General features: G+C 52.0%; 57 protein-coding genes (2 of these 57 cut by a window edge). 32 read left to right on the forward strand and 25 right to left on the reverse strand.

The annotated features are described in order from the left end of the window. The 3 genes in view from IE054_RS00275 to ccmA are tightly spaced (each overlapping or abutting the next) and all read right to left on the reverse strand, a layout consistent with a single transcriptional unit that may run on beyond the window. Window positions 1-261: the 5' portion of a heme ABC transporter permease gene (locus tag IE054_RS00275; RefSeq protein ID WP_189403088.1), read on the reverse strand. It extends 495 nt beyond the left edge of the window; the window shows 261 of its 756 coding nt (coding positions 1-261); the start codon lies at window positions 259-261; the stop codon falls past the left edge of the window. Continuing rightward, window positions 261-929 (reverse strand): heme exporter protein CcmB, encoded by a 669-nt coding sequence (gene ccmB / locus IE054_RS00280; RefSeq protein WP_189403089.1) that lies wholly within the window; start codon window positions 927-929, stop codon window positions 261-263. The genes IE054_RS00275 and ccmB overlap by 1 nt, the downstream gene beginning before the upstream one ends. Continuing rightward, window positions 926-1552 (reverse strand): cytochrome c biogenesis heme-transporting ATPase CcmA, encoded by a 627-nt coding sequence (gene ccmA / locus IE054_RS00285; RefSeq protein WP_189403090.1) that lies wholly within the window; start codon window positions 1550-1552, stop codon window positions 926-928. Before ccmA ends, ccmB begins: the two co-directional genes overlap by 4 nt. Before the next feature lie 230 nt (window positions 1553-1782). On the opposite strand from ccmA, the gene IE054_RS00290 reads away from it, so the two are divergent. Both IE054_RS00290 and IE054_RS00295 read left to right on the forward strand, forming a co-directional pair. Next, window positions 1783-3840: a flagellar hook-length control protein FliK gene (locus tag IE054_RS00290; protein ID WP_189403091.1), complete on the forward strand. Its 2058-nt coding sequence runs from the start codon at window positions 1783-1785 to the stop codon at window positions 3838-3840. Beyond that, on the forward strand, window positions 3837-4148 hold the full coding sequence (locus tag IE054_RS00295) for an EscU/YscU/HrcU family type III secretion system export apparatus switch protein (protein WP_189403092.1): 312 nt from the start codon (window positions 3837-3839) through the stop codon (window positions 4146-4148). The genes IE054_RS00290 and IE054_RS00295 overlap by 4 nt, the downstream gene beginning before the upstream one ends. A gap of 79 nt (window positions 4149-4227) precedes the next feature. On the opposite strand, the gene IE054_RS00300 is transcribed toward IE054_RS00295, so the two are convergent. The 3 genes from IE054_RS00300 to IE054_RS00310 form a co-directional block, all read right to left on the reverse strand. Next, window positions 4228-5424, reverse strand: a complete 1197-nt coding sequence (locus tag IE054_RS00300; RefSeq protein WP_189403093.1) for an ABC transporter permease subunit — start codon at window positions 5422-5424, stop codon at window positions 4228-4230. Then, window positions 5408-6217, reverse strand: a complete 810-nt coding sequence (locus tag IE054_RS00305) for an ABC transporter ATP-binding protein (protein WP_189403094.1) — start codon at window positions 6215-6217, stop codon at window positions 5408-5410. Before IE054_RS00305 ends, IE054_RS00300 begins: the two co-directional genes overlap by 17 nt. A 244-nt stretch (window positions 6218-6461) precedes the next feature. Next, entirely contained in the window at window positions 6462-6776 is a 315-nt protein-coding gene (locus IE054_RS00310; protein ID WP_189403095.1) for a ComEA family DNA-binding protein, read from the reverse strand. A gap of 276 nt (window positions 6777-7052) precedes the next feature. Here IE054_RS00310 and IE054_RS00315 point away from each other — a divergent pair, with 276 nt between their 5' ends. Next, window positions 7053-8360 carry a short-chain fatty acid transporter gene (locus IE054_RS00315; RefSeq protein WP_189403096.1) on the forward strand — a complete coding sequence of 436 codons (1308 nt, stop codon included), beginning with the start codon at window positions 7053-7055 and terminating at the stop codon, window positions 8358-8360. 138 nt (window positions 8361-8498) lie between these two features. Beyond that, window positions 8499-9605 (forward strand): metal-dependent hydrolase, encoded by a 1107-nt coding sequence (locus IE054_RS00320; RefSeq protein ID WP_189403097.1) that lies wholly within the window; start codon window positions 8499-8501, stop codon window positions 9603-9605. 109 nt (window positions 9606-9714) lie between these two features. Here the strand turns inward: IE054_RS00320 and IE054_RS00325 are convergent, their stop codons facing one another. The 6 genes from IE054_RS00325 to queF all read right to left on the reverse strand — a co-directional run bounded on the left by IE054_RS00325 (window position 9715) and on the right by queF (window position 16818). Continuing rightward, a complete protein-coding gene (locus tag IE054_RS00325) occupies window positions 9715-10722 on the reverse strand; it encodes an isocitrate dehydrogenase (RefSeq protein ID WP_189403098.1) in 1008 nt (335 codons plus the stop codon). A gap of 208 nt (window positions 10723-10930) precedes the next feature. Beyond that, window positions 10931-12568 carry an HDOD domain-containing protein gene (locus tag IE054_RS00330; RefSeq protein ID WP_189403099.1) on the reverse strand — a complete coding sequence of 546 codons (1638 nt, stop codon included), beginning with the start codon at window positions 12566-12568 and terminating at the stop codon, window positions 10931-10933. 5 nt (window positions 12569-12573) lie between these two features. After that, window positions 12574-12948 carry a DUF3192 domain-containing protein gene (locus tag IE054_RS00335; RefSeq protein WP_189403100.1) on the reverse strand — a complete coding sequence of 125 codons (375 nt, stop codon included), beginning with the start codon at window positions 12946-12948 and terminating at the stop codon, window positions 12574-12576. An 82-nt stretch (window positions 12949-13030) separates the two neighbouring features. Then, window positions 13031-14392 carry a nucleotide 5'-monophosphate nucleosidase PpnN gene (ppnN, locus tag IE054_RS00340; protein WP_189403101.1) on the reverse strand — a complete coding sequence of 454 codons (1362 nt, stop codon included), beginning with the start codon at window positions 14390-14392 and terminating at the stop codon, window positions 13031-13033. A 39-nt stretch (window positions 14393-14431) separates the two neighbouring features. After that, window positions 14432-15943 carry a GGDEF domain-containing protein gene (locus IE054_RS00345; protein WP_189403102.1) on the reverse strand — a complete coding sequence of 504 codons (1512 nt, stop codon included), beginning with the start codon at window positions 15941-15943 and terminating at the stop codon, window positions 14432-14434. A 26-nt stretch (window positions 15944-15969) separates the two neighbouring features. Continuing rightward, complete coding sequence (gene queF, locus IE054_RS00350; RefSeq protein WP_189403103.1) at window positions 15970-16818, reverse strand: NADPH-dependent 7-cyano-7-deazaguanine reductase QueF; 849 nt, start codon at window positions 16816-16818, stop codon at window positions 15970-15972. A gap of 191 nt (window positions 16819-17009) precedes the next feature. On the opposite strand from queF, the gene syd reads away from it, so the two are divergent. Further along, complete coding sequence (gene syd / locus IE054_RS00355; protein ID WP_189403104.1) at window positions 17010-17561, forward strand: SecY-interacting protein; 552 nt, start codon at window positions 17010-17012, stop codon at window positions 17559-17561. A 4-nt stretch (window positions 17562-17565) separates the two neighbouring features. Here the strand turns inward: syd and IE054_RS00360 are convergent, their stop codons facing one another. Continuing rightward, complete coding sequence (locus IE054_RS00360) at window positions 17566-17835, reverse strand: hypothetical protein (RefSeq protein ID WP_189403105.1); 270 nt, start codon at window positions 17833-17835, stop codon at window positions 17566-17568. A 203-nt stretch (window positions 17836-18038) separates the two neighbouring features. Between IE054_RS00360 and IE054_RS00365 the strand changes: the two genes are divergently transcribed. From IE054_RS00365 to IE054_RS00375, 3 genes are all read left to right on the forward strand, one after another. Further along, window positions 18039-18401, forward strand: a complete 363-nt coding sequence (locus IE054_RS00365; protein ID WP_189403106.1) for a DUF3192 domain-containing protein — start codon at window positions 18039-18041, stop codon at window positions 18399-18401. Window positions 18402-18647: 246 nt separating this feature from the next. Continuing rightward, window positions 18648-19304 (forward strand): GNAT family protein, encoded by a 657-nt coding sequence (locus tag IE054_RS00370; RefSeq protein WP_189403107.1) that lies wholly within the window; start codon window positions 18648-18650, stop codon window positions 19302-19304. 119 nt (window positions 19305-19423) lie between these two features. Next, entirely contained in the window at window positions 19424-19897 is a 474-nt protein-coding gene (locus tag IE054_RS00375; RefSeq protein WP_229804951.1) for a YybH family protein, read from the forward strand. A gap of 109 nt (window positions 19898-20006) precedes the next feature. Here IE054_RS00375 and IE054_RS00380 read toward each other — a convergent pair whose 3' ends face one another. Then, entirely contained in the window at window positions 20007-21323 is a 1317-nt protein-coding gene (locus tag IE054_RS00380) for a glycoside hydrolase family 2 TIM barrel-domain containing protein (protein ID WP_229804952.1), read from the reverse strand. Between the two features lie 230 nt (window positions 21324-21553). Here IE054_RS00380 and IE054_RS00385 point away from each other — a divergent pair, with 230 nt between their 5' ends. Further along, window positions 21554-21820 (forward strand): DksA/TraR family C4-type zinc finger protein, encoded by a 267-nt coding sequence (locus IE054_RS00385; protein WP_189403110.1) that lies wholly within the window; start codon window positions 21554-21556, stop codon window positions 21818-21820. Between the two features lie 159 nt (window positions 21821-21979). Further along, window positions 21980-22858: a hypothetical protein gene (locus IE054_RS00390; RefSeq protein WP_189403111.1), complete on the forward strand. Its 879-nt coding sequence runs from the start codon at window positions 21980-21982 to the stop codon at window positions 22856-22858. A 230-nt stretch (window positions 22859-23088) separates the two neighbouring features. Here IE054_RS00390 and IE054_RS00395 read toward each other — a convergent pair whose 3' ends face one another. From IE054_RS00395 to IE054_RS00410, 4 genes are all read right to left on the reverse strand, one after another. Further along, window positions 23089-23490, reverse strand: a complete 402-nt coding sequence (locus IE054_RS00395) for an energy transducer TonB (protein ID WP_189403112.1) — start codon at window positions 23488-23490, stop codon at window positions 23089-23091. Window positions 23491-24298: 808 nt separating this feature from the next. Next, window positions 24299-24676 (reverse strand): STAS/SEC14 domain-containing protein, encoded by a 378-nt coding sequence (locus tag IE054_RS00400; RefSeq protein ID WP_189403113.1) that lies wholly within the window; start codon window positions 24674-24676, stop codon window positions 24299-24301. A 91-nt stretch (window positions 24677-24767) separates the two neighbouring features. Next, window positions 24768-25088, reverse strand: a complete 321-nt coding sequence (locus tag IE054_RS00405) for a DUF3301 domain-containing protein (protein ID WP_189403114.1) — start codon at window positions 25086-25088, stop codon at window positions 24768-24770. Next, a complete protein-coding gene (locus IE054_RS00410) occupies window positions 25085-26134 on the reverse strand; it encodes a DUF3549 family protein (RefSeq protein WP_189403115.1) in 1050 nt (349 codons plus the stop codon). The genes IE054_RS00405 and IE054_RS00410 overlap by 4 nt, the downstream gene beginning before the upstream one ends. Window positions 26135-26258: 124 nt before the next feature. Here IE054_RS00410 and IE054_RS00415 point away from each other — a divergent pair, with 124 nt between their 5' ends. From IE054_RS00415 to IE054_RS00425, 3 genes are read left to right on the forward strand one after another with little or no spacing between them, the layout of a single operon-like run. Then, window positions 26259-26576: a YqcC family protein gene (locus IE054_RS00415; protein ID WP_229804953.1), complete on the forward strand. Its 318-nt coding sequence runs from the start codon at window positions 26259-26261 to the stop codon at window positions 26574-26576. Further along, window positions 26573-27301, forward strand: a complete 729-nt coding sequence (locus IE054_RS00420) for a pseudouridine synthase (protein ID WP_189403117.1) — start codon at window positions 26573-26575, stop codon at window positions 27299-27301. Before IE054_RS00415 ends, IE054_RS00420 begins: the two co-directional genes overlap by 4 nt. A 22-nt stretch (window positions 27302-27323) precedes the next feature. Beyond that, window positions 27324-27770, forward strand: coding sequence for a flavodoxin (locus IE054_RS00425; protein ID WP_189403118.1), 447 nt, complete (start codon window positions 27324-27326; stop codon window positions 27768-27770). Between the two features lie 104 nt (window positions 27771-27874). Here IE054_RS00425 and dapD read toward each other — a convergent pair whose 3' ends face one another. The 3 genes from dapD to map all read right to left on the reverse strand — a co-directional run bounded on the left by dapD (window position 27875) and on the right by map (window position 32303). Next, window positions 27875-28699, reverse strand: coding sequence for a 2,3,4,5-tetrahydropyridine-2,6-dicarboxylate N-succinyltransferase (gene dapD / locus IE054_RS00430; protein WP_189403119.1), 825 nt, complete (start codon window positions 28697-28699; stop codon window positions 27875-27877). Next, window positions 28696-31344 (reverse strand): [protein-PII] uridylyltransferase, encoded by a 2649-nt coding sequence (glnD, locus tag IE054_RS00435; protein WP_189403120.1) that lies wholly within the window; start codon window positions 31342-31344, stop codon window positions 28696-28698. Before glnD ends, dapD begins: the two co-directional genes overlap by 4 nt. 164 nt (window positions 31345-31508) lie before the next feature. Then, on the reverse strand, window positions 31509-32303 hold the full coding sequence (gene map, locus IE054_RS00440) for a type I methionyl aminopeptidase (RefSeq protein WP_189403121.1): 795 nt from the start codon (window positions 32301-32303) through the stop codon (window positions 31509-31511). Window positions 32304-32787: 484 nt separating this feature from the next. On the opposite strand from map, the gene rpsB reads away from it, so the two are divergent. The 17 genes from rpsB to tilS all read left to right on the forward strand — a co-directional run bounded on the left by rpsB (window position 32788) and on the right by tilS (window position 52312). After that, the gene (rpsB, locus tag IE054_RS00445) at window positions 32788-33519 is read left to right on the forward strand and encodes a 30S ribosomal protein S2 (RefSeq protein ID WP_189403122.1); all 732 of its coding nucleotides are present in this window, start codon (window positions 32788-32790) and stop codon (window positions 33517-33519) included. A 121-nt stretch (window positions 33520-33640) separates the two neighbouring features. Next, complete coding sequence (tsf, locus tag IE054_RS00450) at window positions 33641-34513, forward strand: translation elongation factor Ts (RefSeq protein WP_189403123.1); 873 nt, start codon at window positions 33641-33643, stop codon at window positions 34511-34513. Between the two features lie 209 nt (window positions 34514-34722). After that, entirely contained in the window at window positions 34723-35454 is a 732-nt protein-coding gene (pyrH, locus tag IE054_RS00455) for a UMP kinase (protein WP_189403124.1), read from the forward strand. Window positions 35455-35487: 33 nt separating this feature from the next. Further along, window positions 35488-36045 carry a ribosome recycling factor gene (gene frr / locus IE054_RS00460; protein ID WP_189403125.1) on the forward strand — a complete coding sequence of 186 codons (558 nt, stop codon included), beginning with the start codon at window positions 35488-35490 and terminating at the stop codon, window positions 36043-36045. 8 nt (window positions 36046-36053) lie between these two features. After that, on the forward strand, window positions 36054-36833 hold the full coding sequence (uppS, locus tag IE054_RS00465; protein WP_189403126.1) for a polyprenyl diphosphate synthase: 780 nt from the start codon (window positions 36054-36056) through the stop codon (window positions 36831-36833). 54 nt (window positions 36834-36887) lie between these two features. Continuing rightward, window positions 36888-37751, forward strand: a complete 864-nt coding sequence (locus IE054_RS00470) for a phosphatidate cytidylyltransferase (RefSeq protein WP_189403127.1) — start codon at window positions 36888-36890, stop codon at window positions 37749-37751. Further along, on the forward strand, window positions 37751-38938 hold the full coding sequence (gene ispC, locus IE054_RS00475; RefSeq protein WP_189403128.1) for a 1-deoxy-D-xylulose-5-phosphate reductoisomerase: 1188 nt from the start codon (window positions 37751-37753) through the stop codon (window positions 38936-38938). The genes IE054_RS00470 and ispC overlap by 1 nt, the downstream gene beginning before the upstream one ends. Continuing rightward, on the forward strand, window positions 38932-40284 hold the full coding sequence (gene rseP, locus IE054_RS00480) for a sigma E protease regulator RseP (protein WP_189403129.1): 1353 nt from the start codon (window positions 38932-38934) through the stop codon (window positions 40282-40284). The genes ispC and rseP overlap by 7 nt, the downstream gene beginning before the upstream one ends. 55 nt (window positions 40285-40339) lie before the next feature. Next, entirely contained in the window at window positions 40340-42817 is a 2478-nt protein-coding gene (gene bamA, locus IE054_RS00485; protein ID WP_189403130.1) for an outer membrane protein assembly factor BamA, read from the forward strand. Between the two features lie 50 nt (window positions 42818-42867). Continuing rightward, window positions 42868-43383: an OmpH/Skp family outer membrane protein gene (locus IE054_RS00490; RefSeq protein WP_189403131.1), complete on the forward strand. Its 516-nt coding sequence runs from the start codon at window positions 42868-42870 to the stop codon at window positions 43381-43383. 178 nt (window positions 43384-43561) lie between these two features. Beyond that, a complete protein-coding gene (fabZ, locus tag IE054_RS00495; protein ID WP_189403132.1) occupies window positions 43562-44011 on the forward strand; it encodes a 3-hydroxyacyl-ACP dehydratase FabZ in 450 nt (149 codons plus the stop codon). Window position 44012: 1 nt separating this feature from the next. After that, window positions 44013-44783 carry an acyl-ACP--UDP-N-acetylglucosamine O-acyltransferase gene (lpxA, locus tag IE054_RS00500; RefSeq protein WP_189403133.1) on the forward strand — a complete coding sequence of 257 codons (771 nt, stop codon included), beginning with the start codon at window positions 44013-44015 and terminating at the stop codon, window positions 44781-44783. Window position 44784: 1 nt separating this feature from the next. Beyond that, window positions 44785-45936, forward strand: coding sequence for a lipid-A-disaccharide synthase (gene lpxB / locus IE054_RS00505; protein ID WP_189403134.1), 1152 nt, complete (start codon window positions 44785-44787; stop codon window positions 45934-45936). Beyond that, complete coding sequence (rnhB, locus tag IE054_RS00510) at window positions 45929-46519, forward strand: ribonuclease HII (RefSeq protein WP_189403135.1); 591 nt, start codon at window positions 45929-45931, stop codon at window positions 46517-46519. Before lpxB ends, rnhB begins: the two co-directional genes overlap by 8 nt. Further along, window positions 46519-49983: a DNA polymerase III subunit alpha gene (gene dnaE / locus IE054_RS00515; RefSeq protein ID WP_189403136.1), complete on the forward strand. Its 3465-nt coding sequence runs from the start codon at window positions 46519-46521 to the stop codon at window positions 49981-49983. The genes rnhB and dnaE overlap by 1 nt, the downstream gene beginning before the upstream one ends. A gap of 43 nt (window positions 49984-50026) precedes the next feature. Then, window positions 50027-50983, forward strand: coding sequence for an acetyl-CoA carboxylase carboxyl transferase subunit alpha (gene accA / locus IE054_RS00520; protein WP_189403137.1), 957 nt, complete (start codon window positions 50027-50029; stop codon window positions 50981-50983). Between the two features lie 9 nt (window positions 50984-50992). Continuing rightward, window positions 50993-52312, forward strand: coding sequence for a tRNA lysidine(34) synthetase TilS (tilS, locus tag IE054_RS00525; RefSeq protein ID WP_189403138.1), 1320 nt, complete (start codon window positions 50993-50995; stop codon window positions 52310-52312). 75 nt (window positions 52313-52387) lie between these two features. On the opposite strand, the gene IE054_RS00530 is transcribed toward tilS, so the two are convergent. Further along, on the reverse strand, window positions 52388-53194 hold the full coding sequence (locus IE054_RS00530; RefSeq protein WP_229804954.1) for a GGDEF domain-containing protein: 807 nt from the start codon (window positions 53192-53194) through the stop codon (window positions 52388-52390). A 262-nt stretch (window positions 53195-53456) separates the two neighbouring features. Here IE054_RS00530 and IE054_RS00535 point away from each other — a divergent pair, with 262 nt between their 5' ends. Then, complete coding sequence (locus IE054_RS00535; RefSeq protein ID WP_189403140.1) at window positions 53457-55427, forward strand: monovalent cation:proton antiporter family protein; 1971 nt, start codon at window positions 53457-53459, stop codon at window positions 55425-55427. A 14-nt stretch (window positions 55428-55441) separates the two neighbouring features. Here the strand turns inward: IE054_RS00535 and IE054_RS00540 are convergent, their stop codons facing one another. Further along, on the reverse strand, window positions 55442-55666 hold the full coding sequence (locus IE054_RS00540) for a hypothetical protein (RefSeq protein ID WP_189403141.1): 225 nt from the start codon (window positions 55664-55666) through the stop codon (window positions 55442-55444). A 248-nt stretch (window positions 55667-55914) separates the two neighbouring features. Between IE054_RS00540 and tadA the strand changes: the two genes are divergently transcribed. After that, on the forward strand, window positions 55915-56442 hold the full coding sequence (gene tadA, locus IE054_RS00545; protein ID WP_189403142.1) for a tRNA adenosine(34) deaminase TadA: 528 nt from the start codon (window positions 55915-55917) through the stop codon (window positions 56440-56442). Here the strand turns inward: tadA and IE054_RS00550 are convergent. Together IE054_RS00550 and mltF are read right to left on the reverse strand one after the other, a co-directional pair. Beyond that, a complete protein-coding gene (locus tag IE054_RS00550; RefSeq protein ID WP_189403143.1) occupies window positions 56417-56569 on the reverse strand; it encodes a hypothetical protein in 153 nt (50 codons plus the stop codon). The genes tadA and IE054_RS00550 overlap by 26 nt on opposite strands. A gap of 116 nt (window positions 56570-56685) precedes the next feature. Further along, window positions 56686-57671: the 3' portion of a membrane-bound lytic murein transglycosylase MltF gene (gene mltF / locus IE054_RS00555; protein ID WP_229804955.1), read on the reverse strand. Its footprint extends 412 nt past the window's final position; 986 of the gene's 1398 nt are visible here — the last part of the coding sequence; its start codon lies beyond the right edge, outside the window — the gene reads right to left on this strand; the stop codon is at window positions 56686-56688.

Raw genomic sequence — 57671 nt, forward strand, 5'->3', positions numbered from 1 at the left:
ACGCCATTGCCAGACCAGACCCACAACGGCGGCCACCGCCATCGCAACATAGGTACTCATCGACAATATTGCACTGGGCACGTGAATATAGATAATGCGAAACGAGTCACCCTGCTGGTAATCCTGCGGGGCGAACAGTAAGCCCCAGATGCTGCCCGTCACCAGACAAACGGCTGCCAGGCTCCAGAACCAGGGCTGCAGTGTCTGGCACAACTGATAAGCGCGCTCTGGTTTGGCGTAAGGATGTAAGAACTTCCACATCAGTTTTGACTCACTCTAAGGGCATAGGCAATAGCAAATGGTGACGCTGCCACCGACAGCAATAACATCGCGCCAATAATAGCAATTTGTGGCTGATAAGGTAATTGCAGTGCGGCAGAATCCACGGCAGATGTGGCAAATATCAGTAACGGTATAAATACCGGTATCAGTAACAGCGCCAGTAGCAGGCCACCGCGCTGCAGTCCTACCGTCAGTCCAACGGCAATCGCCCCAACAAAAGACAGTAATGGTGTCCCCAGTATCAGGGTAACGATGAGAGCCTGGTACATGCCGAATGTCAGGTTGAGAAACACCGCCAGCAGTGGCGACAGCAACAGCAGCGGGATAAAGCTGACCAGCCAGTGTCCCAGCACTTTGACCGCCACAACCTGCCACAATGGCACGGGTGAAAGCATGACCTGCTCCAGTGAGCCGTCCTGAAAGTCGTCCCGGAATAACCGCTCCATACCCATCAGCGATGACAGGATTGCGGCTATCCAGATCACCCCAGGCCCAATTCGCTGCAGGGTATCCGGGGAAGGGCCGACACCTAAAGGAAACAGGGTCACCACCATCAGCAAAAACATAATCGGCTGCACCAGTTCCGACTTCTGGCGAAAGGCAATGGCCATATCGCGTTTAAATACGCCGTCAAATAACGGGCTCATAACCGATACTCCAAATCCATGTTCGTCACGGGACCAGCGCGCTTGGACAACGGTTGATGAGACGTTGTCAGCAGCATGCCGCCATCAGCAACATGATGGGCAAACAGGGTCTCCAGCAGCGCAATGCCCTGTGTATCCAGTGCCGTAAAGGGCTCGTCCAGCAGCCACACGCTGGCGGGTTTCAGCCATAGCCTTGCCAGCGCCGCCCGGCGCTGCTGACCGGCTGAGAGCAGGCGCACGGGAATATCTTCCAGTCCCACCAGCCCGAGTTTTTCCAGTGCCTGGTAAGCGGCTTTCGGGTCGAACGTCAGATATTGCTGGGCCAGCCAGAAACGAAGGTTTTCCATTGCACTTAAGGTGCTGTTAAGCGCGGGCTTGTGACCCAGATAGATAAGCGCTTTGTGATAGGCTGCGATATCGTTGCTGACTGGCGCGCCCTGAAAATACACCGTGCCCGCGTCAGGCGCTGCCAGCCCAGTCAGAATTCGCAACAGACTGGTTTTCCCCGCGCCATTGGGCCCCCGAAGGTAGACAAGCTGTCCGGGCTCCAGCGACATAGACAAGCGCTCGAACAGTACGCGGTCGCGTTTAATGCAGGTGAGTTCGCTTGCAACAAGACTCAACGACGATCCCTCTTATACGCACAGAAGTAAAAATTCCCGCGCATTCTAACATAGCCGGCCCGTTTCGCATTGCCGAGGTTCGCGAATTACACAGATTTATGATTTACTTCAAATAACACGCCGGTTTTCGGCAAAGGTAAAGCCTTCCCTATCATGACCGATAACACCTTATGAGCCTTTTCGTTGTCAATTCATCGGTTTCGCCTCCGCCGGGCGGCATGACGTCTGCTGTGGCAGCCTTAACAGAGTCCGTCATCCCCGCCTCACTGGCGCGCGCGTCGGTGTCACAGTCCGCGTCTGGTACTGTAAACCTGCGTCTGAATAGTGGCGGTCAACTGGCCCTTGATCCCGCGCTCAGTGCCAGCCTGACCGGTAAACAGCCAGTCCGTACTGCAGTACTACCGGATAACCCGCATTCCGCTGCGGTATTTTCAGCAAGCCAGCAAAGCCAGTCTGCCACGCTCAGTGACGGACAGTTAACCAGACTGGTTGATCAAATCACCAGGTTGTATACCAGTGCCAGCCATGCACAACTAAATCTCAACGCTCAGATTACGGCGGTGCGACCGGACAATGTCATTGTTCAGCTCGGTAACGGGCAGACACTTAACCTGCCGGTCAGACTGGACGCCAGTCAGGTGGGTAATCAGGTAAGCCTTAATCTGCTGCGTCAGGATGGCAGCACAACACTGGCGTTGCAGGGTACCGGCAGCAATAGCAACGTGGTGGCCACGCTGACCTCGCCGGATGCACAGCAGGTACGGGATGTCGTCGCGGGAGCGCTGCGCAACGCCGGCATTCGTTTCGATGCCGCTGCCATTAAGTCACTGCCGGATGCCATCCGTGCACAGTTGCCTAAATTACCGGCGCAGGGCCAGATGATTCAGCATCAGGTCACGGCATCTGAAAAGCAGGGCAGGCTGACGGTGAACTCCGTCCAGCTGACAGCGGTAGGAAAGGTGTCATTGCCTCCCTCGACGGCGCCAGGATCATTGGGCCGCATCGACAGCGCTCTGCTGGATACGACACGTGCACAGCGCCTGCCAGTGCTGAATGCCGGTGATACGGCGAGCGCCAAAACTACCACGCCCCCTTTGCCCGCGTCGGGGCTGACCGTAACTCAGCAACGAGACGTGCAGCAACAGATTGTGACGCTGTCACGCCAATTATTAAATGAGACAGGCTCAACCCGTACTGCCCTCAATCAGTTACTTCAGGTACTGGATATGCCAGTTAAAAATGCGGCACCGGCCACACAGGCGTTACTGACAGCCTTGCAAACACGGGTGCGGGGGCTGGAGCAGGGAATGACATTTTCTTCCTTTAAACCTGACAATACACGTCTCCCTGAACCTGCCACACAATCATTACTACAGGGCAGCGCAGATGCCAGCCGTCCGGCAACATCGACGGGACTCATGGGAAATATGGCACACCGCATGAAAGAACTGGCAGGGTTACTCATGCAACCCGCCACGCCAGCGCCGGCAGGGGAAGCTGGCGCACAAAAATCGCCGACGGCGCCGCTTACTCCCTTGCCTCAGACAACCGGTGAACAAATTAAAGCCCTGCTGAATGCCACACCGCTGCCGTTGTCATCGCCGGTCCTGTCGCGGCCAGGCAGTGGCAATGACTTTGTCAGTGCGCTGGTTACCATGTTGCAGTTTTCACTGGCCGGGCGCGCAATAAATCGCCAGCCTTCACTGGCCAGGCAGGCCGACCGGGCTGACAGTGTCCTCACCAGGTCAATGACCGGGGCGACAACCAATACCAATGGTACGGCCTCGCGGGTGGCCATGGATATGTCGCAACTGGACAGTCGCGGTATGCTTACCCAGTCTCTCAAAACGTTGCTGTCAGGCCATCAGCAGGCACGGCTTACTAATGCGGACAACCGTTTGCAGGGGCAGGACAGTGTCTATTATATGCTGCCTACCACCGGCACCGAAACGCAGCCTCCCGAAATTCTTATCCGGCGCGATCAACAGGGCCATTCCACAGAGCAACATGCCGGGTCTGCAACGCGAAACTGGCATCTGACCATGAAGCTGGATATTGGAGAGGCAGGCGAATTGCTGGCCAAGTCACGCATAAATGGAGAAACCATCGAGTTGGATTTGTATGCTTCCAGTGAGCAGCTGTTGGCCTTGGTGGCAGATACACTGCCGTTTTTTACCCGGCGTCTTGAGGCCAATGGACTGGACGTCGGACGTACCAGCTTTCAGCTGGGGAAAGTACCGGCTACCCTGAAAGCTCAGCCGCATCATATTTTCGAGACTATGGTATGAGTAACAAAACACGACGCGCTGTCGGGCTGCGTTATGACAAGCAAAGTCAGAAATCTGCGCCGAAGGTGGTGGCCAAGGGCTATGGTGAGCTGGCCGATGCCATCATCGCGGCTGCCGAGGAGGCGGGCATTCTGATCCATGAAGATCCGTACTTAAGCGATATTCTGGCCACGCTGGACATTAACCAGGAGATCCCGGAATCACTGTATTTTGTGATTGCTGAATTAATTGCCTGGTCTTATGTAATGCAGGGCAAGGTTCCCAGTGGCTGGGAAGAGGCCGCCAGGGCCATTAAAACTCAGGTGTAGGGGTAAAAAAGCAAACACCCGGCATTGCCAGGGGAAGACGTAGTTATCTCCCCCTGGCAATACCGGTTTTTGCGCATCATTAACGGAACAAGACTTTTTCTTTGTTAAACCAGTAAACGCAGAAGGTTAGCATGGCAACCGCGATGGCCAGTGTAGAGGCAAAAATGCCAAACAGGGCAAAGTAGTCCATGGTCCCCTTCAGCAGTTCTTTCATGGCCAGCGCCACATTGGTCAGTGGTACCCATATCCAGCCACCTTTCAGCTCGACGCCTGGCATCATGGCGATCAGTACCGGAAAGATAACCACCATCATTAGCGCACCCATGTAGCTTTGCGCTTCCTTAAACGAACGTGCGTAGATAGACAGTGACAGCAGCACCGACGCGAAGATAGCTACGACTGGCACCAGCATCAGGAAGATAAGCACAAAGTCAGCAATGCCCACCATGGCCATGATGTCGGCTACAAACTCAATGGCCATGCCCTGCGATATAAGCAGCCCCCATACCGCCATACTGGTGACTGTGATCAGGGCACAGATAACACCAGCTGCCCCAATGGTAAAAAATTTACCCAGCACTACTTTATAACGTTCCATGGGAGAAATGAGCAGTGTCTCAAGGGTACCACGTTCTTTTTCGCCGGCGCCTAAATCAGACGCGGGCGCCATTGCCCCCTGAAGGCACAGGAAGAATATGAAATAGGGCAGCATACCGCCCAGACGTTCACCCCATACTTCGCGATCATCGGCAATGTTTTCCCGCTCAATAATGACGGGGTCGAGTAGGGCATTTTGCTGTGCCTCATCCATACCCAGCGTGCTAAAAGCAGCCACTTGGTACTCTTTGGCGTACTTATCGACAACCTCACCTACCCGGCTTCGTACCTTATTCAGACCAGCGTCATTGAGGTACAGCGTCAGTGTATGCTGGCCACTATTGAGAATATCCGGGTTAAAGGTTTCGGGGATCTCCAGCACGAAATCAACGGTTTCATTGTTGATAAGCGTTGCATAGTCGGCATTCTCAGGCAGTGTCACCTCGTTAAATTTATCCGTCTCCTGCACCATTGACTGATAAATATCCGGGGCATACTGCTTGCCTACGACAGCAAAGTTAAGCACTTTGTTTTCGGCTTTATCGACGGCCATGCTGGTAAAAAATACGGTGACCCCGATAATCAGTGGGAACAGCAAAACGGGCAGCACGATCATAAACATGATGGTTTTCTTATCGCGCAGCAACTCGGTAAATTCCTTTTTAAAGATTAACCACATTACTGACCTCCTCGTCGCTGGTTTGATTGAGGGTTTTCAGGAAACTGTCGTGCATGCGCCCGTCTGACAGGCTGCTAAACTGGGCAAGGGTGCCGTCAAATACCGTTTCGCCGACATTGATCACAGATACCCGGTCACATAATTCCTGAACCTCATCTAAGTGATGTGTAGAAAAGATGACGGGGGTGCCTTTTTCTTTCAGGCGACGGATGAATGCCATTACTGTGCTTGTCGCCATAATATCCAGTCCAGTAGTGGGCTCATCCAGTATCACCAGCTCAGGCTGATGGATAACTGCCCGGGCGATGGAGACTTTCTGCTTCATACCGGAGGAAAAATTTTCGGCGCGTCGGTCTAAAAAGCTGTGCATGTCCAGCAGGTCGGCCATGTCGGCAATACGGGAGGCGACCTCGCTGTCACCGAGACCGTGTAACTTGCCGACATACGTGATATTTTCGCGCCCGGTTAAGCGCCCGTATAAGCCGGTAGAGCTGGAAAGAAAGCCAATTTTACGACGTGCAATGGTAGGGTCGGACAGGACATTGTGACCATTAATCGAGACTTCTCCCTTATCCGGCTTCAACGCCGTGGATAAAATACGCAACGTGGTGGTCTTGCCCGCGCCATTCGGCCCCAGTAAGCCCAGAACCTGTCCTTCTTCGCAATGGAAAGACACATCTTTTACAGAGTGAAAGTGACGTCCACGCAGGCGCGGATCTTTACGCTCCTGTTCGCTTAGCTTCTTCGGTGACTCCACCGGAAACTTTTTGGCCAGGCCATTAATTTCAATCATCCTGATTCCTCTTCATATGGATTGCGCAGTACCTGAAATGGTGGCTGATTAGGGGCATTGTCTTTGCCCTCGTCATAGTATTACACCATACCTTGCCTAATTTACTGATTGAAGGTGTTTTTAGGTATTGTAAATTTGTTAGTAAGTATGTCCTGCGTGTCACAAAGACGAAGAATAGGTGCAGATAAGAGGCGGTATGTCACCGCCTCTGTGGGCGAATAAAGCTGCTGGCTGACGGGCGGCTTTATTTTACTGACACCTGATGACGGATCTTCGCCAGCATTTTATCGCCAATGCCTTTTACTTCAGTGAGTTGTTCGACTTCCAGAAAGCCGCCGACACGCTCGCGGTACTCGATAATAGCGCTGGCTTTGCTGACACCCACGCCGGGCAGTTGTTGCAGCTCTTCCAGAGTGGCGTCGTTCAGGTCAAGGTGAATGATCTGTGCGGTGACGTCTGATTGAGGTGACAGCACAGCATCAACATCGTTGGCCTGTACCACGGGAGTGTTCAGTACAATGGCGCTAAGCACCATCAGTCCGGTCAGTGTTTTTTTCATGATCGCATTCCTTTGATTGTGAGTTTGTACATCAGTTGTACACGCTTAACTGTAGATGCATGGCGGTAAAGGTGTAAGACCAGAGTTTGGCCAGTTTTAATCAGGCGACTGCACATCGTTCGGAACAGGTAACGGTGCTCGGCTGGCTAACAGGGGGATCATGCGCCAGGTATGAAACCAGCCGTATCACCTGACCGGTTGTGGCATTGCCGCCGGTGTCATTCCCAGGCTAACTTCGGTACTCTGAATATATAATAACGACTATCAGGTAAATCCATGCTAAACACTGCCGCCAGGCCGTTCGTCAAACTGGTTGAACGGTTTTTGCCCGACCCGTTTATCTTTGTTCTTATTCTGACAGCCATCGTGCTGGTGTGCGCAGTAGTCTTTCAGCAGCAACCCGTTCTCACCGCACTGAATCAGTGGGGAGATGGTTTCTGGGGGCTACTGGGTTTCTCGATGCAGATGCTGCTGGTGCTGGTATCCGGACATATGCTGGCCAGTACCCGCGTGGTAAAAGCAGCCCTGGATAAAATTGCCACAACTGCGCGCACGCCGGGTAAAGCGATCATTCTGATCACGCTGGTGTCGATGCTGGCAAGCTGGCTGAACTGGGGGTTTGGACTGGTGGTCGGCGCGCTCTTTGCAAAAGCGCTGGCCAGACGAGTTGACGTTGACTATCGCCTGCTGGTGGCCAGCGCCTATTCGGGGTTCCTAGTCTGGCATGGTGGTCTGGCCGGCTCAGTACCTCTTACTATCGCTACACCAGGCCATTTTACCGTCGAGCAAATCGGTGTTATCGGCACCGGTGAGACCTTGTTCTCTGCCATGAACCTGACGCTGCTTGGGATCTTACTGGTGGTACTCCCGCTGGTAAACCGGGCGATGTTACCCAAGCAAAGCGAGAGTGTTATCGTAGATAAAACAGCGCTAAAAGAAGCCCCCGTGGACACATCTGAAGCGCAGCGGCCGGCAGAAAAGCTGGAGAAAAGTCCGCTGCTGGCGATGCTGATTGGCTTCGCGGGGATTGCCTATCTTATCAATTACTTCGTCGGCGGCGGTACCCTCAATCTTAATATCATCAATTTCCTTTTTCTGTTTCTGGCGATGGTATTACACGGCACGCCGGAGCGCCTGCTCAGCAGCTTACAGCAGGCCATTCAGGGCACAACCGGAATTGTCCTGCAGTTTCCGTTTTATGCTGGCATCATGGCAGTGATGGTGGAGTCTGGTTTAGCCAGGGATCTGTCGCAATGGCTTATCAGTTTTGCCACCGTTGATACCCTGGCACTATGGAGCTTTATCAGCGCCGGACTGGTAAACATGTTTGTGCCCTCGGGCGGTGGTCAGTGGGCGGTGCAGGCTCCGGTTATTCTGCCAGCGGCGATGGAACTTGGCACCGATGTCAGTAAGGTCGCGATGGCAGTCGCCTGGGGTGATGCCTGGACCAATTTAGTTCAGCCATTCTGGGCATTGCCGGTACTGGCCATCGCCGGCTTAAAAGCTAAAGACATGATGGGCTTTTGTCTGGTGCAACTGATAATAACCGGTCTTATCATCAGCACTGTGCTGCTAACGTTCTGATTGGGGCGATCAGGGAAGTGGCAAATACGCGTTCGTCTGAGTGCTTAGGAAAAGTGGGCTGAATGCGCATGGCTCGAGTAAATGAACTAACCCGTATTGACTAACGCGCACCTCGCGCCTGAGAAATAAGTTGCTGTAATGGATCCCTTTACCCATACCTTCGCTGGTGGCCTGATGGCTTCCAGTGGTTTGAAAAAACTGACACCACTAGCGACTGCAGCCATCCTGATAGGCGTGAATGCACCAGACGTCGACATTGTTGCGTCCTGGATGGGCGAGTACTCGTCGCTGGCGCATCGTCGCGGCTGGACCCACGGTGTGCTGGCATGGTTTATTCTGCCGTTGCTTCTCACGGGTATACTCATGCTGTTGTCACGTGTATGGCCACGCTTAACTGCAAATGGGTCTGCCGCCTTCTGGCCGTTATTTCTGGTTAGTTTGCTGGCGGTGCTGTCACACCCGTTTCTCGACTGGTTAAATAACTATGGGATCCGTCTGCTGATGCCGTTTGACAGTCAGTGGTTCTACGGAGACAGTATGTTTATTCTGGATCCCTGGCTGTGGCTAATCATGGGAGGAGCCTGGTTCTGGGTAAGCTCAGGCCATCGCTGGCAACTCGCTCTGTGGGCAGTGTTCTGGCTGGGCTCATCACTGGTAGTTACGCTAAACGACGTCACCGGTACACCGGTTCTGGTGCTTTGGTATCTGGGGCTTGCAGGTATCATCGGCGGTCGGTTTCTGATGAGTTCATTCAGTCCAGGCGTTATTGCCAGGGGGGCGCTGATCATGGCCAGTCTGTATATCGCGCTGAGCATTTTCGCGGGGCGCATTGCGGTGAATGAGGTAAATTGCTACGTGCAGGCTCAGGCAGGCCAGCAACCCATCGATATTATGGTTTCCCCCGCTCCGGCAAATCCGCTGCGCTCGACCGTTGTGGTGGTTCATGGCGATCACTACCAGCTAGGACAATGGGACTGGCTGGCCGATAAGCCGGTGCGTCTGGATACTGAGCTACCACTAAATATTCAGTCGCCGATTGTGCAGGCCGCTGCGACAGCGCCGCACGCCAGGCAGTATCTATCCTGGTCGCGCTTTCCGTTTGCCAATATTGCGCCGCGAGAGAATGGCGGGTACCGGGTTTCATTCAAGGATGCGCGCTATGCCCATCGGGGTGACACCTTGTCTGGACCCACCGTTGAACTTGATGACGAACTGAAAGTACTCCCACAGTCTGAAAATCAGTGAAGGGTCAGACTGGCTCGCTGGCGAGGTTGGGAAGCGTATCCAGCGTATAAAAAAAGCGGGCCGGGGCCCGCTTTACTCGTTTGTCTGTTTCCTGGATTTCAGAGCGTTTTTAAAGACGTTCCAGAATCGCCTGAGTAAACTCAGTTGTGCCTGCCTGACCCCCTAAATCACGGGTGGTACGGTCACCAGACTCAATCACATCTTTCAAAGCTGCGCGGACTTTTTCTGCCTTTTCACCCATGTTCAGGTATTCCAGCATTTGTACTGCGGCCAGAATGACAGAGGTTGGATTCGCCAGGTTTTTTCCGGCGATATCGGGTGCAGAACCGTGTACGGCTTCAAAAATCGCACAGTCTTCACCAATATTGGCACCAGGCGCCATACCCAGACCGCCGACCAGCCCGGCGCAAAGATCAGAAATAATGTCACCGAACAGGTTGGTGGTGACAATGACATCAAACTGATGCGGGTTCATCACCAGCTGCATACAGGTGTTGTCCACGATCATTTCCGCAGACTCAATATCCGGGTACCGCTCACCTACTTCACGGGCCACTTTCAAAAACAGGCCTGACGTCGATTTCAGAATGTTGGCCTTGTGCACGGCGGTCACTTTCTTACGGCCTTCGCGGCGTGCCATTTCGTAGGCGAACGTAACAATTTTCTCTGCGCCTTCACGGGTGATCTTACTCATCGCTTCAGCTTCATTGCCGTCTTCAGAGACTACCTGTCCCAGACCAGAGTACATTCCCTGGGTATTTTCGCGAACGGTAATGATGTCGATGTCTTCGTAGCGTGCTTTGGTGCCTTTGAAGGACAGAACCGGACGCAGGTTGGCGAACAGTTTAAATTGCTTGCGCAGGCTGACATTGATAGATGTGAAGCCTTCACCCACTGGCGTAGTGAGTGGCCCTTTCAGAGCAATTTTGTTTTTGGCAATCAGGTCGAGTGTTGCCTGTGGCAACAGCTCACCATGGTTTTCCAGTGCTACCAGTCCGGCATCCGCGTAATCGTAAGCGAAGTCGCAGCCCACCTTGTCTAGAATCTGGGTGGTCGCGTTAATAATATCTGGGCCAATGCCATCACCGCGAATAACAGTTATGCGTTGCTGGGTCATGTGGAGGGATCCTCTGGTCAATCTGTTGTCTTAATCGATTAAAAGCGTGCAGGCTATCACTGCGAAGACGATGACGTCCGGGATTGAAAACGCTTACGCAGTGCCGCCTCAAAATTTCGCGTATTTTATACGATGATCCTGATTAGCGATAGTCGTTGTCTGATTTTTATAGTGAATACTTAAGGTTAATCTGGCGAATTACCTGGCCCTAATAGACCAGGGGACACTGCAGCTGTGATGCCAGCATTTCCTGCATCTCTGTTACCGTCGACGGGGAAATATCAAGGCATTGCTGCGCACTGGCCAGGACATTGCGTGTTTCGCTGCAAGGAGTCCCTTCGCCAAACAGCCACTGCCGGCTAATGATTTGTGCCATCATCAAAATACAGTGCTCCCGGCGCAGTGAGGCAGGCACGCTGGCAGGCGGTTTGCCCGCATGGTGCAGCAACGCGCGCCAGGTTGCTGCCTGATGCCAGCCGCTGGCAAGCTCTTGTGACAGTGACTGCCAGCGAGTGTCCGTTCCAATACGCAGCAGGTTATTGGGATCATAGTAGCCGTGCTGTGCGAGCGGTAATTTAAGGAGTACTTTAAGATCTGGCAGAGTAAAAAGTGGCGCACTTAAAAAGGTCGCGGTGAGTGCCGCTGACTGAGGAGTAAAACGGGTTTTTACTTTCATCGCCAGCCGCGAAGCAACGCTGGCCATCAGTGTAGCGAACTGATGACATATGCCATCCAGCGGGAATCGGTGCTGTGTCAGACGTGCTGATAACGCATGCTGCACCAGCATATCCCCGATTCGATCCAGTCCGAATGTCAGGATCGCCTGTTTGATGGAGTTCACCGGCAGTTGCATGCGGTTATCAAGGCTGGCGGAATTCAGTAGAAAACTCGAAAACGACGGCTCCTTTTCAATGAGCAGTACCAACGCATCAATATCACTGTCCGGCTTGTGCAGGGCATCAATGATGCGGGTCAGGCTGGCGGGAGGACGATGGACGGGAAACGTGGCCGGGTAGAGTGTGCACTCATGCCTGACGTCCACATCCTCCTGGTGTCGGGCGTACAGTACGTTCCACTGATCGAACGACACAGCGCGGCCATTTTGATGCATGACCTGTGTTGTTGGTAACCATTCACACACGGTGGTGTCCGCATCACTCAACGCGACCGCCACGTAATCAGTATGGACGGACAATACAGTACCACGTTGCTGTTGGCGGATAACGACCTGATGGCCATTGGCCAGACCGCCGGGCAGCGTTATCCAGTTTGCATACAATGTGCGGTAATAGGCCGGTGAACGACGGATATATTCGCGCAGACAATGGGCAACCGTCTGCTTTGGCGTGATCAGTGCCAGATGACAGCAACTGAGCACGCGGCGCTCAGACGCTCGCAGGGAAAAGCGACTGAGCAACTGGTAGCTGGCCGGATGCATCAGCGATTTCGACAGCCGCAGAATACTCAGCCACAGAACCAGCGCACGCGTTTTGAGTTGCTTTTTTAGCGCACCCACCGGGTAATCCGGGTTGGTCTGCAGGCCATAAGCGAGCAGCGTTGCCGCCAGCAGATGTTGCAGGCTGTGCTCATTAAGGTGGTCACGTCTGCCGGTCAGGCATAACAGCACCAGGCTTCGCAGCATTGTGGCGGTGGCCGGTGACTGAGAATCAGGCAGCGTGCAGGTAAAGTACGCAAGTGCAGTGTCGGGGGCGTGCCTGCACGCAGAGAGGACACGTTGCGCCGTAGTAAGGCAGCGATTAATACTGTCAACCGGTTGCGGGGTGTTCAGTGAAATTACAGCGCTATAGATCTGACTATGCAGATCAGCAACATCGAATTGCGCCATCTCTGTCAGCTTTGCTGGTAGCTCTGATAGGCACCTTCACCCCAGGCAATAAGCTGATCGTTTTCAAATAACAGCGGCGTACATTCATCCTGAGTAGTGAGACCATCCGCCCGGACATGTTGCGTGCGATAAAACATGACCTGAATGGTCATACCGTTTTCCATCTTTGCTTCGGTAATATCCGGAGACCCTAACAACGCAAGGACTTCTTCGCGGGTACTGCCAAGCCGCAGCTTGGTAATTTGCACCTTGTTATATTCCTCGCGATCCTGCCAGTCCATGTTCTCCGGCTTGTCAGGGTAAAACTGGATCACAAGGAATACGAACAACGCGTAAAACGCGATGCCTGCAATAATGATCCGGGAAACCTTGCTACTCATGTTCTTCTAACGCCACTTACCATTGTGCCAGTGTACCCAAAACCGCGCACAGACGGAATCCCAATTGCACCCCGCAACCCGCTTAATCGCGATTAATTGTGTAACAAGGCGTATACTCACTGCCGGGGAGCTTCATGCGTTGCTGCTCTACAAAAGAACGCAACAGCTCGTCGATGCGTGCCATCAGCGCCGGATCGCCGGTAAGCTCAAAAGGACCATGCTCTTTAATCTGACGGATCCCCTCCGCTTTCACATTACCGGCAACAATGCCGGAAAATGCCTGGCGCAGTACTACCGCCAGGCTGGCCTTATTCTGGTCCTGATGCAGGGCCAGTTCACGCATAGAATCATGTGTTGGAATAAACGGGCGCTGAAAGGATCCCTCAATTTTCAGTGACCAGTTATAGCTGTAGGCATCGCCCATGGCCTCACGGAATTTTTTAACCCTTTCAAGTCCGCCGCCCATTACCCGGGCTACTTCGACGGCGTCATCAACAATAATGGTATATTTATCCTGTGCTTCTTTCCCTAAGGTGGCACCAATAAATTCATCGATGGCCTCGAAGTAGCCTTCAGAGCCGGCAGGCCCGGTAAGGATGACCGGAAACGGTTGCTGAGCATTCCGGTCGTTCATCAGAATCCCCAGCAGGTACAAGAGCTCCTCTGCCGTGCCCACACCCCCCGGAAAAATCACAATGCCGTGAGCCAGGCGAACAAAGGCTTCCAGACGCTTCTCGATATCCGGCATGATCACCAGTTCATTAACGATGGCGTTTGGTGGCTCGGCAGCAATAATACTAGGCTCTGAAATACCAATGTAACGACCCCGTTTATAGCGCTGTTTCGCATGCCCAATCGCGGCGCCTTTCATCGGCCCTTTCATAGCGCCGGGTCCGCACCCTGTGCAGATATTCATATCCCGTAAACCCAGCTGATAACCCACTTCCTTGGTGTATTTGTATTCGGGCAGTTTTATAGAGTGGCCGCCCCAGCAGACAATCGTGTTGAGTTCGTCATTACCTTCCAGTGCCTGAGAGTGACGAAGCATATCGAACACCATGTCAGTGATATCCGCACTTTCAACGGGTGCGCTCTTGTGCATAAATGCATACTTGTTGCCCATAAACAACAAATCGCGCAGCACCGCGAACAGGTGTTCGTGAACACCCCGAACCAGTTTGTCATCAACAAACGCCACGTCAGGTGGGTTGATCAGTTCAATTTTGACCCCCCGTTCACGGCGAATCAGACGAATATCAAAATCATCGTAGGGGGCAAAAAGTGTTTCGTAATCGTCTTCATCAACACCGCTGTTAAGCACCGCCAGACAACAGTTTCTGAACATATCGTAGAGTGCACTGTTGGTAGTATCCTGAAGTTGTGCGACTTCAATCTGGGACAGCTGGCTCATCCAGCCAACCGGATTTAACTGCACTTTTTTCATGTTTTTCGTATCCTGATGTAGGGGAGATGCAAAATAAGTCTATCCTAATACAACACAATTACGGCCCTGACGTTTTGCCGTATACAGCATGGCGTCAGCCCGGTTGAAGGCATCATCGGCTGAGTCGTCCGACTTTAGCATCGTAATGCCAAACGACGCCGTGATAGTGACTTTTTCCTGTTTAAATTTAAACGGCAATGAGGCCAGTTTGTCGCGAACTTTTTCGAGTGCCTCAACGGCCCCGTCGGCGGTGAGTCCTTGTAATAATATGATAAATTCTTCGCCGCCCCAGCGCGCCACGAAGTGGCTGTCAGAGAGGTTCTGACGAAGGTGACGGGCCACCAGCTGCAGGGTTTTATCGCCGGTGGCGTGCCCAAAGCGGTCATTGATTGACTTAAAGTGATCAACATCCGCCACCGCAACAGCCAGCGGTGTTCCCCGCTGAAATGCCTGAATAGACTGACGGACTTTGTTGTTATAGGCCGAGCGGTTTGGCAGGCGGGTCAGGGCATCGGTCTGACTGGATACAATCTGCTCCGCCAGCTTTTTCTTGTAGCTGTTGGTTTGACGCTGCAATCTGGTGAGCTGATGTTGCATGGAGCCCATCAAATCCAGCAGTGCCTGCTGCCCGGCACGATCCGCTTCCTCGCGCTCAGTCAGCGTAGATGACAGACCCTGCATATAACTGTGTGCCTGCTGTCGCAGTGCTTCGAGTGTGTCGCTTTGGGTAACGGCATCTTCCATGTCATCAAGCTGGCGTCGTAGCTCTGCATTCACAGTCTGCCGGCTGTCAAACTGCTGACGGGATTGTTCTATGGTATCGGTGACGCCATGTTGAATCTTGCCTAACGAATTATGTAGCGACTGAATAACCTTCCCTGTCAGGCTGGCGTCCGACATGGCGTCCTGCACAATCATGCGAATAATAACAACACAACTGTGCAGCAGGGCATCCTCACTTTGCTGGGTGTCGAGTAACTCGCGGATTTCTCGTAGTTGCGGATCATCAGGTTTTTTCTGCGCGTAATTACTGAGAAGCTGATTGAGCTCCTGATAGATGGAGGCATACAGCTTATCGGTTCCCTTTTTGTCAACAGGTGCTGCAGGCTCAGTATGTGATGGGCTGCGTTTGCTGACATAATCAAGACCCTGACGGTAAAGGCGCAGTGCCCGGGTGAGTAGCGACTGCAGTGAAAACAGGTTGTCGACAGGCTGGTTTAACGTCATCAGCTGCTCGGTGGCCTGCTTTCTTAGTTTGTCGTTACTGTTGAGCTGCATTTGCAGGGCTTTGACGGTATCCTCGAGCTCTGCGGCGGTTTCTTTGGTGTATTTTTTTAATGCAGCGTCAGAGTTTTGCAGCAGCGTTTCCAGCTTACCAATACTGGTTGTGGCGAGGGTAAAGTTAGGCGTCCCGGCCAGATGCCCGCGTAAGGTCTGTAACTCTTCATCAATACGCGGCTCAAACCCATCGTAGAACCGCGACAACCGGATTATAAACTGTGACAGCAGGTGATTGTGCTGTTTAAATGCCTGAAGCTGCTTTGATTCCATCACCACCCTATTTTCGTTTTTTGCGTTTATTGCCTGGCCAGCCTGTGATTAGCATACGGTGCTTCGAAATTCGAGCGAAACGGGTTGATGTCCAGTCCCCCTCGGCGAGTATAGCGTGCATTTACCGTCAGTTTATCTGGCCTGCAGTGGCGTAACAGATCGCAAAAGATACGTTCTACGCACTGCTCATGAAATTCATTGTGCTGACGAAAGCTGACTAAATATTTCAGTAGCGCGCTACGCTCTATTTGTGGCCCCTTATAGCGGATCTGAATACTCGCCCAGTCCGGCTGACTGGTGATCAGGCAGTTTGACTTAAGCAAATGACTGACCAGTGTTTCATCAGCATGACTGTCCGTTGTTTTAAGCAGTGAGGCATCGGGCTGATACTGGTTCACCTCTATATCTTCATCATCAATGACTGTACCGCTAAGTTCAACCATTTTCAGCGATGAAAAAGCTGAGGGCTCAATCACCTGAACGTGGACTGGGGCGTCTGCGCAGCGACTCAGATCCTGCTCAATAACCTTACTCACAGCGGCTGCGTCGCGAAACGCTGACTGGTTGAAGCTATTGAGGTACAGCTTGAACGACTTGGATTCGATGAGGTTGGGTGAAGTAACCGGCACCTGACACTCCAGAATGGCTACCTGTGGCTTGCCCTTTTTATTTAGCCATGACAGTTCATAGCCGGTCCAGATATCACTGCCGTCAAAGGGCAGGGTGCGGGTGCTGAGCCCAAGCGTATCGCGGCTCAGAGAACGGGGGACGCCCTGCAGAAGCGACGGATTATACTCAGACTCATAGGCAACAGTTTTACCCAGTGATAGATCTTTCGGGGCAGTAATGGTTATTTTTTCAGGCTGTTTGGACATATTCGCTTTTACATCAGAAAGGGTTTACAGCTCGCCATATCGTGTATCAATGGCGTCACCGGCGCTTGACTTGCGGGTGCTATTGTATAGTGTACGAAAACAGTATGCGAGAAGGTCCAACGCCGCGGCGCGGCAAAAGTCTGGTTGCTCGCAGACGTTAGTATTATTCGATTGTAGCAGAGAATTTTAACATGAGCGCATACCTGGAACAGCAACTGGACTCCTTTATAACCTCAACGCTTGCACTGAGTGAGAATGAACGCCAGCCACTGCGTATTGAATATGACAGTACCTGGCCATCGCCGTGTTACCAGCAAACCCGCGATGATGGAAAAATGGTGGAATGGAAGCCGGTAAAACAAACTGAGCATAACAGTTTTGCCAATGTGGAGGAGGCGCTGGAAGTAAACATCGATCGTCAGTACGCGGACTTCTTTACACGCTACTACAGTCATAATCTGCTGGCGACGGCGCCGCAGGGCAGTTGTGAATTGTTACAGGTCTGGAACCAAGACGACTTTCAGCGCTTGCAGCAAAATATCATCGGCCATGTACTGATGAAGCGTCGGCTAAAGCAACAGGCGACCCTGTTTTTCGCGCTAACAGATGAGGAAGACACTATCCTGTCGGTACTCAATGATACGGGGGAAGTGGTGGTGGAGCGCGTGGGTAAACCACCTTCGGATATTATCGCTCCAAGCCTGGCCAGCTTTCTGGAAATTCTGACCCCACAACTACCCTGACGACTTATTTACTGGCAAGTTGCGCCTCAAGGTGCGCGACTCTGGCCTCCAGCGCGGCCATTCGCTCTTCCATTGTCTGTTCGCTTTTGGCCTGGTCATCCGGCGTCTGACGCGACGAACGCGCAGTGCCCATTTTAAAGTGCTTCAGCGCCTCAATCGCTTCAGCAACGCTGAGTTTAAATGGCGCCCTTGCGCGCAGCAGACCAACCCCAGGTGTCAGGCCCTGCTCAGCAATCTCACGACAGATACGTTGTAATTCTTCCCGTTGCTGCATCGCGCCTCCCGACTGTTAACTGATGCTGATACCGTACACATATACTTCTCGTATTTAATCATTAATTAGCGAATTACACTATTTAATCGTCGCGGCGCTTCAACAAAGAAAATCAATTTTGTAAATTATCAATAGCTTATGAGTTGGCCTTGTTTTTGATAACTACCCGCTGTTGTGTATTACTTTTATAACAAGGAAAAATCATGAAAAAGCTTCTTTTGATACTCGCCGCCACTGCGCCTTTACTTTTATCTGGTTGTGTTGTCTCTGTTGGCGGCGATGGTGACAGTCACTATGGTGCAGACTGGGAAGATCGGGAGTACAACAACCGTAAGCACATTGCCAAACTGGAACAGGACATGTCCTACGAGTCGGTGGTACGTAAAATGGGCGTGGCTGACTTCAATGAAATGCACCAGAAAGATGACGGTGTCTACCGTGTTTTGTTTTATCGCACTCAGCGTACCCAGGATGACGGCGTAACCACCAAAGATGAATGCACACCGCTGGTTTTCAGAAACGGTGCGCTGATTGGCTGGGGCGACAGCGCATACGCGCATATCTAGGGAATAAACTTATTCGCGTCTTCCCCAGGCGTCCGGTAACTACAGGTAAAGGTGCAGTACTATTATCTGCACCTTTATCGTCGTTACTTAAACCGGCGTAGTCTGAACAGGCGCTGCGTTATTTATACCCTTTTTAACACAAGGTTAACATTTGACTTTTTTTCGCGTAGAGTGTGGTTAATTCTTAGACACATACCTGATGGCATAGTGACAGGACAGCAGGTATGACCAACCAGGAGAGGGTGTATGCCGACTTCTGCACTTGCTGATAATCACGTGCTCGACAAAGAGGCGCTTAAAGCCGTTTACCTCACCGAGGATGATCTCAAAGTCGCTGCCTCCATCCTGTACAACGCCTATTTTGATGATCCCCTGTTCATCGATATCTTTCAGGCGGAAAAAGAAGGTTATGAGAGCCGCCTGCGCTCGGCAATTCGTGAGGAGCTTAATGCTTTCTGGATCGCCAACCAGCCTATGATTGGATTATTTGACGACGGCCGGTTGCTTGCGGTGACCTGCCTGACCTGCCCGGATGCAACATTTGGCGCAGGGCGTTACTGGCACTGGCGGCTTAAAATGTTGCTGACCGCAGGGTTATTCGGTACCCGGCAAATGGTCGAAAAAGAAGAGAAAGTCAGAGCCGCCGTTCCCGCCACCGATTTTCATATGCTCAGCTTTATTGCTGTGCACCCCGATTACCAGCATCAGGGCCTTGGTCATCTGCTGTTGGGCGCGATCGACAGCATTCTGTCCGAAGATACCAAGAGCGAAGGCGTGGCTGTCCTGATCACCCGTGATAAACAAAAACACCTGTTTGAAGACGGTCGCTATCAGATGGTCGGCGAACTGGAAGTTGGCCATATTCAGGGCTCGGTTATGTTTCATCCTAAAGCGGACAGCTAAATCCTATCTTCTTTAGTAAAAACGCCTGTCAGTGGTTCTGCACTCAGGCTTTTTTTCTTATACAGGCACACGTGCGTGTCGCCTGCTTACATCAAAACTTACGGATAAGGAGCAATCTGATGAGCATGCAACTAAGATGCAACTGGCTGCTAGGCTTATGTTTTTTAATCACTGCGGGGCAAAGTCTTGCCCATGAACAGCAAACGGATAAGTCTGAAGAGTTCATCGTGAATATTAATCAGGCCTACACGGCATTCAGCCGAATGCTGGAAGAGGGAAAACCTGAAGCGCTGGCGAACGAGTTTTATACATCAGACGCAAAGTTTTTTCCTCCCGGTGGAGGCGTGGTTGAAGGAAGAGCTGCAATCGGGAAGATGCTTAACAGCATGGTGGAAGCAGGAGTAGTCGTAGAACCGCAGGCGATTGAAGTCGAAGACTACGGAGAACATATCTATGAGTACGGCATAGCCACAACGTATAATCAGGAAGGGCAGGCGCTGGCAAAAGAACGCTATATCGCAATCTGGAAACTGGATGACGGGCAGTGGCGTATCCACCGGGACTTCGTTAAGGGCAGAAAAATACCGAATTAACCGCTTACTGACGCGCGGAGAAAGAGTTTCCAGGTCGGAACGGGATAATCAATACCACCGGACACTGACCGGTGGCACACATCTTCTGTTGCGGACTTCTGCGGTGTCGCTACAGCTCACCATTGGTTACAAAAAAAGGCAGGTTGGCGTTGGCCACCCGGCCTTTTTTATCCTTCACGGTAATAAATAGCCGGTAGGCGCCCGGGCTAGCCGGTGTTGTGAACTGAGCCTGCCCGGTCGTTCCTGACTTCGCGCTCTTAAATGTCACGCCCAGCGATGATGGCCGCGATTCCGGGTCGCCACCCGCTTTAATATCGGTACTTTCCGGCAGTATTTGCCAGTGTACAGACGGGGATGCGTCACTGCGTGTGAGCATCTCGACCATTGCCGTAACCTCCTGTTGAGGAGGCAGTGTCACATTGTCAGAGCGGCCCTGATTTTCAAGCGTTAAAGCATCAATGGAAGGCGCACGCCATTTTGGCCATTGCCCTGTCCAGTTATACGTTAAGGCATCGACTACTTCAGTCGGGTTGCCGTTTTCTGTAAATACGCCATACCAGGTTGGCGTGGTTTCCTGTTTTTGCCCCCACAGAAAAGCAAAAGAGCCAAGGGCGCGTCCTTGCGCTGCGACAATGCCTTGCTGATACCGCTGACGGTAGGAGGCGGCTTTTTCCGTACTGGTTTGCTCAACCGGCACATCCCAGCGCGTGCGTGCAACCTGCCAGTGCCCGGTTGGCCCCCATTCCGTGACCACAAACGGCCCGTCATAACCATAATCAAGCAGGTCGCCGGGCAGGGTTTCAAGCCCCCCGTAAATATTAATACTGAGGTAGTCGAGGCTGGGTACACGTTCAAGGATAAGGTCGAGCTTGTCCTTATCCATACCTGCGGTGACAGTAGTCACCAGATGATTGGGATCAACCCGCTGAATAAACGCCGCAATGTCCTCTATGGCATACCAGACGCTGGTGTCGTTATAAAACAAATCCACTTCGTTACCAATGCCCCAGGCAAGCAATGCCGGGTGGTCTTTGAAACGCAGTACCGTCGCTTTTACCCGCTCAAACTGCGCAGCAACCGCCGCATCGTCACTGTAATCAAAACCATGGCGCTCATGCCCCAGACTAAGTCCCAGCATGACAACTAGGCCACGTGCGTGGGCGTCATCGAGGATTTGGCGGGCGTTGTCGGCGCTCCAGGTGCGGATCGCATTACCGCCGGCCACCACCAGTTTATCAAGATGACGGTGCCCGCCTGCGCCACGAATAAAGAACGGGGCACCATCGCGGTAGATCTGATAACCCTGTTGTGAAGACGTCAGGGTTACCGGCACGGCAGTGCCGCGCGCGGGAGCGGAATCATTTGGTGTAGTCTGGCATGCAGCCAGGCCACAGAAGGTAAGGGCGAAAATCAGCAATAGGCGCATACGGTCCGTCTTCTGCATGGTTGAAAGCGCTTACAGCTATAGCGTGAAAAGGCATGATCGCAACCCGGCGCAGCACAGTGAGTGATCGTTGATGCGCCCTGATACGTCTGAACGTATGCAAAGCACGTAGTAATTTAGTGATCAAACGGTTTCCATGGCATTGAGGCTGGTATCGGTAAGGTGCACACTAATGATACCCCGTGCACGCACGGCATTTAACGGAGGCACTCATGGCGGGTGGATGGGCAAAAGACGGCGCAGTACAGGAACAAATTGATGCAAGCGTGGATGATGCGGTGGCGCGTGCTAAACGTCAGATCCCCGCAGGCGACAGCGCAGAATTCTGCGAGGAGTGTGATGCGGCTATCCCAGAGGCAAGGCGCCAGGCTATTCCCGGCGTACAGCTCTGCATAAATTGTCAGGCTGAAATAGAAAAGCAGGCGACCACCGAGTCTGCGATTAACCGGCGTGGCAGTAAAGACAGTCAGTTACGCTGAAACGTTGTTCGTTTTCACTTACGCGTCCCCTTTACCTAAAACACGCTGACACCCGCATCGGGCTTCTTTCTCCCTGTCTAACGTTAAAAAAACGTCACAATCTATTGTGTCACTTTGTCATATAAAGTCAGGGTATAACGTTTCCGGGGTATCAGTAACATGAAGATTTCAGGCCTTATCTGCGCGTTCGCTATTATGCTCGGTGGCTGTGCGCAGACTTCGCCACGCTTTGAACAGGCCGTGGCCGAGCACGCTGATGGTTTAAGCGCACAGACAATATTCAATGACACGTTCTCCCGGCACGGCGGAGACTACCTCACGCGTCTGCAGGACGTGAATGTCGCCATTGATGGTGAGTGGCATTTTCTTATCACACAGATCCAGCCAGACGTCACTGACGAGGGCTACCGTCAGCGTTCTGAGGAGCGCGTTCTGGTATCGCCCCGGATCTATGCGGCATTGTATGCTGGGCCTGCAGGGACAAAACAGGTATACCGTAGTGCAGAGCAGGTAAACGTCGCGTACAACGGCGAGCAGACAAACGACAGTCGCAAAAACGCGGCCACTGCATTAACCGCAGATGCGTTTTACCTGTTCACGCTCGGCCCGCTTGGTTTGTCTGAACGGGTCGATAGCTGGCAGCGGCTTGAAGATAAAACATGGAAAGGGCGTAGCTACTACCGTATTAACGGTGAGCTAACCCCGGGCATTGGCTTTTCACAACGCGACCACATTACCCTGTGGGTCGATAAGGAAACCCGCCTTACTTTCCGGCTTCATATTACCCTTGAAGGTTTCGAATCTACAAAGGGAGCGCACGTCGATACGACATTTCTGGCCTATACCCAGCTTGGGGAGTTTACACTGCCCACACACTTTTTCGAGCGCGTGGCGGGCCCAATAAAAATTGATGCGCACGAATGGTGGTATACGGGGATTGATATCAACCGGGGACTGGATGAGTCCGATCTCAGCATCAGTGGCTGGTCTGAAGGCGCCACCGAGTCGGCAGCCTCTTTTAGCCCGCCGCAGCGCTAGGCTGCGACGCGACATGACAGGCCTTTATGCAGGTATGTCAGAACATGTTATACAGGTTACTCTCACCTGAAATGCCTGTGGCATTCCTGCTGAGATTGTCACCCAGCAAATATAGTAAAATAGCGCCACTTCGTTGATCGATTCTCATCCTAAGACGATTTCTCAATGCGTGCTCCCAATACGATATCATGCGCCACTGGCTACGGGATGCAGGCTTTGGTAAGACTGTTTTATTTTAGCCGAAACACTATTTCTACCGACTGGCAGGCTGTTGCCTCTGCAGGGTATTGCCATCGCATTAGTGATGTCACCGCAGCCGCTGCGAAGGTATCCTGAGGGTACGCTTCAATAACATTAATATTCACAGGTTTCCCACTTTCAGAGATATCGAATTCCATTTTCGCATAACCCTGGGTACCGTTTCTTGCTGCCTTTCTGGGATAACCGGGGTCTTTTCTTGAAAGCGGTGAGACCATACTGGCCTCGTCAAACTCCTTTTCATGAAAACCGCACCGTGATTTATACCTCACAACATCTTCATCAGAAATGTTCAGCGGCTCGAATGAGCTTGAGCACGCAGATAACACCGATGTGGCAAGAATCGCAGCGAGGGCAGTGAGATATCCTTTCATAAAATTATCCTTTAACTGTTTTTTTATAAGCGCGAATGCTGAATAACCGTATCAGGTTTAACGACTATGATACAGGTTGCTCTGAAGAGGAAGGCGGCTTTCCGCGGCGCGAACGACTAAGCATATAGCGGCCCAGCATGAAGCAACCTACGTCTTACTTGGCGCTTTAATCTTGATTCGCAATATCGGGCCCCCCAATTCGTCCTCACTCCGTGTAAGACATTTCGTACAAATGCGTAGGAAGATTGGCGTATCTGCTGCCCGAAATATTTAGACTAAAGTATAAAGTGACTGAAAAGTATAAACTTTTTATTTTTAGCCGTCTGATCGTTTGGATCACATTCTGAATTTAATGTAATTGTTTGTCGCAAAGTCTCGCCATAGGACTAACATTATAACCGTCACAAGGAAACACGACGGGTCAGGAAGACTTACGGATCCTAAGGACGAACCACGGACTGGTACTTCAGCAAGGTCGCTGAGTGGCTCAGGATGAGCAGGGACGTGCAAGGATGGTCAGACTATGCGGAGCATAGTTTCAGGGAAGACAGGGACAGCGCGAGGAATGCGCGGGACAGGCCAGGAGTGGCAACACTGCATCAGGATATGCAGGTACAGGGAAGGAAAGGATAGGGACCTGTTTAAGGACAAACAGCCCGCATAGGAATGCGGGAAAAAGGAACATCCGAAAAGGACTGTCTCCAGGAAGGAGGCAGGTGCAAGGGAACGCTGAGAAGGAGCCTCATTTTTCGAGCAGAAAGCGGAAGTGGATAAACTTCCGCTTTTTCTTTATGGCGCAGGCGGTTTGTTATTGCTCGTTCAGCCAGGCAAGCGCGTCCTTTTTTGACGTGAAGAACGCAGTGTTTTGGGAGCTGAGTGCAGGTGTGCGCTTCATCAGAATACGTTGCAATAGCGTTTGTTTCACTACAAACGCCTTAGCCCTGAGCGGTTGAGTATTCTGCCACTGATTGAAACGATCGAGTGCGGCATACGCCTCAGGGGTGCCGCCTTCTACGTCCGAGTCATCAATTAACATCTTAAACGGTTCGCCTTTCATTGCGCGAATGGCGTCGCGGGCTTTTTGTTCGTACAGCTCTATCCCTTCCTGGTTAAACGCACCACTTAGCGTAACCAGAATAATGTCACCGTCACATACTACCTGTGAGACACCATGCCCGGCAGCCATTTTTTCTCCGTGATTAGTCTGCTATGTCAAAAAGTGTAGTCTATACCATTATTTAATGCGGTACTGAATCCACAGCTCAGTGAATATAGTCTCAGTGCGTTGTGTCAGGCTGAATGCGATGTACCGGCACATCGGTTTTTGTGACATAGCGACCTGCCATGATCAATGTCCCCTGATAGCGGTCATCGCCGCTTGAGGAAAATTCAAAAATGAATTCACTGTACCAGTCAGGCTTTCCTGTTTTCAGCGTAAGCCGCGTCGTTTTGCGGGCCAGGCTCAGCAGTTGTAACTGATGCGTTTTACAATAGTGTTGTAAGTACAGGTGCGCGGCTTCAGAGATACTGCGAACACGCCAGAACTGAAATACCACAAAGCCGATGCTCAGCCACAACACTAACTCACCCAGTGTCATTGGGCCTGCTCCCGGGTTTGCGTAAACAGTTTGCCAATGGCGGCCTGAAGACGAGCACTGCGTTCTTCGCTACGCAGCATGCCCAGCATCGTAGGACGCAGTGGGGGCAGCTGTACCAGGTCAGAAAATAAGCCGGAAAACAGCGCGCCGTTAAGTTGTTGTTTATCATCCAGCCAGGCAACGCGGTCAAAAAACTTCAGCGTCAGTGCGGTATCAAATTGCATATAGTGACGCCCGGCTATCACGCTGACCACATCGATGGATAACTGATCATCGCGCTCCAGCAGTGCTGACAGCATATCCTGCAACTGCGGGTCTGCCTGAGTCGTTGTCAGTGCGCGCAGTGCCGACAGGTGAATAATCATGGGGTCCTGAGCGCGTGCCATAAAGCAGTTTACCAGCGCATCAGGTAACGCAATGCTTTCTACATATTCCATCAGCGCATTCTGAAAGTCAGGGCTGTATTGTTCAAAATTGTCGCGCACTGCGGTAATCAGCTCAGGCGTTTTATCCAGACGCACTGCGACATCGGCAATCGCCTGTAGCGGCAGAGACTGCCAGTCATGTTGCTGAGGCGCTGTCAGATATTGATGAACGGCGTCTGTGCCCTGACTCATGGGTTGCGCAAGATGTTTTCTCACCAGCGCATTAAACTGTGCCATTTGCGCCTGAGTGGGCACAAACGAGTAAGGATTGTCAGGCAGTTGCTGCGCACCGTCACTGTCATCCGTCAGGCTTTCCCCCAGCGCATCAACAATAATCTGCAAGAAGTGATTGCGGGTGGCGCTGACAATCAGCCCCCGTTCGTCAACGGGTAACTTTACAAACCAGATGTAATGTTGCGTGGTTGCCTGTCGATCCCAGAATACCACTGCAAACCAGCCATGCTGCTGTCTGGGGCGCGGCGGCGCAAGCTGGCCATTTTCCATGTCGAGAAAGGCCTGTGTCTCTACAGGATAAATCCCTCTGCCCATATCGAAAATTCGAAAGTCAGTACCGGCATGCAGCAAAAATTCGCTGATTGATTCAATAGACGTTGCGCTCATTTATCACCTCAAGCTTCAGAGGGCGCTAGTTTAGCAGTCTGCAGGTCAAGGTTACAGTCAATCACCGCGGCGAGTGTGTTATACTCGCCGCCGAATTAATCCAATGGCGGGGGCAGGCAATACCGTGAGTCAGCAGGTGCAGCAGTTACTGGCACAACTTGAAGCAGAATTAAAAAAACAGGGTGAGTGGGCGACCATCTCTCCTCACCCGTCGCAACTAGCCAGTCAGGCCCCGTTTGCTGTCGATACCCTGACATTTTGCGAATGGCTGCAATTTATCTTTTTGCCGAAATTATCTGCGCTGGTGGAACAGGGCCAGCCGCTGCCACCCATGGCGATTGCCCCGGCAGCAGAAGTCTATTTGCCGCAGCAGCTTGAACAGGGCGCTGAAGAAGTTATTGCGGTACTAGTCAAGCTCGACGCGATGGCGAACAACGCATGAGCACACTAAGTGTGCTGTATCAGGACGATGATCTTATCGCGATTGCCAAACCACCAGGGTTACTGGTACACCGCAGCCCCATTGACCGCCACGAAACCCGCTTTGCCATGCAAATGCTGCGTGATCAGGTGGGCAGGCATGTGTACCCGGTACATCGGCTGGATAAGCCAACCGCCGGTGTATTGCTCTTTGCCTTCAGTAGCGAGATGGCGCGGGCGATGGGCGAGCAAATGATGGAGAAAGCGTTCAGTAAAACCTATCTCGCTATCGTGCGGGGTTTTGTGCATCACAGTGGAATTATTGATTATGCGCTGCGCTATAAGGCCGACAAAATTGCCGATCGCCACCGCATCAGGCCAGTGGCACCGCAGCCAGCCGTGTCTGCGTATCAATCGCTGGCCCGCTTTGAGCTGCCTTTTGCCAGCGGGCGCTACGCCTCATCCCGCTATTCGCTGGTGCGCCTGGAGCCGGTTACCGGCAGAAAGCATCAGTTACGCCGTCATATGGTGCATTTACGCCATCCGATTGTGGGTGACACAACCCATGGCGACGGCAAACAGAATAAATTTATTCGTGAAACATTTAACTTTTCAAATCTGGCCTTAAGTTGTACCCGCATGGGGTTTTATCATCCGCTATCGGATAAATGGACAACCATCACGGCGCCAGCCCATGCTCAGATGACTGGTCTGCTCGACCGGTGGCAAGCGTACAAAGTGGCATAGCAATTTACGTAATGAGGTACTAATGACGACACTATCTATATTCGCAGGTTCGGTGTACGGCAATGCACAGCATGCCGCAGAGCAGGTAAAAGAAAACCTGGATGATCAGGGGTATGAAACGGCCTTGCACACTGATCCGGAGGTTTCCGATTTCAGTGAGGCCGAGGCCATTTTAGTGGTGACTTCAACCACCGGTCAGGGTGATGTACCGCCGAATCTGGAATGGACCATTTCTGAGTTGCGAGACGAGTTTCCTATGCTGACTGACAAACCATTTGCAGTAGCGGCCTTAGGTGACAGCAGCTATGAAACCTTTTGCGGGGCAGGCCGGCAAATTCATGAGTTGCTTGTTGAGCTTCAGGGCAAGCCGGTCGCAGACATGCTGGAGATCGACGCCATTGAGACGCTGGAGCCGGAAGAAGATGTCATCAAGTGGGTGAACAGCATTAAAGATAAGCTGTTTGCGTAAAGTCCGCAGGAAAAAATAGGTGCGACAGCGTGATTAAGTAGTGCTGCCCGGCCAGTGCCCGGCCAGTGCCCGGGCAGCACCTATTACTACGTGTCGCTACACCATTACTCAGCGCTACGCAGTAAGGCATTTATCCCTACTTTGGCGCGGGTTTTCGCATCAACTTTTTTCACAATGATGGCGGCGTACAGGCTGTAATTACCGTCTTTGCCTGGCAGGTTGCCGGGGACAACTACCGATCCCGCCGGTACCCGACCATAATAAATGTCGCCGGTTTCGCGGTCGAAAATACGGGTGCTCTGGCCGATGTAAACGCCCATTGAGATCACCGCGCCTTCCTCAACAATCACACCTTCAACAATTTCTGAACGTGCCCCGATAAAGCAGTTATCTTCAATAATAGTGGGATTGGCCTGTAGCGGTTCTAACACGCCGCCAATACCTACGCCGCCGGAGAGGTGAACGTTCTTACCAATTTGCGCGCAGGAGCCAACGGTTGCCCAGGTATCCACCATTGAGCCTTCGCCAACGTAAGCCCCAATGTTTACATAAGAGGGCATGACAACAGCATCGTTACCGATAAAGGTACCGGTTCTTACTGCCGCGGGCGGCACGATACGCGCGCCATCGGCAACAAACTGCTCACGGGTATAGTTACTGTATTTCAGGGGTACTTTGTCAAAATACCGGCTTTCTGCGCCTTCAATGACGTCATTATTGTGCAGACGGAAGAACAGCAGTACGGCCTTTTTCAGCCATTGATGGACGACCCACTCTCCGGCAATTTTTTCTGCAACCCGGGCCTTGCCGGTGTTCAGTTGCTCAATGGCAGAGGCTACGGCATTACGTACTTCCTCCGGCGCACTGGACGGGCTCAGGTTGTCGCGGTTTTCAAATGCGTCTTCAATAATGGATTTTAATTCAGTCATGGTATTGAAATATCTTCAAGTTGGTCGAGTTTAAATAAAATTTGCTTTTTCAGGGCAACTTGTTGCTCTGTTGTCAGCGCATCACCGTCTTCATTACAGACAATAAAAATATCTTCAGCCCGTTCACCAATGGTGGCGATTTTGGCCAGTTTCAGGGTGGCACGCATGTCCACAAAAGCATGGCCAATTTTAGCCAGAATACCCGGTGCATCCAGCGCTTCTAATTCTACCAGTGTGGCGTCGTCACCTGCGCTGAAAAAGCGGACTTTGGTTGGCACGTCCAGTTGCCGCATCTGTCTGGGCAGCTTACGGTGATTGTCATGCGAACGGCCGGGCTTTTCCAGTTGTTCATAAATGGCCTTTTCCAGCGACCGGATGCGCGATTCAGAGGAAAGTCGGGTGCCATCATTTTCCAGCACCAGCAGGCTGTCGAAAACATAGCCATCACGGGTGACCGTGATATGCGCATCGTGAATAGAACAGTTGCGGCTGTCAAGTACCGACGCAACCTGCGCAAACAGGGCCTTACGATCTTTGCCGTAGATCAGGATCTCGGTGCCTCCCTTGGCACTGTTGTCGTTTGCTTTAACCAGCAAACGGGTATCATCCACCGTCATCCATTCTTTCTGGGCGATCAGAATTTCCTCACTGTGCCAGGCGATCTGTATTGGCTTAAAGCGCACGAAATAGTCGTCATCCATGCGCGCCCACAAGGTATCGATTTCCTCCATGTTCAGGTCGCGGGCTGTCAGAAGCTGACGTGCCAGATGTTTATGGGTATCGACCCGCTCGCTTAACGTCTCCTGACACTGCATGCCATTATCCAGCGCCTTTTGCGTCATCAGATACAGTTCACGCAATAACGAGGCTTTCCAGTCATTCCACAGGTTGTCGTTGGTGGCACGAATGTCGGCCAGCGTCAGTGCGTACAGCAAATTCAGGTGAGTATGACTGCGCACGGCACTGGCAAATTCATTAATGACATCGGGGTCATAAATATCACGGCGCTGGGCCACCACCGACATTAGCAGGTGATGCTCAACCAGCCAGCGGATAAGCGCCGCATCGCTGCCAGCAATGTCATGCTGCAGGCAAAATTTGTCGACATCTACGGCACCGAGTTTGGAATGATCGCCATCGCGGCCTTTGGCAATGTCATGAAAAATGGCGGCGATGTAAAGTAGCTCGGGTTTATCCAGGTTCCGGCAGATGCGGCTGCACCGCGGAAACTCACGCTCGTTGTTAAAGTACCGGTTGACGTGCTTGACCAGCCGGTGCGTATGTTCATCCACGGTATAGGCATGAAATAAGTCAAACTGCATCATGCCAACAATGGCGTCCCATTCCGGGAGGTAAGCCTGAAAAATGCCATACTGATGCATAATGTCCCAGGCGAAATCGAAAAACGCCGGGTTTCTGAACAACGCCATTAAACGAGTTCGGCATGCCTCACGCTGCACAAAATATTCATTTTCAAACTGACGGTGGGCGTCACGTAACTGACGAATACAGTCGGTTTCCAGTCCTTCGACCCGTGGCGTATCGGCAACCACGGCTAAAAAGTCAAGAATGGCCTCCGGTGACGGGAAGACATTGGCATGGCGTGGACAAATCATGCCATCATGTAATTCAAAGTCGTCGTTAATCACAACGGTGCTCTGCACGGACTGATTCAGCATGTCATAGCGAAAGCGCTGCAGCAGCATCTGATTTAGTTCCGACACCCGTCGCACAGTGCGGAAGAAGTCACGCATCATTTTTTCTACCGCAGGCTTTCCTTCGCGACCGTAGCCCATTTTCTCAGCCACATCGGGCTGATAATCAAACAACAGGCGGTTTTCACTGCGACCGGCGACCAGGTGTAGTGCACAGCGCATTTTCCACAGATGCATGCGGCAGGTGATCAATTCACTGTGTTCCAGTTCGGTGAAGTAACCATGCCCAACCAGGTTCCAGCCGTCATATTCCCGGAAATGCTTTTTCGCTACCCAGCCAATGGACTGAATATCACGTAAGCACCCCGGGTTTTCCTTGATATTGGGCTCAAGGTTGTAGGCGGTACCATTGAATTTGGCGTGACGGGCTTTTTGCTCATCGTATTTGGCCGTGAAAAAGTCGCGGCTGCTCCAGGAATTTTTACCGTTCACCTCGTCCCAAAGTTTGTTGAAGACGGCCTCGCTGCCGCACAGTAAACGACTTTCCACCAGATTCGTGGCAATCGAGATATCCTCTTTTGCCAGTTTGACCGTTTCTTTTATGGTGCGCACTGACTGGCCAATATCCAGCTTGATATCCCAAAGCAGGGTAATGAACTGACCGACTTTTTCCTGCACATCAGCGGCGATGGGACGTTTACTGACGATAAGTAAGTCGATATCTGAATAGGGCTGCAGATGGCCGCGACCATAACCGCCCACGGCGCATAAGGCCAGATCGCTGATGTCCTCCAGACCAAACAGCCCCCAGATACGGCATAGCAGGCTATCAACAAATTGCGCCCGTCCGGTGACAAGTTGGTTGACCGGACTGGCGTCAAAGGCGTCATCCAGCCATTGATAGCTGGCAGTGACACAGTTTTTTATAGCTGCGATGTCTGTTGGGTCATCAAGGGTTTCAATGTCGCTGAGTAAGCTTTGCAACGTCACGATATGCACTGTCCTGTCACTTCGTAGAATCGCCTGCACCATAGCACGATTCGCGCGCACAGGTTAAGTGGCCTGCCGTGCATAAAATCAGAATAAAATTGAATAAATAAGATAATTTAGGAGGGGCGCGCCTGTCGGAGCGAGCAGGCGCGGTATGATCAGACTTAACGGTTATCCATTACCCGGGGTAAATCTTCCTCATCACGCAGGGTAAGTACTTCGACGCCGGTTTCAGTTACCAGCAAGGTGTGTTCCCACTGTGCGCTGAGGCTGCGGTCTTTAGTGACGACAGTCCACTGGTCAGGCAGGATTTTAGAAAAACGCTTGCCGGCGTTGACCATAGGTTCAATGGTAAAGCACATACCGGCTTCAAGGACTTCACCGGTGCCTGGCCGACCGTAGTGAACAACCTGCGGCTCTTCGTGGAAGCTGGCACCGATACCGTGACCACAAAATTCACGCACTACTGAATAATTATGCTTTTCCGCATGGGTTTGGCAGATATGACCAATATCCCCAAGCCGTGTGCCCGGCTTGACGGACTTAATCGCGTTATACAGGCATTCCTGAGTAACGTTTATCAACCGCTCTGCCAGAATCGAGGGCTTACCGACGACAAACATCTTGGATGTATCGCCGTGATAGCCGTCTTTAATGACCGTGACGTCGATATTAATGATATCGCCATCTTTAAGTTTTTTGTCAGACGGGATGCCGTGACAAATACAATGGTTGACCGACGTACATACCGATTTAGGAAACGGCGGGTTGCCATAATTCAGCGGCGCCGGAATAGCACCCTGTTCGTTCACGATATAATCATGACACAGGGTGTTCAGTTCATCGGTGGTCACCCCTTTTTTGACATGCGGAGTGATCATATTCAGGACATCGGCGGCAAGTCGGCCGGCGACGCGCATTTTTTCAATTTCTTCAGCGGTTTTGATTATTGCTGCCACTGGATCCTCGATTCGTGAAAAGGTGAAAAGGTGAAAAGTGAATAGTGAAAATTCGTTAATCCCGCTGACACCTATTAGATGCACTTATCATAAAGCGGGTTAGCATTGCGCTATGTTAACGGCTCTGAGCGCCTGTGTATAGTCAGCGCGCGTTAAGCGCCGCCGGTTGCTTGATGTCAGCCCCTCCTGATTACGGGTAACGTTCAGTGTGTGATCGAGGCCACACCACGGAAACAGGCACGGTCTGATGAGGCGTGTATCGCCGTTCGCAAACCAACGCAAAAACTTGAGTTTGGCTGCCGTGCATGGTATAAAGCGCGCGCTTCACCGGATGGGAAGACCATCGTGTCGCCAATGGTGGGGCAAAAACATTAACTGAAGTAAATAACACACATACACCAACACCGGGTATCGGGGTGTCTGACAATCAGGTCGGATCGATACGTGGGGTGTATGGAGGCCTAACCCCAAGAGGAAAATTAAAATGGCAAATGTTTCTATGCGTGACATGCTGAAAGCCGGCGTGCATTTCGGTCACCAAACCCGTTACTGGAACCCAAAGATGAAGCCTTACATCTTTGGCGCGCGTAACAAAGTTCACATCATCAACCTTGAAAAAACCGTTCCTTTATTCAACGAAGCGCTGAGCTATATGTCTGGCGTTGCTGCGAAGAAAGGCAAAATCCTGTTCGTTGGCACCAAGCGTGCTGCAGGCGAAGCAGTGAAAGAAGCGGCGGTTAAGTGTGACCAGTTCTACGTCAATAAGCGCTGGTTGGGCGGTATGCTGACCAACTGGAAAACGGTTCGTCAGTCAATCAAGCGCCTGAAAGATCTGGAACAGCAAAGCCAGGACGGAACGTTCGAAAAGCTGACCAAGAAAGAAGCGCTGATGCTGCAACGTGAAATGGACAAGCTGGAAAACAGCTTAGGTGGTATCAAAAACATGGGCGGCCTGCCTGATGCTATCTTCGTTGTTGACGCAGACCACGAACATATCGCGGTAACTGAAGCACGTAACCTGGGTATCCCGGTAGTTGGTGTTGTTGATACTAACTCTGATCCAGATGGTGTTGACTACATCATCCCTGGTAACGATGACGCTATCCGTGCCGTACAACTGTATCTGGAAGCCGCTGCTAACGCAGTTAACCAGGGACGCGACAGCAACCTGGAAGCGCAAGCAGAGCAAGACGACTTCGTAGAAACGGCGGAGTAATGTCTCCCTCGTCCCTGTCATCATATTCACATGTGGCAGGGGTAAACTACGCACGTTAATAAAAGAGGGTCTGTTCAGACCCTCTTATCCATTGAATATTTAAATGCTGAGGAATTGAAAAATGGCAGTGACTGCAGCACTAGTAAAAGAACTGCGTGAGCGCACAGGCGCCGGCATGCTGGACTGTAAAAAGGCGCTGGTTGAAACCGATGGTGATATCGAAAAAGCCATCGAAAATATGCGCAAATCTGGTCAGGCTAAAGCCGCTAAGAAAGCAGGTCGTATCGCCGCTGAAGGTGTGATCCTGACTAAAGTTGCCAATGGTCGCGCAACCATGCTTGAGCTGAACTGCGAAACTGACTTCGTGGCACGCGATGACAGCTTCCTGAAGTTTGGTAATGAGCTTCTGGACCTGGCAGCAGAAAAGAACATCAACGACGTAGACAGCCTGAATGACGCTGAACTGAATGGCGAGAAAGTGTCTGAAGTTCGCGAAGCGCTGGTAGCTAAAATCGGTGAAAACATCGGTCCACGTCGTGTTATCAACGTTGAAGGTGACAACCTGGGCGCGTATGTCCACGGTGGCCGTATTGGCGTTATCTCTATCCTTGAAGGCGGTGACGAAGACCTGGCGAAAGACGTTGCCATGCATGTTGCGGCAGCCAACCCACAGTACGTTAAACCTGAAAACGTACCAGAAGAAGTGGTTGAGAAAGAGAAGTCTATCCAGATCGAAATCGCAATGCAGTCTGGCAAGCCTGCTGAAATTGCAGAAAAAATGGTTGCTGGCCGCATGAAGAAATTCACCGGCGAAGTCAGCCTGACAGGTCAGCCTTTCGTCAAAGATCCTTCAATGAACGTGTCTGAGTTGCTGAGCAACAACGGTGCGGACGTGATCAACTTCGTACGTTTCGAAGTCGGTGAAGGTATCGAGAAAAAGACAGAAGACTTTGCTGCGGAAGTTGCAGCGCAAATGGAAGCGGCAAAGAAATAAATACGCCGTTTGACTTTTGCACGTAGCGATTGTCAGATACACTACGAGCACCTCTTCGGGGGTGCTTTTTTATAGGGGAAGCGGCAAAATAAGTACACGCTTTTCCTGCCTAAAGTTAAACGGCGAATCGGTTTGTCACAAACTTTTTATGAAACGGCAGGTTTTTTGAAAAATTTGCGACAAGCCGAGTCACGAGGACATATCTAACAATGAGTATCACACCGAAATCAGCATACCGTCGCATACTGTTAAAACTTAGCGGTGAAGCCCTGATGGGAAAAGAAGGGTTCGGTATCGACCCTAAAGTCCTCGATCGCATGGCGCAGGAAATCAAAGAGCTGGTAGAGCTGGGCGTTCAGGTTGGACTGGTTATTGGTGGTGGTAACTTATTCCGTGGTGAAGGTCTGGCGAAAGCCGGTATGAATCGTGTGGTCGGTGACCATATGGGTATGCTGGCCACTGTCATGAATGGCCTGGCCATGCGCGACGCCCTGCACCGCGCATTTGTCAATGCACGCATGATGTCAGCTATTCCGCTGAATGGCGTGTGTGATGCGTACAACTGGGCAGAAGCCATCAGTTTGCTTAAATCAGGGCGTGTGGTTATCTTTTCTGCCGGGACCGGCAATCCGTTTTTTACTACGGATTCGGCCGCCTGTCTGCGTGGTATCGAAATCGAAGCTGATGCTGTGCTTAAAGCCACTAAGGTAGATGGCGTATACAGTGATGACCCGGTTAAAAACCCCGACGCGACCCTGTATGATCACCTGAGCTATCAGGAAGTGCTGGAGAAAGAACTGAAGGTCATGGACTTGTCTGCCTTTACGCTGGCCCGTGATCACGGATTGCCAATTCGGGTGTTTAATATGAACGAGCCTGGGTGCCTGAAACGCGTTGTTATGGGCGAAAAAGAAGGCACGCTGATAGACAGCGCCGAGTAAACCAATTAGCTAAAGCCAAATAGGAAATAAACTGTGATTGATGAGATAGAAAAAGATGCGCAAGAGCGTATGGAAAAAAGCATCAGCGCACTGAAGAGCCAGTTAAGTAAAATTCATACAGGCCGCGCTCACCCCAGTCTTCTGGACGGTATCATGGTGCCTTATTACGGTGTCGACACGCCGCTGAAGCAGGTCGCCAACGTCGTGGCCGAAGATAGCCGCACGCTGGCGCTGACGGTGTTTGATAAAAGTGCCATCCAGGCTGTTGAAAAGGCGATCATGCAGGCCAATCTGGGACTAAACCCAATGAGTGCGGGTGGTGCCATCCGAATTCCTTTACCGCCTCTGACTGAGGAGCGCCGTAAAGATCTTATCCGCGTGGTAAGAAACGATGCCGAGCAAGGCCGTGTTGCGATCCGCAACATTCGCCGGGATGCGAACAGCGACGTTAAAGAATTGCTCAAAGAAAAAGAAATCAGTGAAGATGAATGCCGCGCAGCTGAGGAAAATATCCAGACGCTGACCGACGGTTGCATCAAGCAAGTCGATGCCGTGCTGGCCGACAAAGAAAAAGAGCTGATGGAAGTTTAAGCAAAGCAATGATAGGCAAGCGGTCACCGATAAAAAACGACACAGTCAACGTAGCAGGTGAGACTGCGGGCCCTCGTCATGTTGCCATTATTATGGATGGTAACGGACGCTGGGCACAAAAGAAAGGCAAGCTACGCACGTTTGGTCATCGCGCCGGCGTGGAATCGGTGCGCGCGGTGGTCCGCTTTGCGCGTAAAGCGGGGATTGAGTCGCTGACCTTATTTGCGTTTTCCAGCGAAAACTGGAAGCGTCCGGAAGAAGAAGTCAGTGTATTGATGGATCTATTCAATCTGGTGCTCAACAACGAAGCTAAGCGGTTGAATAAAAACGGCGTAAGGCTGAAAGTGATTGGCGATCTTGACGCCTTCGACACCAAGCTGGTTGAGAAGATCCGTAAAGCTGAAGCCATGACCGCAGATAATGACGCGCTGGTACTGAATATTGCGGCAAACTATGGTGGTCGCTGGGATATTGTTAATGCGGCGAAGTCGCTGGCTGACGAAGTCTCTCAGGGTAAGCTGTCAGTCGACAATATTGATGAAGCAACGTTTAACCAGTTTACGTCTACCGCCGCCCTGCCAGAACTGGATTTATTGATCCGTACCGGTGGCGAGCACAGAATCAGCAATTTTCTGTTGTGGCAATGTGCTTACGCCGAGTTATTTTTTACTGATGTGCTATGGCCTGATTTTAATGAAGATGTGTTTCAGCAGGCTGTGGACGACTACAATGTGCGCCAGCGCCGATTCGGGCTTACCGGCGAACAAGTGGCATCCGCTGGGAACTAACAGGATGATCCCGGGCAACAGGCGGAGCCTGAAAACAGGAGCCGAAAGCCGATTATGCTAAAAGAACGAATTATTACCGCGCTGATCCTCGCACCGCTGGCGCTGATTGCCATTTTGTTTCTCCCTATTTTCTGGTTTGAAATTACCATTGCCGGTGTGGTGGCGATAGGTGCTTACGAATGGGCCAATCTCTCCGGCATCTGCGAACGGCCCAAAAAAGCCTTATTCGCGCTGGCTGCGTTTAGTATTTGTAGCCTGCTGTCGCTTATCGTCGACGAACAGGCCATTTGGTATCAGGGCCAGTTACATTTATTGTATCGCCTGATTCTGGGGCTCGCCGTTGCCTGGTGGCTGCTGTCTCTGGCCATGATTATTGCTTACCCTCGCTATACGTCACTATGGCGCAACAGCCGCAGCGTCCGTACTACCTTTGGCTTTCTTACCCTGATACCCACCTGGGTCGCTATCACAGCGCTGCGCACCAGTTTGTATGATGTCGATCCGTTTTATGGCGCTTCACTCATCTTTTATGTGCTTGGGATAGTCTGGGCAGCGGATATCGGAGCGTTCTTTGTCGGCGTGAAGTTCGGCCGGCATAAGTTGCGGCCCGAAGTGTCACCGGGAAAAACGCTGGAAGGCTTGCTGGGCGGCGTGATGGCATCGCTGGCAATTATTGCCTTTGCGGCATTGCACTATCAGGTTGAACCGTCCCGAATCTGGTTACATCTTATTATTGGTGGGGTTACAGTGGCTGTCTCGGCGCTGGGTGATCTTAATGAAAGTATGCTCAAACGTTGTGCCGGCATTAAAGACAGTGGCCGAATTCTGCCAGGGCACGGCGGCGTGCTGGATCGAATTGACAGTCTTACTGCCGCCTTTCCGGTGTTTGCCTTCTGCTATGTGATTTGGATGGCATAATGCAGACCGTTACGATCCTCGGGGCCACTGGCTCTATTGGCTGTAGTACACTGGATGTTGTTGCCCGTCACCCACAGCGGTACCGGGTGTTCGCCCTGACCGGTCATCAGCGCGTTGAAACGTTAATGCAGCAGGCCAAGGTCTGTATGCCCCGTTACGTGGTGCTGGCCGATGAATCCCACTACCAAAAGGCCAAAACGCTGGCCGAAGAGATGGGCATTACGGCCGATATTCTGTGTGGCGCGAGCGCTCTGGAAGACGTCGCCAGTGCCAGTGAAGTAGATATCGTGATGGCTGCCATTGTTGGCGCAGCCGGCTTACTGCCGACGCTCGCAGCGGTGCGCTCTGGCAAACGTGTATTACTTGCTAATAAAGAAGCACTGGTTATGTCAGGCTCGCTACTGGTTGATGCCGCGAATCAGTCTGGTGCAACTATCCTGCCTATCGACAGTGAACACAATGCTATTTTCCAGTGTCTGCCGCGAGACTATGCCTATGGGCGTCTGGCCGACAGTGGCGTGACGCAAATTTTGCTGACCGGCTCTGGGGGGCCGTTTCGTACCCGGGCGCTGGATACCTTTGACGCCATTACGATTGACGAAGCCTGTTACCACCCGAACTGGTCAATGGGACGTAAAATCACCGTTGATTCGGCGACCATGATGAACAAAGGGCTGGAATTTATCGAAGCCTGCTGGCTGTTCGGCGTGCAGCCTGATGACATCACGGTTGTACTGCACCCACAAAGTACTATTCATTCCATGGTTCAGTACACGGATGGCTCGGTGATCGCACAACTCGGTGAGCCGGATATGCGTACCCCTATCGCCTATGGTCTGGCCTACCCGCAGCGCATTGAGGCGGGGGTGGCGCCGCTGGATTTTGCCACGCTGACCTCGCTGGAATTTTCAACGCCCTGTCAGCAGCGCTATCCCAACCTGCAACTGGCCATAGATGCCTGCCGTGAAGGTCAGGCGGCGACAACACGCTTAAATGCAGCGAATGAAGTTGCGGTGGGGGCTTTCCTGAACGGACAGATACGCTTTACCGATATTGCCAGCGTCAATGAAGAAACCTTAAATCGTCTGGAACCTCTCAGCGTTTCATCACTCCAACACATTCTGGAGCAGGACAGCAGTGCCCGCGAAGTTGCGAATCATATTGTCAGAGGGTTGTCATCGTGCTGAGTTTTATTTGGAGCCTGGGCGCATTTATCGTTGCGCTGGGGATACTGGTCGCCGTACATGAGTGGGGACACTTCTATGTGGCGCGCCGGTGTGGCGTTCATGTCGAACGCTTTTCCATTGGCTTTGGTAAGCCATTATGGCGTCGTAAAAGCCAGCGTGGCACGGAATACGTGATTGCCGCCATTCCTCTGGGCGGCTATGTACGCATGCTGGACGGCCGGGTCGATGAGATCCCGCCAGGCATGGAAAATAAGGCCTTTAATAACAAGCCCGTATTGCAGCGAATGGCGATTATAGCAGCTGGCCCTGGGGTGAACTTTTTGTTTGCTATTGCGGCGCTTTATCTTATGTTTCTGGTCGGCTTGCAGACCGTAAAGCCAGTGGTTAAAACCGTTGAGCCTGACAGCATTGTGGCCCAGGCAGGGCTGAATGCCGGTGATGAAATTACTGCGGTTGGCGAACGTGCGACTCCTGACTGGGAGGCCGTCAACCTGGAGCTGGTATCCTATATCGGTAAGTCTGAAACCCCGGTCACCATTGTCGATCAGCAGGGGACATCGCGAACGTTACTTTTATCTACCTCTGACTGGAACTTTGACCCGGATAAAGAGTCTCCCCTTAACAGTTTGGGAATGACGCCATTTCGGCCCGATGCCACCCTGACGCTGGCGTTGGTGGGTGAGGATTCACCGGCTCAGAAAGCGGGGCTGGCAGTGGGTGATACGATAACGCATATCAATGATGAGCCTGTAAAAAACTGGTCAGCGCTGGTGGAACGAATCGCCAGCAACCCCGGAGAGGCCGTGGATATCCGCGTAAATAGGGATGGACAGACCCGGACGATTAATGCCAACATTGCCCGCCGTGAATCATCACAGGGCCAACAAGGCTACCTTGGTGTGAGCCCGGAATTTGAAGAATGGCCTGATGGCTATGTCTTTACACACCAGTATGGACCTATTGAGTCCATAAGTCGGGCAGCAGATAAAACGTGGCGTCTGATGACACTTAGCGTGGAAATGATAGGTAAGCTGCTAACAGGTGATGTGTCAGTAAAAAACCTGAGCGGCCCGATTTCTATCGCACAGGGAGCAGGGGTCAGTGCTGGCTATGGACTGGCATATTTCCTCAGTTTCCTTGCCCTGATCAGTGTGAACCTTGGCATTATCAACCTTCTGCCATTGCCCATGCTGGATGGCGGTCATCTGATGTATTTCACCGTGGAATGGATTACCGGCAAGCCGGTTCCCGAAGCCGTCCAGGAATGGGGTTTTAGAATAGGGGGGGTGCTGTTATTTACCATAATGAGCATCGCCATTATAAATGATATCGCCCGCATCAGTTAAGATAAGGGCGACACCAATCAAGCTAACAAAAACGCGGCCAGGAAAAGAAGAATAGATGAAGTTAAAACAATTAGTAGCAGCCGGAGTCATGTTATCGAGTGCTAGCTTGGTTAATGCTGCCGATTCCGACAGTGAATTTGTCGTAGAAGATATTCGGGTTGAAGGCCTGCAGCGCGTGGCGCTGGGTGCAGCACTAACTTACCTGCCAGTGCAGGTTGGCGACACTCTGAATGACTTCCGGGTAGCTCAACTTATTCGTTCGCTGTATTCCTCTACGCACTTTGAAAATATCGAAGTATTGCGTGACGGCGATGCGCTGGTAATTAAGGTTACAGAGCGCCCAACCATCAGTAACATCATCTTTGACGGTAATGACGACATTAAAGATGAACAGCTGCAGGGCAGCCTGGATGGAAATGGTGTGCGTGTCGGTGAACCGCTGGACAAGACCGTGCTGACGTCCATTGAGAATGGCCTTAAGGACTTCTTTTACAGCATTGGTAAATACAATGCTGATGTTACTGCCATCATTACGCCACTGCCCCGAAACCGGGTAGATCTGAAATTATTGTTTGAAGAGGGCGATGCAGCCGAAATTCAGCAGTTAAATATTGTCGGCAACGAGATTTTCTCAGACGAAGAACTGACAAAGAATTTTGAGCTGCAGTATGACACCCCATGGTGGGACTTCCTGTCGGAAACGCGCTATCAGCGGCAAACGCTGCAGGGGGATATGGAAACGATCCGAAACTACTATCTGGATCGCGGCTACCTTAAATTCAAAATCGATTCAACACAGGTGTCGATGACACCCGAGAAGTCCGGTATTTACATTGCGCTTAATGTTGAAGAAGGTGAGCAGTACACCATCTCTGACGTAGAGCTGGTAGGCGATGTGCTGGGACACGAAGAATATATAAAACGTGTTCTGCCCCTGACTCCGGGTGAACTTTATAATCAGGCTGAGGTGACTTACACCGAGGAATTTATCAGCAAGTATCTGGGCCGGTTTGGCTATGCCTACCCAACGGTTACGACGGTTCCGGATATTAATGAAGAAGACAAGACCGTGAAGCTGACCTTATCGGTCGATCCCGGTAAACGAATTTATGTTCGCCGTATTAACTTCAACGGTAACTCTGTAACTTCTGATCGGGTGCTGCGCCAGAACGTTAGCCAGATGGAAGGGGCCTGGTTGTCTAACAACCTGCTGGAGTCGTCGAAAAATGCAATGTCGCGACTGACTTACATGGAAGAAGTGGAGTTCGAGACGGTTCGTATTCCCGGCGAAGACGACAAGGTTGACGTTAACTACAACGTGAAAGAGCAGCCATCAGGCTCCTTTAACGCCGGTATCGGTTATGGTGACCGTACCAAGCTGAGTCTGCAGGCAGGGATCCAGCAGGATAACTTTCTGGGCACCGGTAAAATGGTGGGAATTAACCTGAGTACGGTGTCGTATCAGCGTTCAGTACAACTGACCTACAATGACCCCTTCTTTACCATTGACGGTATCAGTCTGGGTGGCTCAATTGGGTACAGTGAGTTTGACGGCTCAGACTTTAACGTAGTGCGGTATAACTCTACGCAGTATTCTATCGGTGCCAACATTGGCTATCCGATTGACGAGTTTAACCGGATTAACTTTGGTCTGACTTACCGGAACGTAGAACTGACCGATCGCGGCTATTATGAACAAACGCAGCGTTTCTATAACCAGTTTGCTGACGTTAACGATCCCGATGCGCCGGTAAAATACCAGAGTTATGAAACCAGTGTGGCCTGGAGTCGCAGTACACTTAACCGGGGCGTGTTCCCCACCGCCGGTTCGACCCAGCGTGCTTCATTTAGCGTCACCACGCCTAACTCGGATGTAAACTACTTTAAGACCGTGTTTGACGGTCGCTGGTACTTCCCGCTGACACGGGATCAGAAATGGTCAGTACTCGCACGTGTGAGAATGGGCTATGGGAACGGCTACAGCGATGTGAACGGCGATGATCAGATTTTGCCTTTCACCGAAAACTTTACCGCGGGTGGTTCTGACACCTTACGGGGCTTCGAAAATAATACGGTAGGCCCGCGTGGTGTTATCTTAAGCACCAATAATGTTATAAACGGGCCGGACGGTGAGCGTTATCCGGGCGATCCGTCAAAAGACTCGCTGCAGGTTATTCGCCGCAGTCTGGGTGGTAATGCGATGGTGCTTGCCGGCCTGGAACTTATTGTGCCGACCCCATTTGTCGAAGACGAAATGAGTAATTCGGTGCGGACCAGTGCCTTTATCGATGTTGGTAACGTCTGGGACACTGAATTTGACTACGACTATTATAGTCAGTTTAATCAGCCTGATACCCGATATGGCAGATTGTTGGACTATTCAGACTGGACGCAGTATCGTAGTTCAGCAGGTCTTTCTGTACAATGGATTTCACCGATGGGTCCGATGGTGTTTAGTTTCTCCAAAGCCATTCAGAAACGCGATGGCGATGATGCGGCGTTCTTCACCTTTAATATCGGGCAGACATTCTAAATTTGAATCAAGGCAACCCGCCGACAATAAGACGTACAAAGGAGTTCCTTTTGAAACAGTTGGTAAAACAATTTATTGCAACCGCAATGTTAGGAAGCGCGCTGATGAGCACATCGGCCATGGCAGAACAAAAGATCGGCGTAGTCGACGTCCAGGGCGTTTTCCAGTCTATGCCCCAGGCTGCTGAAATTCAGAACAGCATCCAGGTGGAATTTAAGGACCGCATTGAAGAAGTCAATCAGCTTCAGCGTGATGGTCAGTTCTATGCAGAGCGTCTGCAGCGTGATGCAGCGACCATGAGCGAGCAGGAAAAGCAGGATCTGCAACAGAAAATTCTGGGTGTTCGTGAAGAACTGTCTAAAAAAGCGCAGCCTCTTCAGCAGGAAATCCAGCAGCGCAGAAACGAAGAGCAAAACAAGTTGCTAGGTCTTATCAAGCAGGCGATTGACACCGTTGCGGCTGACGAGGGCTACGATCTGGTACTGACTTCAGGCGCCGTGTCGTTCGCAAAAGAAAACTACGACATGTCTGAAAAAGTGCTGGAGCAGGTCAACAAGGCGAACTAATCGCCTGATTGTTAGCCCGGCATGATACAAAGGTAAGATAAAATAAAGCAGACTAACACCGAAAGGTGTTGGTCTGATTTGTTTTTTACGCGCAAAAGCGTATGGTTGCCGCCAATTAACCTAACAACCCGCACAGATGGCTGAGCCATGCTCGGGAAGCGGCAAAGGAGAACTATTTTTGTCCAATTCACTCAACGCTATCGATATTCAGGAAATCCTCGACTTACTTCCACACCGTTATCCATTTTTAATGGTCGATCGTGTCACTGAGTATGAGCTGGGGAAGTCGATAAAAGCCTATAAAAATGTCACCGTGAATGAACCCTGTTTTACCGGGCACTTTCCGGATCAGCCTATTTTCCCCGGCGTGATGATACTCGAAGCGATGGCACAGGCCGCGGGCGTGCTGGGCTTTAAGACCATGGGTAACTCTGACCAGCTATATTTATTTGCAGGTATCGACAGTGCACGTTTTAAGCGGCCGGTGGTGCCTGGTGACAGGCTTGAGATGGACGTTGAACTGGTCAAGGAGCGTCGTGGGATCTGGAAGTTCAGAGGCGTAGCGAGAGTCGATGATAATGACGTGTGCTGCGCAGAGTTTATGTGTGCAATGAGAGAGATGCCGTAACGTGATCCATCCAACCGCTGTCATTTCACAAAACGCGACACTGGGCCAGAATGTTGAAGTTGGTCCGTTTTGTTTCGTTGACGACGATGTCGAAATTGGCGATAACTGCCGCCTGACTTCACATGTTGTTATCCGAGGCCCAAGCCGGATAGGTAAGAACAATACGTTCTACCAGTTTTCCTCAATTGGTGAAGACTGTCAGGATAAAAAATATGCCGGGGAGCGTACAGAACTGGTAATCGGTGATGATAATGTTTTCAGGGAAGGCGTAACCGTTCACCGGGGCACAGTCCAGGACAATGCGTTAACCCAAATTGGTTCGCGCAATCTGCTGATGGTCAATGCGCATGTCGCCCACGACTGCATGCTGGGCAATGATATTATCCTCGCCAACAACGTAGCGGTTGCTGGTCATGTACAGATTGATGATTTTGCAATTGTAGGCGGAGCAGTAGGTATTCATCAGTTCTGCAAAATCGGCGCACACGCATTTCTGGGTGCCGGCGGAATTATTCTGCGCGATGTGCCCCCATTTATTATGGTTAGCGGTCACAAACATGTTCCTCAGGGCATCAACGCCGAAGGCCTGCGTCGTCGCGGTTTTTCAAAAGAAGCGATTATGGCGGTCAAGCGTGCCTACAAAGTTATCTATCGCGAAGGCAATACCCTCGGTGAGGCAATTGAGAAGCTAAAAGGGCCTGCAACCGAACATGAAGAAGTAGGATTGCTGGCTGCGTTTCTTGAAAAGGCTGAGCGCGGAATCATTCGCTGATATGCACACCCACAAGCCGATTCGTATAGGCGTTGTCGCCGGTGAGCCTTCCGGCGATGTACTTGCTGCAGGCATGTTAAAGGAAATCAAGCGGCGCCTCCCTGATGCAATTATTGAAGGGATCGGCGGTCCACATATGCAGGCAGCGGGTTGCCGGACGTTGTTTGATATGGAAACCCTGTCTGTCATGGGCCTGGTCGAGGTACTTAAACATCTGCCTGCCATTCTCAGGGTGAAGCGTCAGTTGCTGGCGCATTTTGCCAGCCATCCACCGGATATCTTCATCGGGGTGGATGCGCCAGACTTTAATCTGCGTATTGAAGCGGCGTTAAAAGCGCGTGGTATTCACACCGTCCACTATGTCAGCCCGACAATCTGGGCCTGGCGAGAAAAAAGAATCCATAAAATTGCGCGTGCAGCGAATCGCGTGCTGGGTATTTTCCCCTTTGAGCGTGAGGTATATGACAAGCATCAGGTACCTTACACTTTTGTCGGCCACACCATGGCAGATACCATTGCCCTGCAACCGGATAAAACCTCGGCGCGCAATACACTTGGTTTAGAACACAACGCACCTGTGCTGGCAGTCCTGCCGGGCTCGCGTCGTCGGGAAGTAGAAAGTCTGTTGCCGATTTTTGCCAAGACTATGGATAAGGTGCGTGCTGCGCTCCCCGGGTGTCAGTTTGTGATACCGGCGGTGAATGCGCAGCGCAAAAACGAAATCACCGGTATGCTGGCGGCATCAGACGCAATGTCGTCATCCGATGTGCATGTGCTAGACGGGCATTCCCGTGAGGCCATGATAGCCAGTGATGTGATCTTACTGGCATCTGGCACAGCTACACTGGAAGCAATGTTATGCAAAAGGCCCATGGTGGCAGCTTATCTGCTTTCGCCACTGACCTACCGCATTATGCAACGGTTATATAAACCTGACTATTTTTCGCTGCCCAATCTGCTGGCGGACGAAGAAATTGTGCCTGAGCTGTTACAGGAAGCGGTTAACCCCGACACGCTGGCCAGTACCTTGTTGCCTTATTTTACCCAGGATAATGCGGCGCTGATTGCCCGCTTTACCGACCTGCATCACACCCTAAAATGCGATGCGGACAAATGCGCGGCTGATGCCGTACTGGAGGAGCTGAATGCCTGACTATATTGCCGGAGTGGATGAAGTTGGACGTGGTCCGCTGGTGGGGGATGTTGTCACTGCGGCGGTGATCCTTGATCCGGCTCATCCAGTTGAAGGGCTGACAGATTCAAAAAAACTCACAGCACGTCGCCGCGAGGCACTGGCTGCACAAATTAAAGCCTCAGCACTATGCTGGGCCATCGGCCGGGCGACGCCTGCGGAAATTGATGAGATAAATATTCTGCATGCCACTATGCTGGCCATGCAACGCGCGGTCGACCAGCTTACCGTAGCGCCGACACTGGTGCGGGTCGACGGTAACCGGGCACCGCAATGGACCTATGAAACTCAGACCGTCGTGAAAGGCGATTCGCTGTTTGCAGAAATTTCGGCGGCGTCTATTCTGGCCAAAGTTACCCGGGATGCAGACATGCTAAGCCTGGACGCGGCCCATCCCGAGTACGGCTTCGCTGGCCATAAAGGCTATCCGACCAAAGCCCATTTTGCCGCTTTGGCTGAACACGGGGTGTTGCCGTGTTATCGTAAAAGTTTTAAACCCGTGCAGGCCAGACTGGCCGCTGCTGAAAATGAGTTCTCCCGCTGATGTCATCGTCGTTTATTCACCTTCGGGTTCACAGTGACTTTTCTATGATGGATGGCCTGAATAAGGTCAAACCGATTCTTAACAAAGTAGCAGAACTTAACATGCCGGCGGTGGGGATCACCGACCAGATGAACATGTGCGGCCTGGTTAAGTATTATTCTGAAGCACATGCGCTTGGCATTAAACCCATTATCGGTACTGACTTCTGGGTCACCAATGAAGCATTTGGCGAGGAGCCGTTCAGACTGACCTTACTGGCCATGGATAATACCGGCTATAACAATATTACGGTGTTAATCTCTAAAGCCTATTTACGCGGGTATATCGCTCACCGGCCAGTGATTGACCAGGCCTGGCTCAGCGAACACAGTGACGGCATTATTGTGCTGTCAGGCGGTATGCACGGCGATGTGGGTGTCGGCCTGATGAAAAATAACGGGCGTCTTATTGACGATGCGCTGGCCTTTTATCAGCAGCATTTTGCCGATCGTTTTTACCTTGAACTGACCCGCACGGGGCGACCCGGTGAAGAAGACTACCTTCACCATGCTGTAGAGCTTGCCGAGCATCGTGATCTGCCGGTCGTGGCGACCAATGAAGTCTGCTTTATTGAGCCTGAAGGCTATGACGCGCACGAAATACGGGTGTGTATTCACGATGGTTACACCCTTGAGGACACCCGTCGCCCGAAACGTTACAGCCAGCAACAGTATCTGCGCAGTAGCGAGGAAATGGCGGAGCTGTTCAGCGATATTCCGGAAGCGCTTGAAAATACAATAGAAATTGCTAAGCGCTGCAATGTCACTGTGCGCTTAGGCGAATATTTTCTGCCGCAATTTCCTACTGGTGGCATGACGACCGAGGATTTTCTGGTAAAGGTCTCAGAAGAGGGTCTGGAAGAGCGGCTTAACTTTCTGTTTCCTGATGAACAGGAACGTAACGAAAAGCGTGGTGCCTATGATGAGCGCCTGAAAATCGAGCTGCAGGTCATCAACCAAATGGGGTTTCCGGGCTACTTCCTGATTGTTATGGAATTTATCCAGTGGAGTAAGGATAACGGCATTCCGGTCGGACCGGGCAGGGGCTCCGGAGCCGGTTCACTGGTCGCCTATGCGCTTAAAATCACTGATCTGGATCCACTCGAATTCGACCTGCTGTTTGAGCGCTTCCTGAATCCGGAACGGGTCTCAATGCCTGACTTTGACGTTGATTTCTGTATGGATCGGCGCGACGAGGTGATTGACCACGTTGCCGAGCTGTACGGTCGTCAGGCGGTCTCGCAGATCATTACCTTCGGGACAATGGCGGCGAAAGCCGTGGTGCGGGATGTCGGACGGGTGCTTGGGCATCCTTATGGCTTTGTCGATCGGATTTCCAAACTGATCCCGCCGGACCCGGGCATGACGCTGGGTAAAGCGTTTGAAGCAGAGCCGCGGCTACCGGAGTTGTACGATCAGGATGAAGAAGTCAAAGATCTTATCGACATGGCGCGTATTCTTGAAGGGGTTACCCGGAATGCCGGTAAACACGCCGGGGGCGTGGTGATTGCGCCAACCACTATTACTGATTTTGCGCCCCTGTATTGCGATGAGGAAGGGAATAACCCGGTTACCCAGTTTGATAAAAACGATGTGGAAACCGCAGGCCTGGTTAAGTTTGACTTCCTCGGTCTGCGAACCCTGACCATTATTCAGTGGGCCATCGATATGATCCGCGAGGGTAAAGGAACCGAGATCGATATCACTGCGATCCCGCTGGAAGACCGAACCTCGTTTAAGATGCTGCAAAAGGCCGAGACAACAGCCGTATTCCAGCTTGAATCCCGGGGCATGAAGGAACTTATTAAGCGACTTCGTCCGGATTGTTTTGAAGATATTATCGCACTGGTAGCGTTGTTCAGACCGGGACCACTGCAATCAGGCATGGTAGAGAACTTCATTGATCGCAAGCATGGCCGCGAAGAGATCTCGTACCCGGATGCGGATTATCAGCATGAGTGTCTGAAAGAAATTCTTGAGCCCACCTATGGCATTATCCTGTATCAGGAGCAGGTGATGCAGATTGCCCAGGAAATGGCCGGCTACTCACTGGGCGGTGCTGATTTGTTGCGCCGGGCGATGGGTAAGAAAAAGCCGGAAGAAATGGAGAAGCAGCGCGCGGTGTTTGCCGAAGGATCGAAGGCAAATAATATCGACCCTGACCTGGCGATGAAGATCTTTGACCTGGTAGAGAAATTCGCAGGTTATGGCTTTAACAAATCTCACTCTGCCGCGTATGCACTGGTCTCTTACCAGACGCTGTGGCTAAAAGCGCATTATCCTGCCGAGTTTATGGCGGCGGTAATGTCCGCTGACATGGACAATACCGATAAGATTGTCACCCTGGTGGATGAATGTGCGCGCATGGGGCTGACTATCATGCCACCGGATCTGAATACCGGCCGCTATAAATTTACGGTCGATGAAGCGGGCCGTATCGTATATGGTATTGGTGCCATCAAAGGGGTGGGCGAAGGTCCCATAGAAGCGATTATTGAAGCCCGCGAAAACCAGGGCAAATTTACAGACTTGTTTGATTTTTGTGCTAAAGTTGACGTCAAACGCGTAAACAAACGGGTACTGGAAAAGCTGGTGCTTGCGGGTGCCATGGATAACCTGGGCCCACACCGGGCAGCATTAATGGCAACATTGCCTGAAGCGATTGCCGCGGCAGGGCAGCATGCCAAGGCCGAGTCATACGGGCAGTCTGATATGTTTGGGCTGTTAACCACAGAGCCTGAAGACGTTGAACAGGCTTTTGCCGAAGTACCGCAGTGGTCTGAAAAGGTATGGCTGGAAGGGGAAAAAGATACCCTGGGGCTGTATCTGACCGGTCACCCGATAAACCAGTATGCTGAGGAAATCAGTCATTACGCCGATGGCCGGCTGGTCGACTTGAAGCCGACCAGCAAAGATAACCCGGCCAGTGCCGTGGGTCTGGTGCTTGGGGTCAGAGTGATGACCAATAAGCGCGGTCGTCGCTGGGCAATTGTGACACTGGATGATAAGAGTGCGCGCATGGATGTACGATTTTTTCCGGACGCGTACGAGCAGTTTGAAAGTGTGCTCGAGCCGGACAGAATTTTATTAATCCGTGGACAGGTCAGCTTTGATGATTACGCCGGGGGCAATACAATCACCGCCCGCGACGTCATGGATATCGTTCAGGCGCGTCAAAAGAACGCCCGGGCGCTAGCCATACAACTGGATACACAACAGTGTGATAATCGCATGCTGTCATCGCTGACATCGGTACTGCAGGCTTACAATGGCGGCAGCACACCGGTACAGCTACAGGTTATACATCCGGACGCCGAAGTGACGCTCACTTGTGGCGCAAGGTGGTACGTCACACCTGAAGATCAACTGCTGCATGACTTAAAGCAGCAAATGGGCGAACAGGCAGTCAGTCTGATATACCATTAGATCACAGGCCATCGTGACGGGCGCAGTAGGAATAGGACACAGAATGAATATACAGTTTTTGGATTTTGAACAGCCAATTGCCGAATTAGAAGCAAAAATAGAAGAGCTGCGGCTGGTCAATAAAGGCGGCGATTTTGATGTCGGTATTGAAGAAGAGGTCAATCGCCTGCGCAGTAAAAGTGCCGAGTTAACCAAAAAGATCTTTTCCGATCTTGGTGCGTGGCAGGTGTCTCAACTCGCGCGTCATCCCATGCGGCCCTACACCCTTGACTACGTTGGGCAGGTGTTTACGGCGTTTGATGAGCTGGCCGGTGATCGTGCTTATGCCGATGATAAGGCGATTGTTGGTGGCCCGGCGATGCTGGATGATATTCCGGTAATGCTCATCGGGCACCAGAAAGGTCGTGATACCTATGAAAAAGTGCGCCGAAACTTCGGTATGCCGAAACCTGAGGGCTACCGCAAGGCACTGCGGCTGATGAAAATGGCTGAGCGTTTTAATCTGCCGATAATTACCCTCATCGATACCCCAGGGGCGTACCCGGGTGTGGGCGCAGAAGAGCGTGGCCAGAGTGAAGCTATCGCCCGTAACCTGTTTGAAATGGCCGAGCTGAAAGTACCTATTATCTGTACAGTGATCGGTGAAGGTGGCTCGGGCGGTGCACTGGCGATTGGTGTTGGTGATCGCGTGAACATGCTGCAGTATTCCACCTATTCTGTCATTTCTCCGGAAGGCTGCGCCTCTATTTTGTGGAAAAGTGCAGAGAAAGCACCGCTTGCCGCAGAAGCGATGGGCGTCAGTGCTCCTAAAATTAAAGAGCTAGGACTGATTAACGCAATCATTGATGAACCCCTGGGCGGGGCGCATCGTGATCATGGTGGCATGGCTGCCAACCTGAAAGCGACGCTTAAACAGCAACTCAGTCAGCTTCAGTCGCTGGATACCTCTAAGCTGATGAAAGAGCGTTATGACCGCCTGATGCGCTTTGGTTATTGCTAAGCATTGCATGTGGAACTGGCTGCCTTAACTCACACCATCGAAAACCTGAAACGGCTGTCTGCACCGCATCAAGCCCGCGAGTGTCACTTTGTTGTGGCATTAAGTGGCGGGCTTGACTCCACGCTCTTGCTACTTGCCACCCACCTGTTATGTCAGAACACAGAGGCCCGTCTCAGCGCTGTTCACGTGCACCATGGCCTGAGTCCTAATGCCGATAGCTGGCTGACACACTGTCAGTCGCTCTGTAATACGCTGCAGGTCCCTTTTTACACAGAACAGGTCAGCATTAACGTCTCCTCCCGTACCAGCCTTGAAGCCGAGGCCAGAGAGGCTCGTTATCGTGTGCTTATTGATTATTGCCATCAGCATCAGGGAATGTTGCTGCTTGGTCACCACCTGCAGGACCAACTGGAAACGGTACTGTTACAGTTGAAACGGGGTGCCGGCCCGCGCGGTCTTGCCGGAATGGGGGAATTACAGCGTCGCCAGGGGATAGCTGTACTACGGCCCATGCTGACACTGGAGCGCAGCGATATCGAAGCCGCAGTGCGTGAGCGTGGGTTTAACTGGATTGACGATGAGTCGAATCAGGATACGCAGTATGATCGTAATTTTCTGCGCCATCAGATCATCCCGGCACTGACCGCGCGCTGGCCACAGTTACCTCAGACAGTGGCGCGCAGTGCCCGCCTGTGCGCCGAGCAGGACGCAATGATAGACGAGGAAGCCCGGGCGCGACTTAAGTGTATGACGGGCACACAGAATAGCCTGAGCCTGCCGTGCTTGCGTGAACAGCCCGTGCTCTGGCAACGCGCTATTGTCCGGGTCTGGCTGATGCAGCATGACATCGCAATGCCAAGTTACGCGCAGCTTGAACAGGTACTGTCGATGTGCGACGCCCGGCAGGATGCCCAACCGGCTGTTACACTGGGGGCGCATCAGATTCGTCGCTTCGATGGTGCCCTGTATGTGGTTGGGCCGCAGGTGGCGCCTCCGCGAACGACAGTGTCTGTGGTGCCAGGCACGGGCGTACCTTTGGACTGGCTTGACTGCGAGCTGACCGTATCTGTTACTGACCCATCTCTGGCTGCATGCGCATGGTCCCTGCAGGCCGGTATGCCCGCTATTCGGGTAACCCCTGAGGGTAAAGGCTTTTCCAAGCCGCTGAAACAGTGGGTCAAAGCATGGAAAATTCCTGCCTGGGAGCGTCCGGGCGTGACCGTGTTATTTTGTGATAAAACGCCCGTGGCGGTGCTCACTCCCACTGCCGATTATCGGTTGGCGGACTTTACCGGCCAGGTACAACTCATTCGCCGGGCACGGACGTAAGACGCAGGTAAGGCGGACGTGCTACGTAAATATGCGGGATAATCAGGGGGCCGATCCTTGCCCCGGACCGGCAATTTATGCCGCCTGGTAGGTGTTTTTTCCGGCGTGTTTGGCCTGATACAAAGCCTGGTCGGCGCGGTCAAACAGGGTGATGAAATCATCGCCCTCGCGATAAAGCGCACCGCCAAGGCTGCAGGATATAGCATGGTTTCTCAGGTAGGCAGAGTCTCTCACCAGCGCCTGTAAACGGTCAGCGGCTGCGGCAAGCTGATCGCTGGTCTGGCAGTCCATCAGGCAACAGAACTCGTCCCCGCCAAACCGGAAAGCTTCATCTTCATGGCGTAAAGACTGGCGTATGAGTTGTGCGACATTGATCAATACCTTGTCACCTTCGCTGTGGCCACGCGTGTCGTTAACTGTTTTAAAGTTGTCCAGATCCATGATCAACAGCGCAAAAGGCTGCTGATGGCGCTGGCTGCGACCTATTAATCGCATCAGTGCCTCATCAAATCCGTTACGGTTACCGAGTTCAGTTAGCGTATCTTTGGTGGCCATATGGGTGACCCGGTTGTATTCCAAAGCATTACTGAACTGCTGGCAAAACAACTGATGTACCTGTAACAGCCAGCCATATTGTTCGCCGTCCAGAGGCTGAAAAAACGTGTAGTACGCATGGCGAGTTTCACAATCGTTGTTCTGGCAGGAAGCTGGCAGAACCAGTTCAATACAGACACTGCCGACGGCGGCTTTTTGTCCGAACCGCAGGGCAGGATCGTAATCACGAAGATCAAGACTGGCAATAGGGAACAGTCGCGTCATATGCTGGTAGTAGGCGAGCGTCAGTTCAGGGATCACCAGTGTCGACAGTAGTTGAGTCATCATTGCACAGACCTGCTCTGCAGAGACTGGCGTGTTCGTTGCCGGCGATGAGTAAAAATTGTGCTGTGCTGTGCTATCGTAGATAGTAGTAGAAAAATCCACGGTGATGCCCCTATAAGCTCTGCTTGCATTGCCGTGTAACGCTTCATACTGTCAATTTAGTGACAGCGAGAAGTGGCCACGACACGTTGGTTCAGATGAGCAAAATCTGTGCCTTTTTGATAAGCACTGATTTGCCTGTGCAATTTTGCCATTGGGAGACCGAATGTTAGGAAGTGGGTTCGTTAACATTGTCGTGCTGATGTTTCTGGCAGTTTTATGTGTGGCGAGTTTTCGCCGCCTGCACCTGCCTCCCATCCTCGCCTATCTGTTCGCGGGAATTCTGGCCGGGCCACAGGTTTTGACGTTATTTGCACACCCCGAGCAAATGCATTTACTGGCAGAAATTGGCATTGTGTTTCTGCTATTTTCCCTTGGGCTTGAGTTTTCTTTACCAAAGTTAATGGCGATGCGCTCGCTGGTGTTTGGGGTCGGCGCGGGGCAAATGATCGTCACTACCTCGCTATTCAGTGTTATTGCCTATGCAGTGGGGATTGAGCTGGATGCCGCTATTATTGTGGGTGGCATGCTGGCGCTTAGCTCGACAGCGATTGTGATAAAGCAGGTAACGGAAATGGGCCTGCTCAATAACCGGCGTTCACAACTGGCCGTCAGTGTACTGCTGTTCCAGGACCTGGCGGTGGTGCCCTTTCTTATCGCTATCCCGCTGTTGAGCAAAGACGGCGATTTCAGTGTTGTGAAAGTACTCACCGAATCTCTTCTTAAAGGCGTGTTTGTCGTGGCGCTCTTGCTGTCGGTAGGGAAGTGGGTGCTGCCCTGGGTCTTTCGTGAAGTCGCCAAAAGCCGCACTGATGAACTATTTGTACTAACCACCATTCTTATTGCCTTGCTTGCTGCCGGACTGACCTACGCGTTTGGACTGTCGATGGCCTTAGGCGCGTTTCTGGCCGGCATGATGCTGGGCGAAAGTCAGTATCGATATCAGCTGGAAGCTGATATTCGCCCGTTCAGAGATATTCTGATGGGCCTGTTTTTTGTCACCGTAGGCATGCAACTGGACTTAAACGTGCTGCTGAACAGCGGCCTGTGGATCACCCTTGGCGTAGTCGCACTGATGGTGGTGAAAGTCGTCATTGTACGTTTTGCTGCGGGCATGTTCCGGTGTGACCCCGTAGATGGCTGGTCGGCAGGTATAAAGTTATGTCAGATAGGTGAGTTTAGTTTTGTTATCGCTGCGCTGGCAACCACGCATGGTGTGCTGAGTTCTGAGCAGTCTACGGTGTTGGTGAGTATGGGCGTTATCAGTATGGCGCTCACGCCGTTTCTGATTACCCGCAGTCTGACGCTTGCTAAGTGGCTGGTGGGCGCAAAACAGCTGGATGCCGAGATGCTCAATGCCAAAGCCCATCAGGAAATGCAGGATCATGTGTTGATTGCCGGATTTGGCCGGGTCGGGCAGTCTGTTGCACGGATGCTGAAGATGGAAGGCATTCCGTTTATTGCTATCGACAGCGATCCGGTGCGGGTTCATGAAAGTCACAATGCCGGCGAGCCTGTGCTGTTTGGCGATGCCAGCCAGCGTGATGTGCTGACCGGTGCCGGTGTGACCCGTGCCAAGCTGGTACTGGTCACCTTCGATCAGCCGGATCGGGCTGCGCAGGTTATCAGTGCAACCCGGCAGCTTACCGAGGCTACCGAAGTAATGGTGCGAACTAAGCGGGATTATCAGTTAGAGGCCCTGTATCAGGCCGGAGCCACGCAAGTGGTACCGGAGTTACAGGAAGGCAGTCTGATGCTGATTTCCCAGGTGCTGCATTATGCCGGTGTACCGATGTCCCGCATTCTTAAACGGGTCAGGGCAGAGCGCAAAGGACGCTACGACCACCTTCACGGCTTTTATCCCGGCGAGACCACGGAGATAAGCTACGGAACCGAAGACAAACTGGAATTTATTCATGCAGTGGTGTTGAACAGCCATGCTGCCTGTATCGGTAAATCGCTGGCCGAACTTGAATGGAAGCGGTTAAGAGTGAAGTTACGGGGGCTGCGGCGGGATGGTACAGAAGTGCCCAATCCTGATAAAACGGCCACATTGCAGTCGGGTGATGTATTAGTGATTGCCGGAAAGCCGCGGCGCGTTGAACGCGCCGAACGATTCTTGCTGGAAGGGGGATAGTATCCCGCGTCGATCTAGGCGACCTTGTCTTTTTCCAGGTCGGCAAACTGCTTTTTCAGATCATAGCCATCGTCGGTGACAATTTTTTCAAGGGTCGCTACCCGATCTTTAAGCGTGGCAATTTCAGCCTCCAGCGCGGCGCGGTCCTTTTTCGCCATACCTTTGTTCTTATCCTTACGGGATTCAACAATTGTTACTATAACCCAGCCAATAATTGCCACTATTGCAATTGCAGTCATGTTCACGATAATTCCCTCAGTTAACATTTATTTTGATAGTCTATGACGATTCGTTCGGTTTGTCTGGTGATTTACCAAAAAACTGCTCGCTCATCACCAGATATCTGCACCGCCACGCTCTGGTAGTATTCAGCAAGGCGTTTGCCAAAATTTTAAGACACTGAAATACAAGGTTATTTATAAAACCTCGGGCAAAACACGCGTTTCCGTTTTAGTGAAATTAACGAAAAAGGTAGTCAATTTAACCAATGCACGACGGTCATCACCAGCAGGATGAAAAATGGATCCGGCACGCGATGTCTCTGGCAACCCGTGCCGAGCAATTAGGGGAAGTGCCGGTTGGCGCGGTAATTGTGGATAACACCGGTCAGGTGCTGGGTGAGGGCTGGAATACGCCCATTACCAGTCATGATCCCTCTGCCCATGCAGAAATGAACGCGGTCAGGGCGGCTGCGCGTTTTCGGGAAAATTATCGGGTTATTGACAGCACGCTGTACGTAACGCTGGAGCCGTGCCCGATGTGTGCGGGGTTGCTGGTGCATAGCCGGGTCAGTCGGGTAGTGTTTGGTGCGTTTGATAACAAAACCGGTGCGGCAGGCTCGGTTATGAACCTGACTGCACATCCAGAGTTAAATCATCAGTTAAAGGTCACCGGGGGGGTACTGGCTACGGCGTGCGCCGAGCAGCTGTCTGCATTTTTTAAGCGAAGACGGGAAGAAATAAAAGCGGCGAAACAGGCCAGAAATGCGGTTATGAAGCCCGCGCCAGATCAGTAAACAGTTCATCATTGATAAACAGTTTACGGCGCTTAAGCACTTTCTGATGCGCACGCTTTAGCATCAGTCGGCGACGATTGTTGTTTTTCAGTCGCGTACCACGGTTTACAAAACGGTTTCTCTTCATTGACACCTCCTGTTTTTTATTTAGCCGATAGGTTACGGCGCCACCATCATGGTAGATCAGTAATATGAAGGTGAAATGACACTTTTCAAGTGGCCGGCTGGACGTGCAGGTAACGATTAAGACGACGTCCGGTTTTCATCCATCCAGACCAGCGTGTCGTAATAGCGACGAATGTTTTCGACATACTGACGCGCCTCGTCACCACGGGCAAAGCCGAATTTTGTCTGGCGGTAATACTTCTTCTGTCGCAGTTGCGGCAGGCGGCGTTTCACATCAACCCAGAGATCAGGGTTGCCACCCTGACGTTGCGTCAGTACTCGGGCATCTTCCAAATGGCCAAGCCCTATGTTGTACGCAGCCAGCGCCATCCAGGTCCGGTCCGGATCATCAATGCGGGCCGGGATCCGGCTTTTCAGGCTGGCAAAGTACTGTGCGCCGCCGCGTATACTCTCCTGGGGATCGGTCCGGTTTGCCACGTCCCAGTCTTTCGCCGTATCGCGGGTCAGCATCATCATTCCCCTGACACCGGTGGGCGATGTGGCATTGGGCTTCCAGTGGCTCTCCTGATAGCTCATCGCGGCGACAAGACGCCAGTCCAGGTCGCCAGCGTACTCTTTAAACCACGGCCGGTATGCAGGCAGTACGCTGTTAATGGCACTGATAAAGGCGCGGGTATCGACAAAGTCGAACTGACGCACGTGCCCGAAATACTTGTCTTCCAGTATACTGAATAAGCCTGCTTCACGGGCCTGACCAAAAAACGCCACCATGGCTGCGCGAATAGAATCATCGCGCTGCGGCCGGACCGCCCAGGCAACCGGCTCGTCTGCGCGCAGTGTTTTACCGACGAGCAACTGAGGGAAACGGCGGCGTTGCAGGGCAATGCGGTTAGAGTCTGCAAGTGTATAATCGAGCTCGCCGTCGGCGACTCTCTGAAGCAGTTCCTCGGCATCCTTGTCATCCGTGGCATACCAGCGCTGCTGATCAGGCGCGCCCAGTCGTGACTGCAGTAGCGCAGCCTGACTGCTGCCGGATACCACGACCATTGGTGCGTCTATCTCTTCTAATGTGTCCGGGTTGGCCGTGCCATTGCGAAAAACCA

This window comes from Alteromonas halophila, assembly GCF_014651815.1.
Taxonomy (GTDB): Bacteria; Pseudomonadota; Gammaproteobacteria; order Enterobacterales; family Alteromonadaceae; genus Alteromonas; species Alteromonas halophila.

Coding starts and splice junctions, on each gene's coding strand:
- IE054_RS00470 (WP_189403127.1), top strand. CDS start 36,888: ATGCTAAAAGAACGAATTATTACCGCGCTGATCCTCGCACCGCTGGCG.
- pyrH (WP_189403124.1), top strand. CDS start 34,723: ATGAGTATCACACCGAAATCAGCATACCGTCGCATACTGTTAAAACTT.
- dnaE (WP_189403136.1), top strand. CDS start 46,519: ATGTCATCGTCGTTTATTCACCTTCGGGTTCACAGTGACTTTTCTATG.
- IE054_RS00390 (WP_189403111.1), top strand. CDS start 21,980: ATGAAGATTTCAGGCCTTATCTGCGCGTTCGCTATTATGCTCGGTGGC.
- IE054_RS00315 (WP_189403096.1), top strand. CDS start 7,053: ATGCTAAACACTGCCGCCAGGCCGTTCGTCAAACTGGTTGAACGGTTT.
- IE054_RS00300 (WP_189403093.1), bottom strand. CDS start 5,424: ATGTGGTTAATCTTTAAAAAGGAATTTACCGAGTTGCTGCGCGATAAG.
- tsf (WP_189403123.1), top strand. CDS start 33,641: ATGGCAGTGACTGCAGCACTAGTAAAAGAACTGCGTGAGCGCACAGGC.
- IE054_RS00375 (WP_229804951.1), top strand. CDS start 19,424: ATGAGCATGCAACTAAGATGCAACTGGCTGCTAGGCTTATGTTTTTTA.
- IE054_RS00425 (WP_189403118.1), top strand. CDS start 27,324: ATGACGACACTATCTATATTCGCAGGTTCGGTGTACGGCAATGCACAG.
- IE054_RS00550 (WP_189403143.1), bottom strand. CDS start 56,569: ATGAAGAGAAACCGTTTTGTAAACCGTGGTACGCGACTGAAAAACAAC.
- tadA (WP_189403142.1), top strand. CDS start 55,915: ATGCACGACGGTCATCACCAGCAGGATGAAAAATGGATCCGGCACGCG.
- rpsB (WP_189403122.1), top strand. CDS start 32,788: ATGGCAAATGTTTCTATGCGTGACATGCTGAAAGCCGGCGTGCATTTC.
- bamA (WP_189403130.1), top strand. CDS start 40,340: ATGAAGTTAAAACAATTAGTAGCAGCCGGAGTCATGTTATCGAGTGCT.
- IE054_RS00395 (WP_189403112.1), bottom strand. CDS start 23,490: ATGAAAGGATATCTCACTGCCCTCGCTGCGATTCTTGCCACATCGGTG.
- IE054_RS00400 (WP_189403113.1), bottom strand. CDS start 24,676: ATGGCTGCCGGGCATGGTGTCTCACAGGTAGTATGTGACGGTGACATT.
- IE054_RS00305 (WP_189403094.1), bottom strand. CDS start 6,217: ATGATTGAAATTAATGGCCTGGCCAAAAAGTTTCCGGTGGAGTCACCG.
- rnhB (WP_189403135.1), top strand. CDS start 45,929: ATGCCTGACTATATTGCCGGAGTGGATGAAGTTGGACGTGGTCCGCTG.
- ccmB (WP_189403089.1), bottom strand. CDS start 929: ATGAGCCCGTTATTTGACGGCGTATTTAAACGCGATATGGCCATTGCC.
- IE054_RS00360 (WP_189403105.1), bottom strand. CDS start 17,835: ATGCAGCAACGGGAAGAATTACAACGTATCTGTCGTGAGATTGCTGAG.
- ppnN (WP_189403101.1), bottom strand. CDS start 14,392: ATGAAAAAAGTGCAGTTAAATCCGGTTGGCTGGATGAGCCAGCTGTCC.
- uppS (WP_189403126.1), top strand. CDS start 36,054: ATGATAGGCAAGCGGTCACCGATAAAAAACGACACAGTCAACGTAGCA.
- IE054_RS00325 (WP_189403098.1), bottom strand. CDS start 10,722: ATGACCCAGCAACGCATAACTGTTATTCGCGGTGATGGCATTGGCCCA.
- IE054_RS00335 (WP_189403100.1), bottom strand. CDS start 12,948: ATGAGTAGCAAGGTTTCCCGGATCATTATTGCAGGCATCGCGTTTTAC.
- accA (WP_189403137.1), top strand. CDS start 50,027: ATGAATATACAGTTTTTGGATTTTGAACAGCCAATTGCCGAATTAGAA.
- IE054_RS00420 (WP_189403117.1), top strand. CDS start 26,573: ATGAGCACACTAAGTGTGCTGTATCAGGACGATGATCTTATCGCGATT.
- lpxB (WP_189403134.1), top strand. CDS start 44,785: ATGCACACCCACAAGCCGATTCGTATAGGCGTTGTCGCCGGTGAGCCT.
- queF (WP_189403103.1), bottom strand. CDS start 16,818: ATGTCCAAACAGCCTGAAAAAATAACCATTACTGCCCCGAAAGATCTA.
- IE054_RS00320 (WP_189403097.1), top strand. CDS start 8,499: ATGGATCCCTTTACCCATACCTTCGCTGGTGGCCTGATGGCTTCCAGT.
- IE054_RS00330 (WP_189403099.1), bottom strand. CDS start 12,568: ATGGCGCAATTCGATGTTGCTGATCTGCATAGTCAGATCTATAGCGCT.
- IE054_RS00310 (WP_189403095.1), bottom strand. CDS start 6,776: ATGAAAAAAACACTGACCGGACTGATGGTGCTTAGCGCCATTGTACTG.
- dapD (WP_189403119.1), bottom strand. CDS start 28,699: ATGACTGAATTAAAATCCATTATTGAAGACGCATTTGAAAACCGCGAC.
- syd (WP_189403104.1), top strand. CDS start 17,010: ATGAGCGCATACCTGGAACAGCAACTGGACTCCTTTATAACCTCAACG.
- IE054_RS00405 (WP_189403114.1), bottom strand. CDS start 25,088: ATGACACTGGGTGAGTTAGTGTTGTGGCTGAGCATCGGCTTTGTGGTA.
- ispC (WP_189403128.1), top strand. CDS start 37,751: ATGCAGACCGTTACGATCCTCGGGGCCACTGGCTCTATTGGCTGTAGT.
- IE054_RS00410 (WP_189403115.1), bottom strand. CDS start 26,134: ATGAGCGCAACGTCTATTGAATCAATCAGCGAATTTTTGCTGCATGCC.
- IE054_RS00540 (WP_189403141.1), bottom strand. CDS start 55,666: ATGACTGCAATTGCAATAGTGGCAATTATTGGCTGGGTTATAGTAACA.
- IE054_RS00530 (WP_229804954.1), bottom strand. CDS start 53,194: ATGATGACTCAACTACTGTCGACACTGGTGATCCCTGAACTGACGCTC.
- IE054_RS00385 (WP_189403110.1), top strand. CDS start 21,554: ATGGCGGGTGGATGGGCAAAAGACGGCGCAGTACAGGAACAAATTGAT.
- IE054_RS00345 (WP_189403102.1), bottom strand. CDS start 15,943: ATGGAATCAAAGCAGCTTCAGGCATTTAAACAGCACAATCACCTGCTG.
- IE054_RS00370 (WP_189403107.1), top strand. CDS start 18,648: ATGCCGACTTCTGCACTTGCTGATAATCACGTGCTCGACAAAGAGGCG.
- IE054_RS00295 (WP_189403092.1), top strand. CDS start 3,837: ATGAGTAACAAAACACGACGCGCTGTCGGGCTGCGTTATGACAAGCAA.
- IE054_RS00535 (WP_189403140.1), top strand. CDS start 53,457: ATGTTAGGAAGTGGGTTCGTTAACATTGTCGTGCTGATGTTTCTGGCA.
- IE054_RS00365 (WP_189403106.1), top strand. CDS start 18,039: ATGAAAAAGCTTCTTTTGATACTCGCCGCCACTGCGCCTTTACTTTTA.
- IE054_RS00380 (WP_229804952.1), bottom strand. CDS start 21,323: ATGCGCCTATTGCTGATTTTCGCCCTTACCTTCTGTGGCCTGGCTGCA.